A 57,671-nucleotide genomic window follows, 5' to 3' on the forward strand; every position below is an offset into this window, starting at 1 on the left:
GTGACCGAGGTCGTGCCCGCCGCGCGGACCGTGTTCCTCGACGGTCTCGACGACCCCGCCCTGCTCGCCGCCGAGCTGCCCGGCTGGCGGATCCCGCCGCTCGCCCGGGACCGGGCCGGGACCGTCGAGATACCGGTCCGCTACGACGGCCCCGACCTCGCCGAGGTCGCGGCGGTCTGGGGCGTCACGCCCGCGGAGGCGGCGGCGCTCCACTCCGGCACCGAATTCCGGGTCGCCTTCTGCGGGTTCGCCCCCGGCTTCGGCTATCTGACCGGCCTGCCCGACCGCTACCAGGTGCCGCGCCGTGCCACCCCCCGGACCCGGGTCCCGGTCGGCTCGGTCGCCCTCGCGGGCCCGTACACCGGCGTGTATCCACGCTCCTCCCCCGGTGGCTGGCAACTCATCGGCACCACGGACGCGGTGCTGTGGGACACCGCACGCGATCCGGCGGCACTGCTCACGCCCGGCACCCGCGTCCGCTTCGTCGTGGCGGAGCCGGCAGAGCCGGAAAAGCCGGAAGGAAAGGAACAGTGACCGACAGCGCCTTCGCGGTCGTCCGGGCGGGCGCGCTGACCACCGTCCAGGACCTGGGGCGCGCGGGCCACGCCCACCTGGGCGTGCCCCGCTCCGGCGCCCTCGACGAGCCCGCGCACCGGCTGGCCAACCGCCTCGTCGGCAACCCGGAGGACGCCGCGACCCTGGAGACCACGCTGACCGGATGCGCCGTACGGCTCCGCCGGGCGGCGACGGTGGCGGTCACCGGCGCGCCCTGCGCGGTCACCGTCGACGGCCGCCCCGCCGCCTGGGGCGCGCCGGTGCGGCTCCCGGCGGGCACCGTGCTGGATGTCGGTGCCGCCATACACGGGGTGCGCACGTATGTGGCGTTCGGCGGCGGTGTCGATGCCGAGCCGGTGCTCGGCAGCCGCTCCACCGACGTGCTCTCGGGGCTGGGCCCTGCGCCGCTCGCCGACGGTGCGGTGCTGCGGCTCGGCGTGCCGTACGGGCCGACCCCGGCGGTGGACTGGGTCCCGTACGTGGGCATCGTGCCCGAGCTGGTGCTTCCGGTGGTGCTCGGTCCGCGCGACGACTGGTTCACCGCCGCCGGGCTGCGCACCCTCACCGCCGGCCGCTTCCGGGTCGCGGCCGCGGGCAACCGGATCGGGCTGCGCACCGAGGGCCCCGCGCTGGAGCGCGCCAGGGAGGACGAGCTGCCCAGCGAGGGCATGGTGCTCGGCGCCCTCCAGGTGCCGCCCGACGGCCGCCCGGTGCTCTTCCTCGCCGACCATCCGACGACCGGCGGCTATCCCGTGGTGGGCGTCGTCCCGGAGCCGTACCTGGCCGCCGCGGCACAGGCCGTCCCCGGCACCCCGGTGCGGTTCGCCCCGCTGCGCCGCCCGGGTCAGCCGTCCGCGTCCCGGGTGCGCGCCGGGGTGCGGTGACTGGTGTCGCACCAGGGGTAACGGCCGCTGCGCCCGCAGGCGCACACCGCCACCATCACCCGGTCGGACCGGACCGTGCTGCCGTCCTCCAGGACCACCTCCACCGGGCCCTCGACCAGCAGCGGGCCCTCGGGGTCGACGAGGACGCGGCGCGCCGGGCCGGACTCGTCAGGCGCCGGGCTCATCGGGTGCAGCTGCTGCACTCGGTCGTACGGATGGCACGGATCACCACCAGCTCCTCCTTGTCGTCGCCCGGGCCGATCAGCCCCCGGGCGGCTAGCCAGGGGCTGTGCCGCAGCAGCACGGGCCCGAACGGGACGACGCGGCGTGCGGTCACATCCGCGTGCAGCCCCTGCGCGGCCAGCCGCTCCAGCGTCGTCTCCACGCCGCTCAGCGCGGACTGCACGAGCAGCAGCACTCCGCGGGGGCGCAGCAGTCCCGGCATCCGGGCGCACAGCCGGTCCAGCACCGCCCGGCCGTCCGGCCCCGCGTTCCAGGCGCGGCCGCCCGTGGCGCGCTCGAAGGCGCGGGGGCGGCGCGAGGGCACATAGGGCGGGTTGGCCAGGACGACGTCGAAGCGCCGCCCGGGGGCCACGGCCGCCAGACCGCCGAAGCGGACCCGGACCGGCTCGCCGCTGAGCCGGGCGTTCAGCCAGGCCGCCAGCACCGCGCGCGCCGAGATGTCCACGGCCTCGACCCCCGCGGCTCCGCAGCGCGCGGCGAGCACCGCCAGCGCGCCGGTGCCCGTTCCGATGTCCAGCACCTGGGCACCCGGCAGGGCGGGCTCGCAGTGCACCATCTCGGCCAGCAGGGCGGTGTCGTCCTGCGGTGCGTACACGCCGGGAGGGGCAATCAGTCGCATCCGTCCCAGGTACCTCATCCGCAACAGACGAAACCGCCCCGGTGCGGACCGGCGGATCCGGCCGGATGCGTCGGGCGGGCGATCCGGGGCACTCGGCGGGCCCCGAGCAACGGCGGAAGAGGAGCGGTCGATGACGAGTCTTCCCACCGGGTTCGCGCCCGCGTCGTACTGGATGGAGTCTGCCCCCGGCCTCGCGTATCCGGCCCTGGAGCCCGGCCCCGAGCGCACCGTCCCCGAGGTCGAGGTCGCCGTCGTGGGCGGCGGCATCGCGGGGATCTGCGCGGCCTGGGAGCTGGCCCGGGCCGGGCGCCAGGTGGCGCTGATCGAGGCGGACCGGCTGGCGGCGGGCGCGACCGGCCACACGACGGCCAAGCTCTCCGCCCTTCAGGGCCTCGCCTACCAGGACATCCGCTCCTCGCGCGGCCAGGAGGCGGCGCGGCTGTACGCGGCGTCCCAGGCCGACGCGGTGGACCGGGTCGGCCGGATCACCGCCGAGCTGGGCGTCGACTGCGATCTGGAGCGGGCCCCGGCGTACACCTACGCCGAGAGCGAGGAGTCGCTGGGCGCGGTGCGGGCCGAGGCGGAGGCGGCCGCGGCGGCCGGCCTGGACGCCTCGTTCACGACGGAGACGGATCTGCCGTTCCCGGTCGCGGGCGCGGTCCGGGTCCCGGACCAGGCCCAGTTCCACCCGCGGAAGTTCCTGCTGGCCCTTGCCGAAGACCTGGTCGCGCGCGGCGGCCGGATCTACGAGAACACGCGGGTCATGGGCCTGGGCGAGGGCCATCCCTGCCGTCTCACCACCGACCGCGGGGCGCGGATCCGGGCGCGCGAGGTCGTGGTCACCACCGCCTACCCGATCTTCGACCGGGCGCTGCTGTTCCCCCGGCTGAAGGCGCTGCGCGAGCTGGTCGTCGCCGCGGTGCTGCCGGAGGACCGGGCCCCGCGCGGCATGTACCTCACGCCCGAGGACGACACCCGGTCGGTCCGTAGCGCGCCCTACGGGGACGGCCGGCGGCTGCTCATCGTCACCGGGGAGAAGTTCACGCCCGGGGTGGGCAGCGTCGAAGGGCGCTACGAGCGGCTGATCTCCTGGACGCGGCGGCGCTTCCCGGGCGCCGAGCCCGCGTTCCGCTGGGCCGCGCAGGACAACTGGACCACCGACCATGTGCCGTACGTCGGCCCGCTGCACCCCGCCGCCCGGCACGCGTACGTGGCGACCGGCTTCGCCGGGTGGGGCATGACCGGCGGCGTGCTCACCGGACGGCTGCTGGCCGCGCGGCTGACGGGCGAGCCGCTGCCGTGGACGGACCTCTACGATCCGAGGCGGCTGAACCCGCTGCGCGAGACCCCGGCGCTGCTCCGGTTTCAGGGCGAGGTGGCGCGCCACTTCTTCGGCGACCGGATTTCCGGGGACGGCGCGGACGCGGTGCGCGACATCCCGCCGGGCGGCGGCGCGGTCGTGCGCGTCGGGGCGGGGCAGCGCGCCGTGCACCGCGACGAGGAGGGCACGCTGCACGCCCTGTCCGCGCGCTGCACCCATCTCGGGTGTCTGGTGCGGTTCAACGACGCCGAGCGGACCTGGGAGTGCCCGTGCCACGGGTCCCGCTTCGCCGTCGACGGCAGCGTGCTCCAGGGCCCGGCGGTCCACCCGCTGGAGCGGTACGACGGCATCGGCGACGGCGGCGACGGACGCCATGGCCCCGGCCCGGACGGGCACGACGGGCCGGACGGGGAGGGCCGGCGGTGACTCTCGGCGCCCTCGGAACAACCCCGCCCGCCACGACGCCCGGCCCGCCCGCACTGCCGGAGGCTCGTGGTCCGCTGTCCGCGGCGGTCCGTACCGCCCTGCTGCACGCCCCGCCGCCGGCACGGCTGCCGGAGGCGGGGGCCGCCGACCCGTTCGGCGAGGACCTGTCGCTCGCGCTGTACATCGCCTACGAACTCCACTACCGCGGCTTCGCGGGCGTCGACGAGACCTGGGAGTGGCAGCCGGATCTGCTGCGGCTGCGGGCCGCGCTGGAGGACCGGTTCCTCGGCGCGCTGCGCGAGGCCGTGCCCGGGGGCGCGGATGTGGCCGGTGAGCTGGACGCGCTGCTGGCCGAACCGCCGGCCGCGCCCGGCGTCGGCGACCACCTCCAACGCCGGGGCACCTGGGGGCAGCTGCGCGAATATCTGGCCCACCGCTCGCTGTACCAGCTGAAGGAGGCCGATCCGCAGGCGTGGCTGATCCCCCGGTTGACAGGGCAGGCCAAGGCGTCGCTGGTGGCGGTGGAGTACGACGAGTTCGGGGCGGGCCACGGCGACCGGGTGCACGCCCGGCTGTTCGCCGAGGCGATGGCGGGGGCGGGGCTCGACCCCGGCTACGGCCGCTACCTGGACCAGGCGCCCGCCGAGACGCTCGCCACCGTCAACCTGATGTCGCTGCTCGGGCTGCACCGCTCACTGCGCGGGGCGATGGCCGGGCACTTCGCCACCCTGGAGATCACCTCGTCGCCCGGGGCCCGGCGGCTGGCGCGGGCGCTGGAGCGGCTGGGCGCCGAGCCCCGGTGCGTACGGTTCTTCACCGAGCACATCGAGGCCGACGCGGTGCACGAGCAGCTGATGCGCCGGGACGTCGTCGGCGGCTTCCTCGCCACGGAGCCGGAGCAGGCCCCGGCCGTCGTCTTCGGGATTCAGGCCACCAACTACCTTGACGCGCGCTGGTCGGACCGCCTGCTCGGGGCGTGGGCGGCCGACCGCCCGTCCCTGCGCCTGCCGCTGTGCGACGGCTGACCGCCGCGCGGCGGGGCGCCCGGTGAGGATGCGCCGCGCGCCTGCCGCCGCGCGCGCTGCCGCAGCGCCCGGCGCTCCTCCTCGTCGGTGCCGCCCCACACGCCGTGGGTCACCCCGGTGTCCAGCGCGTAGGCGAGGCACTGGTGCATCACCGGGCAGCGGTGGCAGACCTCCTTGGCCAGGGCCTGCTGCGCCTGGGCCGCGGGCCCGGCCACCCCCACCGGGAAGAACAGCTCGGGGTCCTCGTCCACGCATGCCGCGCTCTGCCACCAATCCATGACTGCCCCTTCTGCGATGTGTCGTGGTGATGTCCCGCCCTCGCCCACGCGGGTGACGCGTCCGGTGAGTGGTCATGGGGACACGAAGCCGACCCCGCGCACGAGGCTTGGCGGGCTTGACAGAGGTCGGGTTTCCAACCCCCGCGACCGCAAACGGGGTTGATCGCGCCAATGCGGCGGGCGTCTACGGGGCGGAGCTCGAGGAGGGCGCCGGCCCGTACCCGCCGCCGCCCGGGGTGTGGACGACCAGGACGTCGTCCACGCCGACGTCGGCCGCGTCGCAGCCGGTCAGCCGGTCCACCGAGCCGTCGGCGCGCTCGATCAGGTTGGCGCCGAGCGCGCCCGGCGCGCCGCCCGCCATGCCGTACGGGGCGACCCGGCGGTGGCCGGTGAGCAGGGCGACCGTCATCGGCTCCAGGAAGCGGATGCGGCGGGTGACGCCGTGGCCGCCGCGCCAACGGCCGCGGCCGCCGCTGTCCCGCCGTACCTCGAAGCCCTCGACCCGGACGGGGTAGCGCCACTCCAGCACTTCGGGGTCGGTGAGCCGGGAGTTGGTCATGTGAGTCTGCACGGCGTCGGCGCCGTCGAAGCCGTCGCCCGCGCCCGAGCCGCTGGCCACGGTCTCGTAGTACTGGACGCGGTCATTGCCGAAGGTGACGTTGTTCATCGTGCCGGAGCCCTCGGCCTGGACGCCGAGCGCCGCGTAGAGGGCACCGGTGACGGCCTGGGAGGTCTCGACGTTCCCGGCGACCGTGGCGGCCGGATACACCGGCGCCAGCATCGAGCCCTCGGGGATGCGGACCTCCAGGGGCTTCAGGCAGCCGCTGTTGAGCGGGATGTCCTCGGCGACCAGGGTGCGGAAGACGTAGAGCACGGCCGCCATCACCACCGAGCTGGGCGCGTTGGCGTTGCCCGGCTGCTGGAGCGACGTACCCGCGAAGTCCAGGACGGCGCCGCGGCGCGCGCGGTCGACGGTGAGGGCGACACGGATGACGGCCCCGCTGTCGGTCTCGTAAGCGTACGAGCCGTCCCGGAGGGCGCCGACGATACGGCGTACGGATTCCTCGGCGTTGTCCTGGACGTGGCCCATATAGGCGTGCACGACGTCCAGGCCGAACTGGCCGATCATCCGGCGCAGTTCCTGGATGCCCTTCTCGTTGGCGGCGATCTGGGCGCGCAGGTCGGCGAGGTTGGCGTCCGGGGCGCGGGAGGGGTACGGGCCGGAGGTCAGCAGCTCGCGGGTCTCGCGCTCGCGCAGCGCGCCGTCCCGTACCAGCAGCCAGTTGTCGAAGAGCACGCCCTCCTCCTCGATGGTGCGGCTGAAGGCGGGCATGGAGCCGGGGGTGATGCCGCCGATCTCGGCGTGGTGGCCGCGGGAGGCGACCAGGAACAGCAGCTCCGTGCCGTCGTCGTCGAAGACCGGGGTGACGACCGTGACGTCCGGGAGGTGGGTGCCGCCGTGGTACGGGTCGTTGATGGCGTAGACGTCCCCGGGCCGCAAGGCATCGCCATTGCGCCGCAGCACCTCCTTGATGGACTCGCCCATCGACCCCAGGTGCACCGGGATGTGGGGGGCGTTGGCGATCAGGTTGCCGTCGGCGTCGAACAGGGCGCACGAGAAGTCCAGCCGCTCCTTGATGTTGACGGAGTGGGCGGTGTTCTCCAGGCGCAGGCCCATCTGTTCGGCGATGGCCATGAAGAGGCTGTTGAAGACCTCCAGCATCACCGGGTCCACCTCGGTGCCGACGGCCGTACTGCGCGGCCGGGGCCGGACCCGGGTGAGCAGCAGATGGCCGCGGTCGCCCGGGGCCGCCTGCCAGCCGGGATCCACGACGGTGGTGGCGTCGTCCTCGGCGATGACCGCGGGGCCGGTGACGGTGTCCCCGGGGCGCATCCCGTCGCGTTCGTACAGCCCGGTGCGCCGCCACCGCCCCTCCGCGAACATCTCCACGGTCGCCACCGGCGCCAAGTCGCCCTCCCTGGGCGGCTGTTCCACGGCGTGGCCGCCCGCCGGGCCCGCCGCGCCGACCGCCTCCACCGACACCGCCTCCATGACGAGCGGCTTGTCCATGGTGAACGCGTAGCGCGTGCGGTGCGCCCGTACGAAGCCGTCGGTCATCGCGGGGACGGAGTCCAGCGGGACGGGGAGAGCGGCGTCGGTGCCCGCGTACCGCAGATGGACCCGCGCCGTGGTGCGCACGCTCTCCCCGGGAACGCCGTCGGCCAGCAGCTCGTCGCGCGTCCGGCCGGACAGCCGCGCGCACAGCTCGCGCACCTCCGGCAGGGACTCCTCGCTCAGCTCCGTCTCCACGGCCTGCTCGCGCATCGCGGTGGCGTCGGCCACCCCGATGCCGTACGCCGAGAGCACCCCGGCCAGCGGCGGCACGATCACCGTGCCGATGCCGAGGGCGTCCGCGACCGCGCACGCGTGCTGACCGCCCGCGCCGCCGAAGCTGGTGAGCGCGTAGCGGGTGACGTCGTGGCCGCGCTGCACGGAGATCTTCTTGACCGCGTTGGCCATGTTCAGCACCGCGATGTCCAGGAAGCCCGCCGCGACATCCTCCGGGCCGCGCCGGTCGCCGGTCGCCTCCGCGATCTCCTCGGCGAGGCGGGCGAAGCGCTCCCGTACGGTGTCCGCGTCCAGCCGCCGGTCGGCGTGCGGGCCGAAGACCGCCGGGAAGTGGGCGGGCTGGATCCGGCCCAGCATCACATTGGCATCGGTCACGGTCAGCGGGCCGCCGCGCCGGTAGCAGGCGGGGCCGGGGACGGCACCGGCGGAGTCCGGGCCCACCCGGTAGCGGCGGCCGTCGAAGTGGAGCACCGAGCCGCCGCCCGCCGCGACGGTGTGGATGTTCATCATGGGCGCGCGCATCCGCACGCCCGCGACCTCGGTCCCGAAGACCCGCTCGAACTCGCCCGCGTAGTGCGACACATCGGTCGAGGTGCCGCCCATGTCGAAGCCGATGACGTTTGTGTGACCGGCCTCGGCGGAGGAGCGCGCCATGCCCACCACACCGCCCGCGGGCCCCGACAGCACCGCGTCCTTGCCCCGGAAGTGCGCGGCCTCCCGCAGCCCGCCGTTGGACTGCATGAACATCAGCCGGATGCCCCGCAGTTCGGCGGCCACGTCCTCGACGTAGCGGCGCAGGATCGGCGAGAGGTACGCGTCGACGACGGTGGTGTCGCCGCGCGACACCAGCTTCATCAGCGGGCTCACCTCATGCGAACAGCTCACCTGCGTGAAGCCGAGATCGCGGGCCGCCTCGCCCACCGCGCGCTCGTGCGCGGCATACCGGTAGCCGTGCGTCAGGACGACCGCGGCGCTGCGGAAGCCGTCGCGGTGGGCGGCGCGCAGCGCCTCCGCGACGGCGTCGAGGTCGAGGGGGCGTACGACGGCACCGTGCGCGTCCACCCGCTCGGGCACCTCGATCACCCGGTCGTACAGCGCCTCCGGCAGCACGATCCGGCGGTCGAACAGCCGCGGCCGGTTCTGGTACGCGATGCGCAGCGCGTCCCGGAAACCGGCCGTGACGACGAGCACCGTGGGCTCGCCCTTGCGCTCCAGCAGGGCGTTGGTCGCGACGGTGGTGCCCATCTTGACGACGGCGATCCGGTCGGCCGGGACCGGATCGTCGGACCCGAGCCCCAGCGTCTGCCGGATCCCGGCGACGGCCGCGTCCCCGGTGCGCTCGGGATGGTGGGACAGGAGCTTGCGGGTGACCAGGCGGCCGTCCGGGCGCTTCCCGACGACATCGGTGAAGGTACCGCCACGGTCGATCCAGAATTCCCAGCGACCCGTCATCCCGCCATTGTCGCAGCGTGCGGGTCGGATTTCGGCTGCGGCAGCGGGGCGAGCGAGGCCAGCGCCTCCAGCGCCGCCCGCGCTTCGCGGCCGTCGAGCAGATGTCCGCTCCCCCGCACCCGGTGGCGGACCTCCTGCGCCGCCAGCGCGAGGAGTCCGGGCAGCAGATCGGTGCAGCGGTCCACGACCCAGCGCGTGCCCCGGGTCGCCATCCACCAGGCGCTCGCGGCACGCGAGGGCGTCGGCCCGTCGAGCGCCGTGGACGGCGGGTCGCCCATGGCGATGCCGCGGGCCGTGAGCGCGGTGTGGAACTCCCGCGCCAGCATCCGGTGCCCCAGCTCACTCGGATGCAGCCGGTCCACGCTCCACGCGGCGCGGTCCGTGACCCAGCCGTGCTCCGTCAGCTCCACGTGCACCGCGCCGTACCGCCCGGACAGCGCGTGCACCACGGTGTTGACGGCCCGCATACGGCGCCCCAGCGGCCGGGCGAGCGCGTCCGGCAGCCCCAGCATCCGGCCCGGGTCGGGCAGGCACGCGGTGAGCACCACCGTCCCGTCGGCGCGCAGCGCGCCGATCGTCGCGTCGAGGGCCTCGGCGACCCGGCGGATGTCGAAGGTGTCGCGCAGGGTGTCGTTCATGCCGACCACGACGGACGCGAGGTGCGGACGAGCGCCGCGGGCGGCGGTCAGCTGCTCACCGGCCACGTCGGCGGCGAGCGCGCCGCTGCGGGAGACGTTGACGAAGTCGACGGGCTTCCCGTGCGGCCCCGCCGCCCCCGCCAGCAACGCCGCCCACCCCCGCCACCCACCACCGGCCACGGGGTCCCCGAGCCCCTCGGTCAGCGAGTCACCGAGCGCGGCGAACCGCGTGGTGGGCACGGCAACGGCCCCTTCGCGGGGCCCGGCCGCGTCGGCGGGTGCCGCCCGGGAATCCGCGCACGAGCCACCCGCCCGGCGGACCCCCGCAACCACCGGCACGGCCGCAACGGCCCGGTGGGCGTCCGGGGCAGCCGGGGCCGTCCCCGGGGCCAGGGTGCAGGGCGTGAGAACCGTGGGCGAACCACCGGCGGGCACGGGGCCCCCGAGCCCCTCGGCCAGCGAGTCGCCGGGCGCGGAGAACCGCGTGGTGGACACGGCCTCGTCGGCGGGTGCCGCCCGGGAATCCGCGCACGAGCCACCCGCCCGGCGGACCCCCGCAACCACCGGCACAGCAGCAACGGCCCGGTGGGCGTCCGGGGCAGCCGGGGCCGTCCCCGGGGCCGGGACATCTCCGAGCGCGGCGTACCGCGTGGTGGGCGTGGCGGCCGGCCCCACCCCGTCGGCCCCGGACACGGCCGGGGCGCCCCCGGCGGCCCCCGCACGACGGGCGTCCGGTGCAGCGGGCACCACACAACGCACCGGGCCCCCCGAAGCGGCGGACGACGAGCCGGTCGCCGCAGCGTCGGCCGGCGTAGCCGGACCCACAGCCGCGCATGGGCCGTCCCCGACCGGCCCGACCGCCGGGCCACCGGGCGCGCCGGGACCGGTTCGGCGGGCGTCCGGTGCAGCCGGTGCGGGCGACACCGCGCCCGGGGCCGAGGTGCGGGGCGGGACAGTCACGGCATCACGGTCGGCCACCTGCACGGCAGGCACCACGCGACGGGCCGGACCACCCGGCGTGGCGGCCGACCGGTCGGTCGTCACCTCGTCGGTCGGGGCCACCGCACCAGCAGCAGTGGCGGGTACGGCCGCGTCCGGGACAGTTCGCGCCCCGAGCCGGGTGGCCTCCGGGCCGGCGGGCACCACGTGCCGGGGGTGCTGGGCGACCGCATCTGCCCCGGAGGACGGACCGGCGACGGCAGCGCCGTGAGCCCGTGCGGCGCCACCCGGAACCGCCCGACCGGCCGGGGCCGGTATTACCACGGCCGGGGCCTCGGCCTCGGCGGCCGCTGCCGGGATGGGCCGCGCGGCGGTGCGGACCGGGGCCGTCCGGCCGGTCAGGGCATCGTCGGTCACCACTGGCGTGGCAGCCGCCGTCGGCTGACCGGTCAGGGTGCCCGGGGACGTCGGATGGGGGCGACGGTCCGGGCAAGCGCTCGGTGCGCTCACCGGGCACCGCCGACTGCGGTCCGCGCCGGGGTCCGGCCGTCGGGCTGGAGGCGGGACGCGTCGTGGGCGGCCAGAAAGGCGTCGACCGCCGCGGGCCAGCTGTAGCGCTCGGCGCGGGCCCGGGCCATGGCGCGGCGTACGGACTCGGGGCGGGCCAGTACCTCGGCGGCGGCGTCCGCGAACGCCGCCCCGTTGTCGGCCGCCGTCGCGCCCGCCGGGCCGACGATGTCGGGGAGCGCGGACAGGGCGCTGACGACCACGGGCGACCCGCACGCCAGCGCCTCCAGCGCGGCAAGACCGAAGGTCTCCGCCGGGCCCGGGGCCAGGACGACGTCCGCGCTCGCCTGGAGCGCGGCCAGCCGGGACCGGTCGCCGACATGGCCGAGGAAGGTCGCCGGAAGCCCCTCCGCGTGGGCGCGGGCCTCCAGCCGGGCGCGCATCGGGCCGTCGCCCGCGACGACGAGCGCCGCCGGGACGCCGCGCCGCCGCAGCTCGGCGAGGGCGTCGAGCGCGCGGCCCGGCCGCTTCTCGGGCGACAGGCGGGAGCACATGGCGAGCAGGACCGAGGCGCCGCCCCGGTGGTGCTCGCGCAGGGCGCCGTCGAAGTGGGACGGGTGGAAGTGGCCGAGGTCGACGCCCAGGGGGGCGCGTACGACGTTGCGCGCGCCGATGCGTACGAACTCGCGCTCTGCCCACTCCGTGGTGCAGACGACCCGTGCGTACGCCCGCGCGGTACGGCGGTTCAGCCGGTCGGCCGCGCCCCGGGCGGCCGCCTCGGGCACGCCCCAGGTGCGCAGCACGGCGTCGGCACTCTCGTGGGAGACCATCACGGCGGGCACGCGGGCGCGCCGCGCCCACTCCCCCGTCCAGCGCAGGGTGGTGCGGTCGGAGACCTCCAGCCGGTCGGGGGCGAGCCCGTCGAGCAGCCGGGCCAGCCGCCGCCGGTCGGTCAGCACCCGGTAGCCGCCGGTGCCGGGCACGGCGTGGCCGGGGAGGGTGATCACCCGGCCCTGGCGGGTGTGCTCGTCCGCGTCGCGCTCTCCCGGCACGATCAGGACGGGCTCGTGCCCGGCCGCCTGATAGCCCGCGCCCAGCTCGCGCAGCGCGGTGCGCAGGCCGCCGGAGGACGGGGTGACGAAGTTGGCGAGCCGGACGATGCGCAGGGGCCGGTCGGTGTTCCCGCTCATGCCGCCACCGCCGTACGGGCCATGAGCACCTCGGCGTAGTGGTCGATCAGCTGGTCGACGATCGCCTCCCAGGTGCGGCCCTCGACCGCCTCCCGGCCCGCCTGCCCCAGCGCGGCGCGCGTCCGGGGGTGGACGGCGAGGAGGGATACGGCATCGCGCACCTCGTCCGCGTCGCCGGGCGGCACCAGCAGCCCGGTACGGCCGTGGTCGACGAGGTCGAGCGGGCCGCCCGCGGCGGGCGCGATCACCGGCACGCCGCTGGCCTGCGCCTCCTGCACGGTCTGGCAGAAGGTCTCCTGCGGGCCGGTATGCGCGAAGACGTCCAGCGAGGCGAAGATGCGGGCCAGGTCGGTGCCGGTGCGGCGGCCGAGGAAGCGGGCGCCGGGCAGGGCGGCCCGCAGCGCGGTCTCGCTCGGCCCGTCCCCGACCACGACCACCCGGACGCCGGGCAGCGAACACAGCGGGGCCAGCAGCTCGACGTTCTTCTCGGGCGCCAGGCGGCCGACGTAGCCGACGATCAGCTCGCCGCCGGGGGCCAGGGAGCGGCGCAGCTCCGGGTCGCGGCGCGAGGGGTGGAAGCGCTCGGTGTCGACGCCGCGCGGCCACAGCGCGACCCGCGGCACCCCGTGCTCGTCGAGGTCGCGCGCGGCGGCGGTGGACGGGGCGAGGGTGCGGTCGGCGGCGGTGTGCACGGCCCGTATCCGGCGCCAGGCCGCGTTCTCGCCCGCGCCGAGGTACGTACGGGCGTAGCCGCCCAGGTCGGTCTGGTAGACGGCGACGGCGGGAATCCGCAGCCGCAGCGCGGCGGTCATCCCGCGCGCGCCGAGCACGAAGGGGCTGGCCAGGTGGACGAGATCGCTGCGGTGCGAGGTGATCGCGGCGGCGAGCCGGCGGCTGGGCAGCGCGACGCGCACCTGCGGGTAGCCGGGCAGGGGAAGGGAGGGAATCCGGACAACGGGGAAAGGATGCGTTCCGTCGGCGTCCCCGTCCCCGTCGGGTGGCCCGTCGTGCGGACCCGCGGGGGCGATGACGAGCGGTTGGTGACCGCGCCGGTGGAGATGCTGGGCGGTCTGCAGCGTGCAGTGAGCGACGCCGTTGATGTCGGGCGGGAAGGATTCGGTCACGATGGCGACTCGCATAACCGTGTTGTCGGCGTACGAAGGGTGGCTCCGGCATCGTCCACCTTGCGAGCCGTGAAACGTCCCGTGAGCGTTGGCCCCCGCGCCCGCCGAAGCCGGGCGAGGGCCGGACGAACCACCCGAAACCCGGCGTGAACCCCGGGGTTCACGGACGACCACGTGGCGTGAACACGCCGGTCGCCGGGCCCGGGGCCGGAACCTCCGGGGTCAGACTTCGGCGGCGTCGGGGTCGATGCGGCTGCGGACCGCCGTCTGGACCTCCGCCTCCTCGGCCGGGTCGGCGGCCAGCCTGCGGAGCTGTTCCACGACGCGGGCGTCGGCGGTGGCGGCGTGGTGGGCGGCGAGTTCGCGGGTGGTCTCCTCGCAGTCCCAGAGGCATTCGACCGCGAAGCCCGCGGCGAACGTGGGGTCGGTGGCGGCCAGGGCGCGGGCGGCGCGGCCGCGGAGGTGGGAGGAGGCGGTTTCGCGGTAGACGTGGCGCAGGACGGGGGCGGCGCAGGTGATCGCGAGGCGGCCGGCGCCGTCCACGAGCGTCCACAGGGCCTGGCTGTGCGGGCCCTCGGCCCGCACCGTGCGGCGGAGGGCGGCGAGGACGAGGCCCGTGTCGTACTGTCCGCCGCGGCTCGCGAGCATCGCGGCGGCCGCGGCGCCGAGCGCGTCGGGGCGGTGGGCCCAGATCCGGGCGCGGTCCAGGGCGGCCACGCCGCGCATGCGTTCGAAGGCGGAGAGGGCGGCCCCGGAGACCGTCTCCGAGGCGTCCGGCTCGGTCACCGCGGCCTCGATCAGGTCCAGCACCTCGGGGTCGCCGATGTCCGCGAGGTGCCGCAGGGCGGTCGCGCGGGCCGCGTCCGGGGCCGACGCGGCGGCGGCCAGCAGCTCGGGCCGGTCCTCGGGACCGGCGACGGCGGCGAGACAGCGGGCGGCCGCGTCGGGGCGCCGGGTGCCGGGCCGCAGGTCGTGTTCCCGCTGGGCCCAGGCCAGGACGTCGTGGACGCTCCAGCCGGGGCGCGGCCCGGAGGGGCGCAGCTGGCGCTGCCAGCGGTCGAAGGCGCTCTGCTCCTGCGCGGCGCGCACGCGCGGGCCGTACACCGGGTCGTCGGCCCACAGCCGCCAGGGGCGGGGCTCGTAGGCGCCGCGCGCGGCGGCGGCCAGCTCGGCGGCGCCGTCGGGGGTCTCGGGGAAGCGGTCGAGGACGGCGGGGGCGAGGGCGCGCAGCCCCGCGTCGTCGTCACGCAGGGCCAGCTCGTCCAGGGCCCATTCCCAGTTGCTGCCGGCGGCGGCGTACCGGCGCAGCAGCAACAGCGCGTCGAGCCGGTCGTAGGCGGCGAGGTGGCCGAGGACGGCGAGGGCGAGCCCGGTGCGCTCCTCGTCGGTGTTCACCAGGTCGTCGGGGTGGAAGAGGTGCTGTTCGATTTCGTCGAGGTCCGCGTCGAGGTCCAGGCAGAGCCTGGCGTAATAGAGGGAGCGGTTCTCGACCTGCCAGTCACGGCGGGGGTCGTGCAGCACACAGTGGTGCAGTGCCGCGAGCGCCTCGGCCCGCGGCGCGGCGAGGGCGTGCAGGGTACCGTCGCCGCGGCCTCGCTGGAGGAGGCCGAGCAGCGTACCGCTGGGCGCTATGTCTGGATCGAACATGAGGTCAGCATCCGGTGCGGGGGGTTCGCTGGCAACGGGATTTCCGTCGACCGGCATTCTTGCCGGTGTCCTGGCGCCATATGCCGGATGAACACCTGGACTGAGGGAATCCCGAGCGCCGCAGCCTACCCGGAATCGCATGCTCCACCGAGCCGTGTCCGACTTGCCCCAGGAAGGCCATTGACATATGCCAGAAGCACCACCGGATCGGGTATTGCCAAACGACTTACGCGACGTCGCAGCCTGTGCAAGAGTCGTTACCGGTCCTTACCCCATCAGACCCGGCAGCGCCGCGCCGTACCGGCCGATATCGGAGAACACATGCCGTCCCCCCGCTCCGCGGACCATCCCGCCGCCCCGTCGCCCCAGCGCGGCACGGTCGACGCGCTCATCACGCAGACCCGGCGGCTCCGCGGCGGCATCGCCGCCGTGCGGCGCGACACCACGGCGGACCTGAGCGGCACGGCGGACGAGACCCGGCTGCGCTGGCAGCGCGCCCTGTGCGACCTCGCCGTCCACCACCTGGACGACCTCGGCCAGCATCTGGACCAGCTGCGCGAGGGGCTGCCGTCCGAGGAGCCCGGTAAAGAGGAGCCCACCAAGGCGGAAGAGGCGGCCGCGGGGCAGAAGCCCGACGCGCCGAAGCAGGACCCCGGGCCCGGCTCGCTGCTCAACCGCGTCGGCAGCGCCGAGTGGAATCTCCTCACCGACGAGGTCACCTGGTCCGACGAGCTGTGCCAGATCTTCGGCCGCGGCCGCGACGAGGGCGGGCTGTCCCTGGACGAGCTGCCCTCCTGGGTCGTCGCCGACGATCAGCCGGTGCTGACCGCGATGGTCACGGACTGCCTGGTGGACGGCAAGCCGATCGACGGCGAGTTCCGCGTCGTCCGTCCGGACGACGCCGTTCGTACGGTGCACATGGCGGGCGAGCCCGTCCTCGACACCGACGGCAGCACCGCCTCCATGTGGGCCGTGCTCCGCGACGTGAGCGAGCTGCGCCGCAGTGAGCGGGCGATGCGCGAGTCCCGCGACTCGCTCCAGCGCCAGCGGCAGCTCGCCCGCACCGAGCGCCGGATGGCCATCGAGCTGCACGAGGCCGTCCTGCCGCCGTGGCGCGGCTCCGGGCGGCCCGCGGGCACCGGCCTCGATGTCGCCTCCCACTACTTCCCCTCCGCGAACAGCGCGCTGATCGGCGGCGACTGGTACGACGCGCTCGAACTCCCGGACGGCGGGACCCTGCTCAGCGTCGGCGACCTCACCGGCCACGGCGTCGCCGCGACCTCCGGCATGGCGATGGTGCTGGGCGCGGTGCGCGGGATGGCGGTGGCCGGAATAGAGCCCGGCCCGCTGATGGGGCGGCTCAACCAGTTGCTCGACGTCTCCTCCCAGCCCGCCCTGGGCAGCGCCGTCTGCGGGCGGTACGACCCGGCCGGTCGCACCCTGGTGTGGTCGCAGGCCGGGCACCCCGCCCCGCTGCTGTTCCGCGACGGGACGGGGCGCGCCCTGCGGCCCCCGGCCGGGGTGCTGCTCGGCGGCACGACGGGCGCCACCTACGCCCAGGCCGAAGAGCGGCTGGAGCCGGGCGATCTGCTCCTGCTGCATGCCGGCGGGCTCGCCGAGGACCCCGCGGTGACGGCCGAGCGGCTGCTCGCGCTCGCGCCACGGTTCGCCGCCGCCCGCGGCACGCAGGAGTGCGTACGGGTGGTGGCCGAGGAGTTCGACGACGAGCGGCGTGAGGGCGACGCCTGCGTACTGCTCGCGATGATCGGCTGAGTGATGAGTTGAGTGAGATGAGTTGAGTGAGGAAGGGAACGACCGGTTGACCGGCGTGCTCGCGGTTGCGCCGCCTGACCGGTTGAGCCGCCTTGACCGGTCGAACAGGGCGGGCCGCCGCTAGACGGCCGCGCTCTTCACGGCCCCGCCCGCCCCCTTCGCCCCGCCTCCGGCTCCCTTCTGGTGGCCCAGCCCCTTCGGCATGGCCTGCTGGATCTCCGCCCGCAGCTCCCGGACCACGGCGGACGAGGCATACGGCGCGGTGAGCCGGTACATGTCCCGCAGCCGGTCCCAGGTGCGGTGCGAGGAGTTCTGCTCGATGGTGGCCAGCGCCTGGCGGGCGGCGGCGGCCCCCTGCTCCGGGTCGCCGCCGATGAAGCAGGCCGAGGCGATGGAGATGTGGTCGAAGATCTGCGACCGCTGCCGACCTCCCTCCCGCATCCGCAGCGCCTCCTTGGCGTGCCGCTCCGAGAGGGCCGCGACGTCCGGTTCGTGCTCGGCCAGGGTGCGGTAGACCAGCCCCTGCATCCCGTGCATGTCGGCCTCGTTGAACAGCTGCATCCAGCTCGGCGCGGGCCCCCGGTCCTGGTCGGAGACGAACAGCTCCTCCGCCTCCCCCAGGGTGCGGCGCACCGCCTGGCCGTGGCCCTTCGCGGCGTGCGCCCAGGCCTCGATGGTGCGGAACATGGCGCGGGTGTGGGGCAGCGCCTCGTCGCCCGCGCCGGACGACGCGAGCTTCATCAAGTCGAGGGCGTCGTCCGGGCGGCCGATGTGCACCATCTGCCGGGCGGCCCGGGACAGCGCCTCGCTCGCCCGCGGCCGGTCGCCGCCCTCCCGGGCCGCGTGCGCGGCGATGACGAAGTACTTCTGGGCGGTGGGTTCCAGGCCCACGTCGTGGGACATCCAGCCGGCCAGCACGGCCAGGTTGGCCGCGACGCCCCACAGTCTGCGCTGGAGCGCCTCGGGGTGGCGGTAGGCGAGCATCCCGCCCACCTCGTTGAGCTGGCCCACCACGGCCTTGCGCTGGAGCCCGCCGCCGCGGGCCGCGTCCCAGGCGCGGAAGACCTCGACCGACGTCTCCAGCGCGTCGATCTCCTGGGAGCCCACGGGGGCGGCCTCATAGCGGTCGAAGCCCGCGGGCTCGGCGGAGAGGGGGTTGTCGGAACGGGGTGCGTCGGTGGCGAGGGTGGGGTCGGAGAGCAGCCATTCGCTCATGGCACCGGTGATGGCGGATCCTGCGGCGAGCGCGGCGCCCGCACCCACCAAGCCGCGTCGGTTGAACATAAGGTCCATTCCCGTGAATTCGGTGAGGACCGCGGCCGTGGACTCGGGCGGCCAGAGCAGCCCGTCGGCGGACTGCCCCTTTCCCGCACGCCCGCCTCGTCCGAACCCGAGGTCCTCGATGGTCACGACTCGACCGAGGCGCTCGGTGAAGAGGACGGCCAGCACCTTGGGCACCGGATCGCGCGGCGTCTCGCCGGTGTCGATCCAACGCCGCACCCGCGAGGTGTCGGTCGCCAGCTGCGGGTGGCCCATGGCCGCCGCGCGCCGGTTCACGAGCCTCGCGAGCTCTCCCTTGGACCAGCCGGCGAGGCCGAAAAGGTCCGCAAGACGGGTGTTGGGTTCCCTCGTCACGTCAAGCCCCCAGGATCCTCGGCTGGCTTGACAGTAACGGGCCCGTCACGAGCGGTGCGACTATTCGCCAGGGTTCGCCAGGGTCCGCCAGATGGTGTGCCACCCGCGCGCGGGTGTAATGTAGAAGCGCGCTACCCGGCCCGGTGGCGGTTGGAAAATGCCACCTGGAAAATGCCAGATCGACATGTCCGATCGAACATGCCAGTTGGAAAATGCCGGCCGCATTCCCCAGGGTGCGGCCCCGCCCCCGGGGCCGGGAGCGTACGTACATCGTCGGCACACGAAGGGATCTGTCTCGCCCATGTACGCAGCGTCGTCCTCCGTGTCCGCCCCGCCTCGGCCGTACCGGCGGCAGCTGCCCGGCAATGGGCCGTACCTCGATCCCGCTCCCGGCGGCCGCGCGCGGCGCACCGCCACCCCCGGCTCCGTGCCGCCCGGCGGAAGACTCGACGTGTCCGGTCCCCAGGGTGCCCAGTTGCGCACCGCCATCGCCTCGGTCCATCGCATCTGCCCGGAGTTCAACCCCGTCCAGGTGCTCCGGCGCAGCGGGCGGTCCGTCCTCCTGCTCGGTTCGACGGGCCGCACCACGGCGGTCGCCAAGTGCCTGCTGGACCACTCCCCGGCGTGGGCCGAGCGGTTCCGCCGGGAGATAGCGATGTACCGGACGTTCGTACGACAGCGTCCCCCGGTGCGGGTGCCGCGGCTGATCGCCGCCGACCCCGACAACTGCGCGCTGGTCATCGAGCGGATGCCCGGGCGGGTCGCGGCCGCGCAGCGCCATCCCACCGAGGCACCGCCGCGCGCCGATGTGCGCGCCGCGCTCGGCGCCATCTGCCGCATCAACCAGTGGCGGCCGCGGGGGGACCTCTTCGACGCCCCGGTCGACTATGCCGCCCGGCTGTCCCGCTACCACGATCTGGGGCTGCTGACCGACCGGGACATGGGAGATGTGCGCAAGCTGCTGCGCGGCGTCTCGCAGGCGGCGGGGCGGCAGCTGCCGGCCCAGTTCTGCCACGGCGACGCCCTGTTGAACAACGTGCTGCTGTCCCCGTCGGGCGCGGCGCTCATCGACTGGGACCACGCGGGCTGGTATCTGCCGGGCTACGACCTGGCGACGCTCTGGGCGGTGCTGGGCGACGCCCCGGTGGCCCGGCGCCAGATCAGCCAGCTGGCGCAGGCGGCGGGCCCGGCGGCGCGGGACGCCTTCCTGGTCAACCTGATGCTCGTCCTCACCCGGGAGATCCGCCGGTACGAGACCGCGGTGCAGCGCACCATGCACGATCCGGCGCCGGTGGTGCCGGGCGTGATGGCCGCCGGTGAGGAGCAGCGGCTGCTGCTGCGGCGGCTGCACGACGACTGCGGCCTGGCCCGGCGCGCCGTGCGGGCGGCGGTGGGCACGCGCTGACGTGCGAACCCCTCTTCGCGCGGCGGTGATTGACGGATCGCCTGGTAGCGGATAGCTGTAAGCCGTGCCCTCTGGGGGCACGGCTTCGGTTCGGCTCAGCCCACCTCGAGGAGGCTGCAATGCCAGGATCCGCACAGGACAGCACCCGCGACGCAGACAGGGACACTGGCGGAGACGGGGACAGACCGGTCCCCGGCCCCAGCCGGAGGACGGCGCTGCGGACCGCGGGCGCCGCCGCGTCCGCCGCCTTACTGCTCCCGATCGTCTCCGCGGCCCCGGCCGCCCGGGCCGATCAGCCGCCATCGGGCGGCACGCCGTCGCCGGATGCCTCCGCGACGACGCTGCAACGGGCCTTCGCGGCGGCCGCGAAGGAGCACCGGGTGCCGCTGAGCGTGCTGCTGGGCGTGTCGTATCTGCAGTCGCGCTGGGACGGCCACCGCGGCGCGCCCAGCGTCACCGGCGGCTACGGCCCCATGCACCTCACCGACGCCTTCACCGCCCTCTCCTCGGCCCCGCACCACAGCCAGGGCACCGAGGACGCCCGCGGCGACCAGGCGCGGCCCCTGCGGGTGCCGGAGGCCTCGGTGTCCGAGCCCCGGCAACTGCCCGCGCGGCTGCGGACGCTGGACCGGGCCGCGGAGCTGACGGGGCTGTCCGCCGCCGCGCTGCGCGGCGACGCGGCGGCCAATGTGCGCGGTGGCGCCGCGCTGCTGGCCGCCGAGCAGAAGCGGCTGGGGCTGTCGACGAGCGAGGACCCGGCGGACTGGTACGCGGCGGTGGCGGCCTACTGCGGTGCCGACAGCGCCGCGGCGGCCGCCGTATTCGCCGACGACGTCTACGACGTGATCCGCGGCGGCGCGGCGCGCACCACGGGCGACGGTGAGCGGGTCACGCTCGACGCCGCCCCCGATGTCGCCCCGGACCGGCGTCAGCTGCGCTCGCTCGGTCTGCCGGACCGCAAGCGTGATCCGCATGTCGAGGCCCCTGACAATGTGTCGTGCGAATGGATCCCGGCCCCTTACGAGCAGTTCGGGGACAACGACTACGGCAACCACGACCTGGGCAACCGCCCCCTGTCGCAGTCGATCGACTACATCGTCATCCATGACACCGAGGGCTCCTGGGACACCACCATCAAGCTGGTGCAGGATCCGACATATGTCTCCTGGCAGTACACGCTGCGCTCCTCCGACGGCCACATCGCCCAGCACGTACCGCTCAAGGACGTCGCCTGGCACGCGGGCAACTGGTACGTCAACGCCAAGTCGATCGGCCTGGAACACGAGGGCTTTCTGACCGCGCCCGACGCCTGGTACACGGAGGCGATGTACCGCTCGTCGGCCCGGCTGGTGAAGTGGATTGCCCGGCGGTACGGCATCCCGCTGGACCGTCAGCACATCCTGGGCCACGACAACGTGCCCGGCACGACCGCCGGAACCATCAAGGGCATGCACACCGACCCGGGCCCGTACTGGGACTGGGCGCACTACTTCAGCCTCCTCGGCGCGCCCTTCCACAGCACGGCGGGCGCCTCCGGGGGGCTGGTCACCATCCGCCCCGACTACGAGAGACACGAGCCCGTCTACACCGGCTGCGACCAGGCCGGCCAGGAGTGCGCCCCGCACGGCTCGTCCGCGGTGCGGCTGCACACGGCGCCGAGCGACGACGCCCCGCTGGTCAAGGACATCGGGCTGCGTCCGGACGGCGCCGACTCGACCACCGGCGTCAACGACACCGGCGCCCGCGCCACCACCGGCCAGCAGTTCGCGGTCGCGGGGCGGCAGGGCGACTGGACGGCGATCTGGTACCTCGGCCAGCAGGCGTGGTTCCGGAACCCGCGGAAGCGGCCCACGGCCGTGGGCGCCAAGGGCCTCGTGATCACGCCGAAGCCGGGCCTGGCGGAGGTCCCGGTGTACGGGAGGGCCTACCCGGAGAAGGAGGCGTACCCGGAGGGCGTGCCGGTGCAGGCGGTCTCGCCACTGCCGTACAAGCTGCTCGCCGGGCAGCGGTACGCGCTGGGGCTGAAGACCCAGGGCGAGTATCTGTGGGCGACCACGTTCGATGAGTCCGGGCACATTGTGGTGCGCGGTCAGGAGGTCTACTACCAGATCCAGTTCGGGCACCGGGTGGCGTTCGTCCGGGCCGCGGATGTGCGGGTGCGGCGCTCGGGGCGGTGAGGCGGTAGGCCCCGGCCGCAACGGGCCGCGAACATGTCTCGCGGCCCGTTGCGCCTTCCCTCAGCCCTGCTGGAACATCTCCGCGGGCAGCGGCTTGAGCAGCCGGTAGAGGTCGTCGGTGATCGGCCGGTCCCAGCTGGCGATGGTGACGAGGACGCCGTCGCTGCGGTCGAACTGGGCGCAGGAGATCCGGCCTTCGGACAGCTTGATCCGGCGCACGATGAGGAGGTTGTCGTCGTGCATGACCGGGGTGTCCTCGCTGTCCACGACCTGGACCGGCTCCTCATTGCCAAGGGCGGCCAGCAGCTGCGTCACCTCGAACGGTGCCTGTCCCTCGGCCACCTCGCGGGCCGGGGAGCCCTCGGGCAGATTCCCGATGATCATCGCCGGGCCGCGTCCGCCGAACAGGTCGTAGCGCAGGAAGACGCCCTGGCAGGTGCCGTCCGGTGCGGGCAGCAGACCCGCGCCGAGATCGCCGGGCCAGTCTCCCGGATCCATGGCCAGGACATCGAAGTCCGGCCCGGTGGGCGTGGCGGCGCTGCGGCGGCGGAGGAAGGACATGCGGACATGGTACGTGGCCCGCCGCCGATTCCCCTGCCCGGGAGCACCGTCTTCCGGCCCGTACACGCCTGGTGACGCCGGGGTGCGCCCCAGGGCCCGGCGCGCCACGGACGCGGTCTCCGGGGGCCGGCCGCCGGGCAGCGACCGGCTCGCTCCAGGGCCAGGCGCCTGCTCAACCGCCGGGCAAGCATGTGCGCCGCCGGGCAGGCGCGCGTTCAGCCGCCAGGCGCCTACGACGGTCGCCGGGCAGCCGCAGGCTCAGCGCCGGCGGCAGGCACGCGGCCACGGCGCCGGGCGCCGCCGAGCAGCCGCCAGGCGGCCGCGGGGCAGGCGCGGGCCCAACCGCCGGGCGGCCACGACGCCACCGGACAGGCGCGAGCTCGCGCCAGGGGCACCCACAGGCTCGTCCCAGAGGCAGCCGCCGGGCAGGCGTACGCTCATCAGCCACCAGGCAGCCGCAGGCGCCCCAGGCGGGAGCGCGTTCAGTCGCCAGGCGAGCACGACACGGTCGCCGAACAGCCACGGACCCAGTCGCCGGGCAGCCGCCCGCTCGGGCACCGGGCAGGCACGCGCTCAACCGCCACGACGCCACGACGCCGTCACCAGGCAACCACCGGCTCGGCACCAGGGCCAGGCGCGGGCTCAGCCCTCAGGCGGTCGGGGGCTCATCCCAGGTAGGCGCGGGCTCAGCCGCCAGGCGGCCGCGGCGCTCAGCCGCCGGGCTGCGGGCGCGGCGGGGGGCCGGGGCGGGGGGTGCCGAGGAGGCGGGCGAGGCCGCCCCGGTCGGTGCCCACCTTGCGGTAGACGTGGGACAGCAGCCGGGCCACCTCGCGCTCCGCGAGGCCCATCTCCTCGGCGATCCGGTCGTCCGGCCAGCCCTCGGCGGCCCGCTCGGCGACGGCCTGCTCCTGCGAGGTGAGCGGGCTGGCGTGATCGACCCGCAGTTGCATGGGGCGCAGCCCGGCGGCGGACAGCTCGTCGCGGGCCCGGGCGGCGAGGGTGTCCGCCCCGCACTGGACCGCGCCCTCCAGCCCCCGGTAGAGCCGATCCCCGGCCTCCTGGGGCAGGCCGACGCGGCGCAGTGCGGCGCCGTGGTCGACCAGCGCCACGGCCAGGTCGTACGCGGACGGCGAGCGCTCGAGATGGCTGACGGCCTCGGCCAGCAGTCTGATCCGCTCCGATCCCTGGGCGACGGCGGCGGCGCTGTGCAGCGCCCGGCCGATCGCGGAGTGGGTGCCGAACTGGCGGGCGCGGCGCACCGCGTCGTCGGCGACCTCGGCGGCCTGGCGGGGGTCGGTCAGCGCGAGGGCCTGGGCCATGTGGAGCTGCCAGGGACACCAGACGGGGTTGCGCATGCCGCGGCCGTCCATCCGGCGGCCGACCTCGGCGAGCTGCTGCCGGGCCTCGCCGTGCAGGTTGGAGGCGAGCAGCAGTTCGCCACGGACGGTGGGCACGTCGGGGCAGAGCACGGCCTGCGGCAGGATCTCGCCGCCGTGGCCGGCCGCGAACTCCTGCGCCTCCCGGATCCGGCCGCGGCTGATCAGGGTCTCGATGCGGGTGCCGACGGCGGTCCAGTGCGCGGGCGTCGAGGAGCCCACGAGGTCGGCGATGCGCATGCCCTCGCGGGCCAGTTCCTCGGCCTCGACGAGCGCTCCGCGGCGCAGCCGGGCGTATCCGAGGAGGGTGATCCCGAACGCCAGGTGGGAGCCGCGCCAGCCCTTGCGCTCGCATTCCGCTATGCCGGTGTTGAACAGCGCCTCCGCGCGTCCGGGCTGATCGCAGTGGAGGAAGATCAGGGCGACCAGGATCGGCACCTCGAAGCCCCAGTCGTCATCGGTCCAGCTCAGGCCGTCGCCCAGGGCCTCTTCCGCGTAGTGCAGGGCGGTGGCCGCCGGTTCTCCGCGCGTCATCGCGTCCCAGGCGCGCAGGCCCAGCAGATAGCGCTCGGCCATGCCGCGGCCGGTGAGGTGGTCGGCGAGCCGGGCGAGGCGCCGGGAGCGGGCGGGCGACTCCTTCTCGTCGGCGCGGAACATGCTCCACATGAACTGTTCGGCCTGCATCCGCAGCCGGGTGCGGGCACTGGTGGCCCGGCCCACCTCGGCCGCGACGACCTGCGCGGCCTCCTCCATGCGGCCGCTGTGGCCGTACGCCTGGGCGAGCCGGTAGGTGATCGCCTCGCGCAGGTCGGAGCCGAGGCCCGGCTCCTCCAGGGCGGCCCGCAGATGGTTGACGGTGACGGAGGGCTCGGTGAGCTGGGCGGAGCAGCCCAGCTCGTACAGGACCGGGGCGCGCTCCTCCGGGGCGGGCGGTTCGCGCAGGGCGCGGGCGAGGCAGCGGCGCCCGGCGTCGGGGGCGCCGGCCCGCAGATACTCCCGGGCCGCCTCTCTGAGGTGGCGCACCACCCAGGAGTCGCCCTCGGGGTGCATCTCCAGCAGATGGCGTCCGGCGGCCGCGGAGCCCAGGCCCGCGGCGAGCACCACGGTGGCGGCCTGGCCGTGCATGGCCACGCGCAGTGCGCCGGGGATCGCCTGGTAGACGGCGGTGGCGATGAGCGGGTGGAGGAATTCCAGCGGCTGGGGGCCGCGGGCGCCCTGCCGCGGCGGGGCGAGGATGCGGGCGTCCGCGAGCCGCGCCACCTGCTCGGAGGTCTCGGTCTCGCTGAGCCCGGCGACGTTGGCCGTCAGCGACGGAGTGGCCTCGATGCCGAGGACGGCGACGGCCCAGGCGAGGCGGACGGCGGCGGTGCCGAGCCGGGTCAGCCGGTCACCGAGACCGCTGTCCTTCGCGGCGGCGACCAGCTCGCGCAGGGCGCTGAGGTTCACCGTCTGCGGTTTCAGGTCACGGTCGCGGACCTTGGCGGTCAGCTCGACGACCTCGAAGGGGTTGCCGCCGGTCACCGCCCAGCACTCGCGGCAGAACGCCTCGTCGGCCTCCTCGCCGAGGACGTCCCGTACGATCCTGCCGACCCCGGCCGGGGTGAGCGGGGCGACCACGTGCGGGCGCGAGCCCTGACGCTCGGTGAGGCCGCGGACCGCGGCGGAGTCGGCGGTCAGGTCCTCCGGGCGGTAGCCGACGGCGAGCAGCAGGGGCAGGTCCACGGCGCGGGCGGCGAACCGTATGAGCCAGTCCAGGGATTCGGGGTCGGCCCAGTGGACGTCGTCCAGGATCACCACGACCGGGGCGTGCTCCACCGCGAACCGGGTGACCAGCCAGTCCAGGCCGTCGCGCACGCCCTGCGGATCGGGTGAGCCGCCGCTTCCGGAGACCACCAGGCCCACCGCGGGCGCGACGATGTCGTACCAGCTGCCCAGGATTCTGCGGTGCTCCTCCTCGCCGGTCGTCGCGAGCACGGGCTGGAAGAGCTGCCGTACGACGTGGAACGCGGCGCCCTGCTCGTGCTCGCCGCCGCGCGCGGACAGCACGGTGCAGCCGCGGTGGGCAGCCCGCCGGCGCATCTCGCCGAGCAGCGCGGTCTTGCCGACACCGCCCGGGCCGGCGAAGGCGATCACTCCGCCGGTGCGCGTGCCGGACGGATCACCGGGGTCGGATCCGCACAGCTCGGTCAACGCCAGGTCGACCGCCGCGAGTTCCGCCTCCCGTTCCAGCAGTGCCCGACGTGTCCGGTCCTGCCGGTCCCTCATGTCCGCCACGTTCGCTTCCCCTTCGGCACGTAACGCCGAGCGTAGCCTGTCTGGCACGCTCCGTAGCCCGGTATGCGGGTATTCCCTTCTGGCATTGCCAATGGCACACGCCAATTCAACTCGCGCTCTATCGATGGCACGTTCACCACGCGAGGATGACCGGATTCATCGGGTCGGCCCGTCGCCGCGGGGGCTTGTGGTAGGGGCGGCGTGGCCTTCCCCGGAACCCGAAAGGGGGCGATACCGCCATGAACGCGACGTCCACGACCACTTCGCGGCCGCGTGCCCGGCATGCGGCGCTGCTGAGCCGGGCGGCCCTGCTCGACATTCCGGCCTCGGCCGACCCCAGCCCCGGAACCGGGGCCGCCAGAGTGCACACCGTCCAGTGGCTGTCGCGGTACGGCGTGTTCCGGGCCGGTGGCGCGGTCGCCGAGTACGACGCGCTCCGGTTCGACCTGCTGACCGGTCTGTTCTACCCCCGGACGACCGGTGCCGAGCTGGACGTGGGCAACGATCTCATCGGCTGGTACTTCGTCTTCGACGATCAGTTCGACGGTGAACTCGGCTGCCGCCCGGAGGCGGTGGCGCGGATGGTGCGGGACGTCATACGGGTCACCGAGGAGCCGGACGACGCACCGGGGCAGGGCGGCGGGCCGCTGCTGGAGAGCTTCCGCGATCTGTGGCGGCGCATCCACGCGGGCCGGCCGCCGGTGTGGCGGGAACGTTTCCGCCACCACTGGCTGGAGTATCTGCACTCCTACCACCGCGAGGCGCTCGACCGCACCGGCACGCAGGGGCCCCCGCTCTCGGTGGACGCCGTGCTGGCGCTGCGCCGTCACTCGATCGGCGTGCAGCCGTGCCTGGACCTGGGCGAGCGCCACGGCGGCTACGCCCTGCCCGCCGCGCTGCACGGCGGCCATCCGCTGGCCCGGATGCGGGAGGCCACGGACGACGTGGTGGTCTTCACCAACGACATCGCGTCCCTGGACAAGGAGCTGGCCGCCGGGGACGTCCACAACACCGTCATCGTCCGCCACCAGCAGCACGGCGGCACCCTGGAGGACGCGGTCGAGCACATCGCGGGCCTCGCCAACGAGCGCTACCGCTGGTTCGAGCAGACCGCGGACCGGCTGCCGCGGCTGCTCGCCGAGGCGGGTGCGGGGGTGGATCTGCGCCGGGACGTGGAGACTTACGTGGACGGGATGCGCCATGTCATGTGCGGCAACCTGGGCTGGTCCCTGCGGACGGCGCGCTACGACGAGCGGGGCATAGCGGCGGTCAGCGACGGCCGCCAACGACCGTGGGCCGGCCTCAGCGCCCCCGGTTCCGGCTGACCGGATGCACTACGTACGAACGGCCCGCCGTGGCGGGCCGTTCGGGTATGAAGTCGGCGTGAACGACACACTCAGCTCGGCAGTCTGCCGGAGGCGGCAACGGGATCACCGCCCTGCCCGCAGGGGTGTCCGCGCTGAGCCGGCTGAGCCGGCTGGAGCTGCGGGAGAACGGGCTGAGCGACGTACCCGAGCCGTTGCGCGCACTCCCGCGCCTGCGCCACCTCGATCTGCGCTGGAACCCGCTCGACGAGGGTGTCGATGACGGCCCGGCCGTCCGGGCGCTCGTCGAGCGGGGCTGCGTCGTGCTCGGATGAGGCTTCGGATGAGGCCGGGGCTCAGGTCAGGTCGAACTCGCCCTCGCGCGCGCCCAGGACGAAGGCGCGCCACTCGGCCGGGGTGAAGATCAGGGCCGGGCCTTCGGGACGGCGGCCGTGGCGCATCGCGATGAAGCCCTCGACGAAGGCGATCTCGACATCGCCCACCCCCTGGCTGCTCGACTGCCACTGGGCGCCCGTGAGGTCGAGGTCGGGCTTCTCGCCGTTGCCCCTGAGCGGCTGTGCGGTCGTGGTGGTGTCTGCCACGTGCGGCTCCTCCCGGATCGTCGTCCCGGCCCCACCCTAGCGATCGCGGCCGGTGCCGGACAGGCCACGAAAGGAGGACGTGATCTGTCCGGCGGACCGCGACGGGGTGGACGACTCATGTAGCGGGAGGGGCGGCGGCGACCACCCACATGGCGAAGAACTGCGAGCCGCCGCCGTAGGCGTGGCCGAGTGCCGTGCGCGCCTCCTCCACCTGGTGCTCGCCCGCCTGCCCGCGGACCTGGAGGGCGGCTTCGGCGAAGCGGAGCATGCCGGACGCGCCGATGGGGTTGGTGGACAGCACCCCGCCCGAGGGGTTGACGGGGAGGTCGCCGCCGATCTCGGTCGCCCCGGACTCGGTGAGCTTCCAGCCCTCGCCCTCGCCCGCGAAGCCCAGGTTCTCCAGCCACATCGGCTCGTACCAGCTGAACGGCACGTACATCTCGACCGCGTCGATCTGCCGGCGCGGATCGGTGATCCCGGCCTGCCGGTAGACGTCGGCGGCGCAGTCGCGCCCGGCGCGCGGCGAGACGCAGTCCTTGCCCGCGAAGAGGGTCGGCTCGCTGCGCATGGCGCCGCCGTGCATCCAGGCGGGCGGCCGGGGGGCGCGGGCTGCGCCGGTGCGGTCGGTGAGCACCATGGCGCACGCGCCGTCGGAGGAGGGGCAGGTCTCGGAGTAGCGGATGGGGTCCCACAGCATCGGCGAGGACTGCACCTTCTCCAGCGTCAGATCCTCTTCGTGGAGGTGTGCGTAGGGGTTGCGCAGGGCGTTGCGGCGGTCCTTGTAGGCGACGAGGGCGCCGATGGCCGGGGGCGCGCCGGTGCGCCGCATGTACGCGCGGACGTGCGGCGCGAAGAACCCGCCTGCCCCGGCCAGCAGCGGCTGCTGGAAGGGGACGGGCAGCGAGAGCCCCCACATGGCGTTGGACTCGGACTGCTTCTCGAAGGCCAGGGTGAGCACGGTGCGGTGGACGCGGGCGGCGACGAGGTTCGCGGCGACGAGCGCGGTGGAGCCGCCGACCGACCCGGCGGTGTGCACGCGCAGCATGGGCTTGCCGACCGCGCCGAGCGCGTCGGCGAGGTACAGCTCGGGCATCATGACGCCCTCGAAGAAGTCGGGCGCCTTGCCGATGACCACGGCGTCGATGTCCGCCCAGGTCAGCTCGGCGTCGTCGAGGGCGCGTACGGCGGCCTCCCGGACCAGCCCGGCGAGCGAGACATCACGCCGGGCGGCGGTGTGCTTGGTCTGGCCGATTCCGACGACGGCCACCGGTTCCTTGCTCACTGAACGGCTCACTGAACGGCTCACCGGACGTCCCCTTCCAGGACGGCGACCAGGTTCTGCTGGAGGCAGGGACCGGATGTGGCGTGAGCCAGCGCCCGGTCGGAGGCGCCGCGGTGGATGGCGGCGGCGGCCTCGCCGAGCCGGATGAGCCCGGCGGCCATCATGGGGTGGGCGGCCGGTGCCCCGCCGGAGGGGTTGATCCGTACGCCGTCGTCCAGTTCCAGTTCGCGGCGCAGGATGATCTCCTGCGAGGTGAACGGGGCGTGGAGCTCGGCGAGGTCGACGGGCGCCTCGAAGGCCCCGGCGCGGGTCGCCGCGAGCCGGGTCGACGGGGAGCGGGTGAGATCCCGTACGCCGAGGCCGTGCGGTTCGATGCGGTGGTCCATGCCGCGGATCCAGGCGGGGCGGGCGCACAGCCGCCGGGCGGTGTCCCCGGCGGCGAGGACGACGGCGGCCGCGCCGTCGCCGATGGGCGGGCAGTCGTGTCGGCGCAGCGGCCGCACCAGGTACGGGGCGTCGAGGAGGGCTGTGGGCGGGGCGGATGCGGTCACCTGGGCGTGCGGGTTGTCCGCGGCGGCGTTCCGGCCGCGCGCGGCGACCTCGGCGAGCGCGCGTTCGTCGGTGTCGCCCGCGTCGAGGAGCGCCTGGGCCTGGAGGGCGGCGAGGGAGACCGAGTCGGGCCACAGGGGGGCGACGTAGTACGGGTCGAGCTGGCGGGTGAGGACCTCGGGCAGATCGCCGGGCGAGGACTTGCCGTAGGAGTAGACCAGCGCGGTGTCCGCCTCGCCGGTCAGCAGCTTGACCCATGCCTCGTAGAGCGCCCAGGCGCCGTCCATCTCGACGTGGGACTCGGCGATGGGCGGCCAGGCGCCGACGCCGTCCAGCGCCATGGTGAAGGAGAAGGCGCGGCCCGCGAGGTAGTCGGAGGAGCCGGAGCAGGTGAAGTCGATCTCGCCGGCCCTCAAGTCCACCGCGTCGAGCACCTGGTGGAGGACGGGCATCAGCATCTCGACCTCGGAGACCTCCGCGCTGGTGCGCCGGGTTCCGCTCTGCCCGAAGGCGACGATGGCGACGTCTCGCATCTACAACAGCTCCTTGTAGGTGTCGTAGTCGGCGTCGGGTTCGCCGGTGGGCCGGTAGTGGTCGGGGTAGCGGCCGCCCTCGGTCCACACGGGCGTCACCCGCAGCCCCATCCGCACCTGGTCGTACGGGATGCCGCCGATGCGGCCGTGGAGGGCGAGGTCGGCACCGTCGAGGGCGATGTGCGCGTAGACGTACGGCACGTCGATGTCGAGGTTGCGGGCTTTGATGTTGACGATGCAGAAAGTGGTGACGGTGGCGCCCGGGCCGACCTCGACCTGTTCGTCGGTGGCGACGCCGCAGGTGGGGCAGGCGCCGCGGGGCGGTACGTACACCTTGCGGCAGGACGGGCAGCGCTCGCCGACGGTCTTGTGGCCCGCGAGGGCGGCGAGATAGCGGGACTGGGCGCGGCCGGGCGCGTAGGTGTAGTCGAGGCGGGCCGGGGCGACGATGCCGGTGACGGGGTCGGCGAACGCCCCGTCGTGGGGGCCGGGTTCATGGGTGTCCTGGCCGTCGTACGGTTCGAAGCAGGCGATGTCGGTGATGGCGCCCTCGCGCTCCTCGGCCCAGCGGATCCGTACCCGCATTCCGGTGCGCACGGCTTCCGGTCCGCTCGCGTCGAGGGCGTGCAGGAGGGCGGTGTCGGCGCCGTCGAGCCGTACCAGGGCCCAGGCGAAGGGGGTGGACAGGGGCTGCCCGCGGCGCGGGGACGGGTTCCAGGCCCAGGTGGTGACGGTGCCGGTGGGGGCGACCTGGACGAGGTCGCGCAGCTCGTCGGCGGTGGCCGGGTCGTACTCGACGGGGGGCACGAGCACCCGGCCGTCGGAGGTCCGTACGCCGAGCACGGTGCGCTCGCGCAGGCCCGTGAGGAAGGCGCTCTGGACGGGGCCGAGGGAGCGGGTGAAGGGGAACTCGACCACCAGAGGGGCCTGGAGCACCTCGGGGGCGGGAGCCGGTGTCATGGGGCGTCTCCTTCTGCGGCCGGTGACATGGGGGTGGCGGTCACGCGCGGCGGTAGACCGGTGGGCGTTTCTCCGCGAAGGCCTTCGACCCCTCTTTGGCGTCGGCGGTGTCGAAGATGGGCCAGCCGCGTTCGAGTTCGGACGCGAGGCCGTCGGTTTCGGTCATCTCGGCGGTCTCGTAGACGGATGCCTTGACCGCCTCGACGGCGAGCGGGCCGTTGGCGTTGATGAGTTCGGCGATCTCCAGGGCCTTCTTCAGCGCGGTGCCGTCAGGCACGACATGGCCGATCAGCCCGATCCGCTCGGCCTCCTCGGCGGCGTACGGGCGGCCGGTGAGCAGCATCTCCAGGGCGTGGGTGCGCGGCACCTGGCGGGCCAGCCGCACCGTGGAGCCGCCGATGGGGAAGAGCCCGCGCCGGACCTCGTACAGCCCGAAGGTGGCGCCGCGGCCCGCCACCCGGATGTCGGTTCCCTGGAGGATCTCGGTGCCGCCCGCGACGCAGTGGCCCTCGACGGCGGCGATCACCGGTTTGCGGGGCCGGTGGTGGCGGAGCATGGCCTTCCAGTGGAGGTCGGGGTCGGCCTTCAGCCGGTCGCGGTAGTGCTGCCCCTCCATCCGGCCGCCGCCCGCGAGCGCCTTGAGGTCCATCCCGGCGCAGAAGACACCGCCGGCGCCGGTGAGCACGACGGACCGTACGGTGTCGTCCTCGTCGGCCGCGATCCAGCCGTCGTACAGCCCGACCAGCATGGGCAACGAGAGCGCGTTCTTGGCCTCTGGCCGGTTGAGCGTGAGCACCAGCGTGGCGCCCGTGCGCTCGACGACGAGGTGTTCTGTCCCCTCGGACACGGCAGTCCTCCCGTCTCAGACCTAGAACAGGTTGCAGGAGGACTGGAGCGACTTCAAGAGAAATCTGATGGTCAGTCAGATTTCTTGGCCACGCCCCTTCCCACCTCTCCCCCGCGGTGCTGTCATGAGCGCCGAGCCCGCCCGATGTCAGGTCAGGAGGAGCCGTGGAGTACAACCTTGCCGACCTGTTCGAGTCGATCGTGGACACCGTGCCCGGCAGAGAGGCGCTGGTGTACGCCGACCACCCGGGCACCGGCGCCGAGCGGCGGCTGAGCTACGCCCAACTCGACGCCGCTGCCAACCGGTTCGCCCACCACCTCCAAGACAGCGGGATCGCCCCGGGCGAGCATGTGGGGCTCCACCTCTGCAACGGCGTCGAGTACTTACAGACCGTCCTCGCCTGCCTGAAGATCCGGGCCGTCCCGGTGAACGTCAACTACCGTTACGTGGAAGACGAGCTGGTCTATCTCTACCGCGATGCCGATCTTGCCGCCCTGGTCTACGACGCCGAGTTCGGCGACCGGGTGGCCGCGGCGCTGCCGCGTACGGACGCCCTGCGCCATCTCGTCCAAGTCGGCGCCGGGGAGGGCGCGCCCGGCGCCGTCCCGTTCGCCGAGGCCGAGGCGTCGGGCTCGGCCACGCGCGGCTTCGCGCCCCGCTCCCCGGACGACCGCTTCATCATCTACACCGGCGGGACCACCGGCATGCCCAAGGGCGTGGTGTGGCGGCAGGAGGACCTGTTCTTCTCCGGGCTCGGTGGCGGCGCGCCGACCGGCATCCCGGTCGGCCGCCCCGAGGAGCTGGCCGAGCGGGTGGCGGCCTCCGGCGACGGTCTGGTCTTCTTCCCCACCGCGCCGCTGATGCACGGCACCTCGACCCTCACGGCCTTCATCGCCCTCAACTTCGGTCAGAAGGTGGTCCTCCACCGGAAGTTCGTGCCCGAAGAGGTGCTGAGGACGATCGAGAAGGAGAAGGTCAGTACGGTGTCCCTGGTCGGGGACGCGATGCTGCGGCCCCTGGTGGACGCCCTCACCGGGCCGCTCAAGGACATCGACCTCTCCCCGCTGCTCAGCGTCAGCAGCTCGGGGGCGATCCTCTCGGACACCGTGCGCGCCCAGTTCGCCGCGCTCGCGCCGCACACCCTGATGCTCAACAACTTCGGCTCCTCGGAGTCCGGCTTCAACGGCACCGCCACCGACGACTCCGGCCCCGAGCGGGGCTTCCGGGTGCGCGTCCACGACCGTACGGCCGTCGTCGACCCGGCGACCCACCGGCCCGTCGCGCCCGGCGAACCGGGCCGGATCGCCCAGCGCGGCCATGTGCCGCTCGGCTACTACAACGACCCGAAGAAATCCGCGGAGACCTTCTTCGAGGCGGACGGCGAACGCTGGGTGCTCCTCGGCGACATGGGCACGGTCGACGAGGACGGCGTGATCACGGTCCTCGGCCGGGGCTCCCAGTGCATCAACACCGGCGGCGAGAAGGTGTACCCGGAGGAGGTGGAACAGGCCCTCAAGGCCCATCCGGACGTGTACGACGCGCTGGTGGCGGGCGTCCCGGACGAGCGCTGGGGCAACCGGGTCGCGGCCGTCGTCCAGCCCCGGGAGGGGGCCGGGGCGCTCACCCCCGACGCGGTACGGGACCACTGCCGTGCCCGGCTCGCCGGGTACAAGATCCCCCGTACCGTCGTCTTCACCGACCACATCCAGCGCTCCCCCAGCGGCAAGGCGGACTACCGCTGGGCCCGCGCGGTCGCGGCCCAGGAGGCCACCGAGGCGTGAGGGGCCGAGCCGGCCGGGACCGCGCCGGCGGCCGTCCGGGGCGCAGGCGGAGCGGCGCGGGTGCCCTCCGAGCGTCGTGACCGCCAACGGTGATTGTTGAAGTTGCAAGACTCGCGCAATATATCTTTAACATTTCGGTACGCATCGTGCTCGGCACGATCGGAGAGACCCGGCGAACGCAAGGCTTTATCGGCACTTCGCTCTTCGAAACAGGCCAGTTCGTCGCCTCGGTCGCCGCCGAAACGTTCGCCGAATTAACGGTCAATGGCATTTTCTACGACAACTGGTCCACTCGTGTGGAGACTTTTGCCGGGGCCGGTTCTGAGCGAGCGCGCCCTGGCCAACGCGGACCCCAAGGAAGACACCGCCTCCGGGGGACGGCGACGTCCGGCATGGCGGCGACCGAGAACACGGACCCCGGCCCGGATGCCACGCGGAGCCGTCAGCTTCCCGATTCCTCCGGGCTCCCTGAGCCATCCGGGCCGTCCGGGCCGTCCGGGCCGTCCGGGCCGTCCGGGCCGTCCGGGCCGTCCGGGCCGTCCACGGCACGCAAGGCGTGCGCCGCGCGGCGCACCTCCCGCAGCACTGTGGCAACGGCCGTGACCTCCGCCATGTCCGGCCACAGCAGTGCGTAGGTGCGGCGCAGCGGCCAGTCCCGCAGCGGCCGGTGCGACAGTTCCGGGTCCGCGTTGTCTCGCAGGGTCAGTTCGCTCATCAGGCTGATGCCGAGGCCCGCGGCGACCAGCACCTGGATGGTGCGGGTGTCGTCAACGGTCGCGCTGATCCGGGGCTCGAAGCCGAGGCTCGTGCAGGCCGCCATGAAGCGGTCCCGGAAGCTCTCCATCACCCAGTCGTGGTCGGCGAGTTCAGCGAGGTGGATGGTCTCGCGGTCGGCCAGCGGGTGGTCGCGCCGCATGACCACGCACCGGCGGTCGGACATCAGCGGCACCCGCAGCATCGCGGACTCGCCCTCCGGCAGGCTCTCGTTGGCCCAGTTGCACAGCAGGCCGAGGTCCGCCTCGCCGGCCCTGATCATCCGGCGAGCCTCGACCGGCTCGGCCTGCACCACCGTCACGCGCACGTCGGGGTGGTGGGCCCGCAGCCTCCCGAGGACCTGGGGCAGGAGCGCCGCGCAGCCGCTCTGGAATGCCACCACGCGCACCAAGCCGCCGCCCCGGGCGACCCGGGCCGCGATGTCCTGATCGGCGGCGCGCAGCGCGGAGAAGATCGTGTCCGCATGCCGTACGAGAGCCTGCCCGGCCTGGGTGAGCCGCAGTCCGCGGCCGGCGCGGGCCACCAAAGGCGCGCCCACCGCCTGTTGCAGCCGCCGCATCTGATAGCTGACCGCAGGCTGCGTGTATCCGAGCGACGCCGCGGCGGCTGTGTACGAACCGGTACGCGCGATCTCCGCCAGGACTTCCAACTGGCGTATTTCCAACACTCCGTGAGCATAAGGGATCTTGATGGGATCACCAAAGAGTCCTCGTTGGACGTGACGCACTCGGATTGGGTGGAATGGAGCCACGGCGGAAACAGCGCGACGCGCTTTCTCCGGGCTCCGGACATTCCGCCTGCTCTTCCGTCATGCCCGATGCCGCCTCCCCTCTTTTCCTTTGGTATGTCCTCTCCTCAGTCCTTTTTCCGTTTCCATTCCCACCGTTCGCAGGAGTTCTCGTGAGCACAGTCGCCGAGTCCGGCACGAGCACCCGGCCACCGCTGGTGCGGATCGCCGGAGTCGACAAGCATTTCGGCGACATCCAGGTGCTGCACGGTGTCGATCTGGACGTCGCCGCCGGTGAGGTCGTCGTCATCATCGGCCCGTCCGGCTCCGGCAAGTCCACACTGTGCCGCTGCGTCAACCGGCTGGAAACCATCACCTCCGGCACGATCACCATCGACGGCGTGCCCCTGCCGGCCGAGGGCCGCGAGCTCGCGGAACTGCGTGCCGATGCGGGGATGGTGTTCCAGTCGTTCAACCTCTTCGCCCATCTGACCGCGCTGCAGAACGTGACGCTGGCGCCGGTGAAGGTGCGGGGCCTGTCCCGGCAGGACGCCCGGACCCGTGGGCGTGCGCTGCTGGCGCGGGTGGGACTCGCCGACAAGGCGGACGTCTACCCGGCGCAGCTCTCCGGCGGCCAGCAGCAGCGCGTGGCAATCGCCCGGGCCCTGGCAATGGAGCCGAAGGTTCTGCTGTTCGACGAGCCGACCTCGGCGCTGGACCCGGAGATGATCCAAGAGGTGCTGGACGTGCTGGTCGAGCTGGCCACCGAGGGTATGACGATGATCGTTGTCACCCACGAGATGGGCTTCGCCCGCCAGGCCGCGGACCGCGTCGTCTTCATGGAGTCGGGCCGGATCCTGGAGACGGCAACCCGCGCCGACTTCTTCACCGGCGCCCACACCGAACGGGCCGCCGAGTTCCTCTCCAAAGTGCTACGCCACTGAACCGCACCCCCTGTATCCCCCCCGTATCCCGCGGAACGCGTCCCAGCCAGGAGACACCATGTTCACCCGCACCTGTGGCAGAACGCCGCTGCTCCGTACCGCCACCACCTCGCGTCGCGCCCGCGCCGCCGCCGCACTCGTGGCCGTCGCCGCGCTCACCGCGACCGCCTGCTCGGGAAACTCCTCCACCAACGCGAAGATCCCCGGCAGCAGGGGGTCCGCCACCTCGGCCGGCTCGGGAGCGAAGGTCGTCGACCAGTTGGTGAAGACCGCGAAGCCCGCCGAAGACTCGCTGCTGCCGAGCGGTTCCACCGCCGCCGCGATCAGGAAGAAGGGCACGCTGGTCGTCGGCGGCACCCAGACCGCGGCCCTGTTCTCGCTGCTCAATCCGGCCACCGGTGAAGTGGAGGGCTTCGACGCGGCGCTGTCCCGGCTGCTGGCGAAGTACATCATCGGCAAGGACTCCACCAAGCGGGTCAACGTCACCACCGCCACCCGTGAGGCCCTGCTGAAGAATCACTCGGTGGACACGGTGTTCGCCACGTACACCATCACGCCCGAGCGGGAGAAGCAGGTCGCCTTCGCCGGCCCGTACTACGAGGACGGCCTGGCGATCCAGGTGAAGAAGTCCACCCCCGGCATCGACACGCTGTCCGATCTGGCGGGCAAGACGGTGGTGACGCAGTCCGCCTCCACCGCCGCCACGGCCGTCAAGAAGGCGGCGCCCACCGCCAAGGTGCAGCTCTTCGAGACCAACACCGAGTGCCTCCAGGCGCTGCGCCAGGGCCGCGCCGACGCCTACGTTCTCGACCAGGCCATCCTGGCCGGCAACGCCTCGACCAACCCCGACGTGAAGATACTCGCCAAGACCTTCAGCCAGGAGCCGTACGGCATCGGACTGCCCCTGGACAAACCGGACTTCAAGAAGTTCGTCAACGGCTGGCTGAAGAAGATCACGGCGGACGGCACCTGGGCCAAGGTGTGGAAGGCCACCGTGGGCACCGAGGTTCCGGGCCAGGCCCCGACGCCTCCGACGATCGGCTGAGCGCGATGGGCCTGATTTTCTCCCACCTCGATGTGTACGGAAACGGCCTGCTGGTCTCCCTGGAGCTGAGCGGCCTCACGTTCGTCCTCGCGAGCCTGCTCGGCGTGGTGCTCGCCGTCTGCCGGATCAGCCCGGTGATCCCGCTACGGGTGTTCGGCCGGGTCTACGTCGGGACGCTGCGCAGTGTTCCGCTGCTGGTGCTGCTGACTCTGTTCGTCTTCGGGCTGCCGGAGGCCGGACTCGTCTACTCGCTGTTCTGGACCGCGGTGACGGCGATGAGCCTGTACTGGGCCGCGTTCTTCTGCGAGGTCGTCCGGTCGGGTGTGCGGGCGGTACCGAAGGGCCAGATCGAGGCGGCCCGGGCAGTCGGCCTGACCTTCGGCCAGGTCCTGCGGTTCGTCGTCTTCCCGCAGTCCCTGCGGTCCATGGTGCAGCCTCTGGCCTCGCTGCTCATCGCCGTCACGCTCAACTCCTCGCTCGCCGCGGCCGTCGGTGTGACGCAGGAACTGACCGGGCAGACGCAGTTGCTGGACCAGCAGTACGCACAGCCCCTCGTCACCTTCGGCGCGGCCGCCGTCTGTTACGTCGCGCTCACAGCGCTGATCGGGCAGGCCGCGGCGCGCCTCGAACGCAAACTGGTGGTGCAGCGATGAAGCAGACCGCCTCCGGATCGTCCACGGTGACCGCGGAACCGGTCCGCGCAGCCGTCTCCTCCGCCGGCACGGCAACGGTCCCGCGGCGTCCGACCTGGTGGACCCGTCTGTCCTCGATGGCAGGGGGCGACGACGATCTGTTCGACCCCCCGGGTCCGCGCGGCCGCAGGCGGATCGCCGTCGCCACCACCGTGTCACTGGCCGTGCTGACCCTGCTGTTCGCCGGGGTGGTGTATCAGTTCGCGGTGCGCGGTCAGCTCGACGCGGACAAGTGGAGCCTGTTCTTGCAGCCCCCGGTGATCCGCTATCTGCTCGGCGGCTTGTGGGCGACCGTCCAGGTCACCCTGGCCAGCGCGGCCCTGGCGCTGCCGTTCGGCGCGCTGCTGGCACTCGGCCGGCTGTCCCGCACCCGCCTGTTGCGCTGGCCCTCGGCGGCTTACGTCGAGGTGCTGCGCGCCGTACCACTGTTGCTGCTCGTCTACGCGTTCCTGCTCGGGCTGCCCAGCAGCGTTGTGCGGATGCCGCTGTTCTGGCAGTTGGTGTGGCCCATCGTGCTCACCAACGCGGCGGTGTTCGCGGAGATCTTCCGCGCCGGAGTGCGGGCGCTGCCCCCCGGGCAGACGGAGGCGGCGTACGCGCTGGGTCTGGGGTATTGGCCGGCCATGCGCCTGGTGGTCCTCCCGCAGGCGATCCGCCAGACCGCTCCCTCACTCGTCAGTCAGCTCGTCCGGCTGCTGAAGGACAGCACGCTCGGGTACATCGTCAGCTTCCTGGAACTGCTCAACTCCGCCAAGGTGCTCGGCGAGTACAACCACACCATCGTGCAGAGCTTCCTGGTGGTGGCGCTGGTGTACGTGCTGGTCAACTCCGCGCTGGCGGCCGCGGCGGGACGACTCGAACGGCGGACCGGCCGGCCCCGTGGAACGGCGTCCGCGCATCGCGCGTCCCGTGCCACCGACGCCGACACTCCGTGAGCCGGGCCCGGGCGGGCACGATCGGGGCGTCCCCGGCCACCGCCCGGCCCACCCGCTCCTGAGCCCTTGTTCTCCCCGGCGCCCTCCCCGCGCCCGGCCGTTGGCGCGTGGCCTCCCCGTGCCCGAACCCCACGCGCCAACGGCCGTTCCAGTCTGTCCGCGGTCCGTCCACGCCGTGACGCACCGCGCCATGGCATGCCAAAGGTCACACGATATGTCACACCGTGTGGCACATGACGCTCGCCACGCCTCATGGACAGTCTGTTCCCTTCTCCTCCTCTCCTCCCCCCCCCGACGGGAACTCCCAAGAAACGAGGCGCATCACCATGTGTCGACTGCTCGGCGTCGTCTCCCGGAAGACCGCCCCTCTGAGCGAACTGCTGGCCGGGGACCTCACCCCTTTCCTCGCCCTGGCCTGCGAGCATGGCGACGGATGGGGCGTCGCGTCACTCACCCCGGACGGGACCGTCGCATCCGTCAAGGAGCCCGCTCCCGCGGACACGAGCGACCGCCTCCAGGACACCCTGGGCACGGCGACCACCGACGCGGCCCTGCTCCACCTGCGCATGGCGAGCCCGGGACTGGCGCTGCGCCCCGAAAACACCCACCCCTTCGGAGACACGCGGGTGGCCTTCGCGCACAACGGCGACTTCTCCCCGGTCTCCTGCCTGGACGACGTGCTCGGCGATGACCTGCTGGCCGGCGCCGGGGGCGATACCGACAGCGAGCGCTTCTACCTCGCCGTCCGACGCCGCATCGACGAGGGCATGGAGCCTCCAAAGGCCATCCTGGCCACCGCGGCCGACATACGGGCTCTGGCCACCCGCTTCGCCAGTCTCAACTGCCTGCTCCTCACCCCGGCCGCGCTCTATGCCTACACCGCGCACGATCCGCACTCCGACGTGATCCGGCGGCGCGGTGAGGGCTTCTTCGCACTCAACTACCGCCGCGGCGCGGACTCCGTGGTCATCGCGTCCACCGGCTGGCCGCAGGATGCGCCGCTGTGGTCCACGCTGCCCGAGGGACATGTCCTGGAGGTCCGCCGCCACGACCTGTCGACCGTGGTACACCCCTGAGGGGTTCCGCAAGCGATACGAGCCACTCCGAGCCCTTCGCGCCGGATCCGACGCGGCCTCAAGGTGCGGCCATCGTGCTGGGCCAGGGCCGATACCGACCGGCTGTCGGCAGGAGGCCGACCAGTTGGCGGACAGTTCGCCGTGCTCGACGGCGGCCGGACCGTCTTCCGGTCACCCGTCTCCGGTCGGGGCGTCCGGTCCGGACGCCCCCTCCAGAAAGCCGCCGATCGCCGCCAGGAACTCCGCGGGCCGGGTCTGGTGGACCAGATGACCCGCGTCGATGGTGACCAGGCGGCAGTCGGGTATCCGGTCCGCCAGCTCGGCCAGCAGCTCCTGCGGAATGTGGCTGCTCGGCCCGCCGCCTATCACCAGGGTCGGCGCGGTGATGGCCGCGAGCTCCTCGGTCCAGCGCGGATCGGGGGCGTTGCGCTGCTCGGTGAACTGCGTCTTCACGGCCCAGTCGAAGACCAGCCGGCCCGCCGGGCGCGGGGGCACCTCCAGTGGCGGGTCCTGGGGCAACAGCGGCGGGGCGTCCTCGATCACCAGCCGCTCCACCCGCCCCGGGAACCGCTGGGCGAAGAGATACGCGACGACGCCGCCGTAGGAATGCCCGATGAGCGTGACGCGGTCCAGCCCGAGCGCCCCGAGGAACCCGGCGACCTCGTCCCGCTGCCGCTCCAGGGCGTAGTCCCCCGGCCAGTCGCTGGAACCGTGTCCGCGCAGGTCGAGCGCGTACACCCGGCGGCCGGCGGCGAGGTGGGGCGCTATGGCGAGCCAGTCGACACCGCCCTCGCCGAGACCGTGGAGCAGCAGGACCGGCGGATCGCCCGCAGTGCCCCACACCCGGTACGTCAGCTCGACCCCGTCCACCTCGACACTGTCAAGTGTGTGCATAGGGCCGAGGATACGGCCGGAACTGCTCGTGTCACCCCCCGTCACACGGGTCGCTCATGTCCGTCCCAGTAGGGCTCCCGGAGCCGCCGTTTGTAGAGCTTGCCGTTGGGGTCGCGGGGCATCTCCGCGATGAAGTCGACGGACTTGGGGCGCTTGTAGCCCGCGAGCCGCAGCGCACAGTGGTCGAGGATGGCGGCCGCCAGCTCCGGTCCTGGGGTGTGGCCCGCCGCGGGCTCCACGACCGCCTTGACCTCCTCGCCCCAGTCGTCGTGCGGGATGCCGAAGGCGGCGGCGTCGGCGACGGCGGGGTGGGTGAGCAGCGCGGACTCGATTTCGGCCGGGTAGACGTTGACCCCGCCCGAGATGATCATGTCGATCTTGCGGTCGCGGAGGTAGAGATAACCGTCGTCGTCGACGAGACCGAGGTCGCCGACGGTGAAGTACTCCCCGATGCGGTTCTTGCGGGTCTTGCCCTCGTCCTTGTGGTAGCTGAAGCCGCCGGTGCTCATCTTCATGTAGACGGTGCCGAGTTCGCCGGGCGGCAGCTTCCGTCCGTCGTCGTCGAAGATGGCGATTTCGCTGATGGGCCACGGCTTGCCGACCGTTCCCGGCTTCTTCAGCCAGTCCTGGGCGGTGGCGAAGGTGCCGCCGCCCTCGCTCGCCGCGTAGTACTCCTCGACGCAGCCGCCCCACCAGTCGATCATGGCGCGTTTGACGTGGTCCGGGCAGGGCGCGGCGCCGTGGATGGCGTGGCGCATGGAGGAGACGTCGTAGGACGTACGTAACTCCTCGGGGAGGGCGAGCAGCCGGTGGAACTGCGTGGGCACCATGTGGGTGTGGGTGCAGTGGTAGGTCTCGATGAGCCGCAGCATCTCCTGGGGCGTCCACTTGTCCATGAGCACCAGGGGGTGGCCGATGTGCAGGGACGAGGACGCGAACTGCAGGACGGCCGTGTGGTAGAGCGGTGAGCACACCAGGTGGATGTGGTCGGGCTCCTCGGCGCGGGGCCGGATGCCGAAGAAGCGCAGGAAGCCGCCGAGAGGGCTTTCCTCGGGGAGCTTTCCGGTCAGCGGGCGCCGGATGCCGCGTGGGCGTCCCGTCGTACCGGAGGTGTAGTTCATGACCCAGCCCAGTTCGCGGTCGGTGGGCGGGTCCGGGGACTGTCCCTGGAGGAGTTCGGCGTACGGGCGGAAGCCCTCCACGTCACCGACCGCGTAGCGATGGGTGACGGGCAGCCCGGCCTCGTCGGCGGCCAGGGCGGCCTGGGCGCCGAAGCGTTCGTGGGCGATCAGCACCTTGGCGCCCGAGTCGGAGACGATCCAGGCGATCTCGGGGCCGACCAGGTGGTGGTTGACGGGCACCAGGTAGAGCCCGGCCTGGGTGGCGGCGAGCGCGGCGGTGAAGAACGCGACCCCGTTGGGGAGGACGACGGCGAAGGCGTCGCCGCGCCGGAGCCCGGCGGCGCGCAGCCCGCCGACGAGCTGGTTGCACGCGGCGTGCAGCCGGGCGGCGGTCCATTCCTCGCCGTCGGGGGCGACGAGGACGACGCGGTCGGGTTCGTGTCCGGCCTGGGCCCAGAAGCCGACGGGGATGGTGCGGTTCGGGTCGCTGGTCATGGAAGTCATCGGTCGTCGGCCTCCTCAGCCCCGTCCGGCAATGCGGTTGACGCGGTCGATGGCGCGTTCGAAGCCCCGGGTCAGGTCGTCGAAGACGGCCTGCACGCTACGGGTGGAGTTCATCCGGCCGACGATCTGCCCGACCGGGCTGCCGAGCAGCGGCTCCACCTCGTACTTCTGGATGCGCGAGACGGCCTCGGCGACCAGCAGCCCCTGGAGAGGCATCGGCAGGGTCCCCGGCCCCTGGGGGTCGTCCCAGGCGTCCGTCCACGCCGTGCGCAGCTGGCGGGCGGGCTTGCCGGTGAGGGCGCGGGAGCGCACGGTGTCGCCGGATCCGGCGGCGAGGAGCTTGGCGGTGAGCGCGGCCGAATGCAGCTCGGCCTCCTCGGTGGTGAGCCAGATCGAGCCGAGCCACACCCCCTGGGCGCCGAGCGCGAGCCCGGCGGCGATCTGTTCGCCGCTGCCGATGCCGCCCGCGGCGAGCACGGGCAGCGGATCGACGGCCTCGACGACCTCGGGGGTGAGCACCATGGAGGCGATCTCGCCGGTGTGGCCACCCGCCTCGTAGCCCTGGGCGACGACGACGTCCAGGCCCGCGTCCTGGTGGTGACGGGCGTGGCGGGCACTTCCGGCCAGCGCGGCGACGAGGATGCCGTGGTCGTGGGCGCGGGCGACGACATCGGCGGGCGGCGAACCGAGCGCGTTGGCCAGCAGCTTGACGGGATAGTCGAACGCGACGTCGAGCTGGCTGCGGGCGACCTGCTCCAGCCAGCCGGTGATCCGCCAGCCGGACGCCTCGCCCTCGGCCAGCTCGGGCACCCCGTGCTTGGCCAGGGTCTCCTGGACGAACGCGCGGTGCTCCTGCGGGATCATCGCCTCGATGTCGGCCTCGCTCACCCCCTCGACCTTCTTCGCGGGCATCACGACGTCGAGGCCGTACGGTTTGCCGTCGGTGTGCTCCTGCATCCAGTCCAGGTCGCGGGCGAGGTCCTCGCCCGCGGCGTAGCGGACCGCGCCGAGCACGCCGAACCCGCCGGCCCTGGTGATCGCCGCGGCCACGGCGGGGAACGGCGTGAAGCCGAAGATGGCGTGCTCGACACCCAGCCTTGTGCTCAGCTCCGTCTTCATGCGGGGCAGGATGCCGCAGGGCGCCGGGGAGCGGAAGAGTTTTTCTGACGTCCCGTCAGATTTTTCGGCCGCACCGCGGTCCTACTCCCCCAGCACCGCCATCGCCGCGTTGTGGCCGGGGATCCCGCTGACCCCGCCGCCGCGCACCGCACCCGCGCCGCACAGCAGCACATTGGCGTGGCGCGTCTCCACGCCCCAGCGGCCGGTACCCTCCTGGGCGTACGGGAAGGCCAGCTCCCGGTGGAAGATGTTCCCGCCCGGCAGCCGCAGTTCGCGGTCCAGGTCCAGCGGGCTCTTCGCCTCGACGCACGGCCTGCCGTCGGCGTCGTACGCGAGGCAGTCGGCGATCGGCTCGGCGAGCTGGGCGTCGAGCTGGGCGAGGGTGTCACTCAACAGGGCCTCCCGGGCCCCCTCGGGGTCGCCCACGAACAGCCGGGCGGGGGTGTGCAGCCCGAACAGGGTCAGGGTCTGGTAGCCCCGCGCGGCCAGGTCCGGGCCGAGGATCGACGGGTCGGTCAGCGAGTGGCAGTAGATCTCCGACGGCGGCCGCCGCGGCAGCTCCCCCGCGGCGGCCTGCCGGTACGCCGCCTCCAACTCGCCGTAGCCCTCGGCGATGTGGAACGTCCCGGCGAACGCCTCGCGCGGGTCCGTCTCGGGGTCCCGCAGCGCGGGCAGCCGCCGCAGCAGCATGTTCACCTTCAGCTGCGCGCCCTCGGCGGGCGGGGCGGGCGGCTCCTCGCCGAGCAGCCGCGAAAGCTCGCGCGGGGCGGCCCCGACCAGCACATGACGGGCGCCCACGACGTGCTCGCCGTCCCGGTCCTCGTAACGCACCTCGGCCGACGTCCCGTCGGTGGCGATCCCCGTCACCTCACAGCCGGTCGCGATCCGCGCGCCCGCCAGTCGGGCGGCTTGGGCGAGCGCGTCGGTGAGCGCGCCCATGCCGCCCACGGGGACGTCCCAGTCGCCGGTGCCGCCGCCGATCACGTGGTAGAGGAAGCAGCGGTTCTGCCGCAGCGAGGGGTCATGGGCGGCGGCGAACGTACCGATCAGCGCGTCGGTGAGCACCACGCCCCGCACCAGGTCGTCCTCGAACGCCGCCTCGACCGCCTCCCCCAGGGGCCGCTCGAACAGCGCCTCCCACGCCGCCTCGTCCCCGATCCGGGCCCGCAGCGCGTCCCGGTCGGGCAGCGGCTCGGTCAGCGTCGGGAACACCCGCTCGGCGACCCGCCCCGTCATCCCGTAGAACCGCTCCCAGGCCGCGTACTCCCGCTCCCCGCCGGTCAGCCGCGCGAACGCCTCCCGGGTCCGGGCCCCGGCGCCGGTCTCCACCAGCAGCCCGGTCGCCCGCCCGCCGCGGACGGCGGGGGTGTACGAGGAGACGGACCGCTTGCGCACCGCGAACCGCAGGCCCAGGTCGTCGACGATGCGCCGGGGCAGCAGGCTGACCAGGTACGAATAGCGCGAGAGCCGGGCGTCCACCCCGGGGAAGGGCCGCGTGGACACGGCCGCGCCGCCGGTGTGGCCGAGCCGCTCCAGCACCCGCACGCTACGTCCCGCCCGGCCCAGATAGGCGGCGGCGACCAGGGCGTTGTGGCCGCCGCCGACGATGACGACGTCGTAGGCATCGCGTACAGACATGCCCTCTGGGTAGCACGGGCTGATCGCTCCGGCCACCACCCGGCCCGGTCCGCCACGGCCGCGTCATGATCCGGCGCAGCGTCCGGCCGCGTACGACCAGCTCGTCGACGGGTCCCGCCGCGGAGCCACCTCCCTGGCTGGGCCGAGCTGCTGCCCGGCGTCTGGACCGTCTCGACCGACCCGGTGGTCATGCTGTACAACCGCAAGACCCGACCCACTCACGGCCACCCACGCTCCCCTACGTCCCGGCACCCGCGCCCCCCACCCCGCCCCACGCGTCGCTCCGCGACCAGCCGCTGTACGCGGGGGCCGACCGCGCCGATGCGGTCAAGCTCGATACCTGGTTCAGCCGCTGCCGGAATCAGGGCGATTGCCACCCGTCACCCGGACTGGTCCGGGGGAGACAGACGGGTGGCGGCCCTCGGGTTCCTATCGCTTGCTGCCGTTCCCGTGTCCGTTGGGATGCAGGACCACCTTGGTCCAGCCCTCGTCGCGGTCGTCGAAGTGCTCATAGGCGGTGGGGGCCTCGTCCAGGCTGAGCTCGTGCGAGACGACGAAGCTCGGCTTCGCCTTCCCGCCGGCGATCAGATCCCGCAGCGCCCGGTTGTACTTCTTCACCGGCGCCTGCCCCGTGCCCATGCGCTGGCCCTTGAACCACATCATGCCGAAGTCGATCGGGATCTTTCCCTGCGCCTCCAGCTCCCCCTGGGCCTCCGCGCCGCCGGGATCCTCGGGCAGGAACACGCCCACCACGCCGATGTCGCCCGTGAACCTGACCGAGTCGATCAAGCTGTTGAGCGTGAGGCTGGCGTCCTCTTCTCCCTCGGAGTCGTGTGCCTGATAGCCGACGCACTCACAGCCATTGTCGGCGCCCAGACCGAGAGTGGCCTCCTTGACGACCTCCGCCGGGTCCTGCTCGGCGATGTTGATCGGGACGGCCCCGAGCTCCTCCGCCTTGCGCAGCCGGTCGGGCTGGTGGTCGGCCACCCAGACGGTGCCGGCGCCCTTGAGCAGGGCGGAGTAGGTCGCCATCAGCCCGACGGGACCGGCCCCGAAGACGATCGTCCGGTCACCCGGTTTGACGTTGGCCATCTCCGTGGCGTGATAGCCGGTGGGGAAGATGTCGGCGAGCATCACGTAGTCGGTCTGCCGCTCGGCGGCGTCCTCCCCCAGGCGCAGCGCGTTGAAGTCGCCGTAGGGCACGCGCAGCAGTTCCGCCTGGCCGCCCTGGTAGGGGCCCATGTCGGCGAATCCGTAGGCGGCTCCCCCGAGGGCCGGTTCCGGCTGCATGGTGAGGCAGTAGTTGGTCAGCCCCCGCTCGCACTGCTTGCAGAAGCCGCAGGCGATGTTGAAGGGCAGAACCACATACTCGCCGACCTGGACCTTGCGCACGGCCGAGCCGACCTCCACGACCTGGCCCAGGTTCTCGTGTCCCAGCGTGCGGCCGGGCTCGAACGAGGTGCGGCCCTCGTACATGTGCAGGTCAGAACCACAGATATTGGTGGTGGTGATCTTGACGATGATGTCGCAGGGGTGCTCGATCTTCGCGTCCGGTACGTCCTTCACCGCGACCGTTCGCGGGCCCTGGTATACCGCTGCTTTCATGATGGCCATCCCTTGATGTCGCGGCATGACCGCACCACGGCGGTGACGGAGACGGCGCGAAGCGCCTCACTCCCGAGAGTTGAACGCGTGGGGCTCGGCGGAACGCGGTCCGTGGCTCCGGCATGCCTCTGCGGGTCGTTCACCCGGATCAGGTGCAACGGCGCCGCCGGTGGCTTGCGACGCGGAGCACCGGGCGCTCCGGCGGCGTGCCGTCCGGGTCCCCGCCGACCCTCGACGCGAAACGGGCACGAGCGCATCAATCGTCAAAATTTGCCCATCCGGGCGACCACCGGTCATCGACGTATCTCCGACTCGGCCCCCGGTCAGTCACCGTGGTCGTCCTGGAGCCTGTGGCGACGTTCCTGTTCGCGCTTGGAGTAGGCGGCTGCCCGGATCGCCTCGTCGCTCTCCAAGCCTGATCCCAGCGCGCCGCCCACGGTGGCGACCGAAGCGACGAACCAGGCCAGCGTCACGTACTCCTCGGCGTCCGCCACCGCGAAGCCTGCTCAGGCATCGCCCCGGCGCGCACCCCACGCCGCGCCACCGACCACCCCGCTTCGTGCGAGGCGGAGCGCTACGTCCTGCCCGGCGTCGGGGCGGCTGGTGGGCGGGATGGGCCACGTCAACCTCCGGCAACGCCCGCTGGGTGTCATGCGAGCCAAGCGGACTCCTTCGGACGGGTGTGCGGAGAGCTGTCACTGCCGCCGGGCGCTGCCGTGTGGTCCAGGTAGCGGTGCACGAAGTGGATGCTCATCGCGCCTTCACCGGCCGCGGAGGCCACGCGTTTCACCGAGCCGCTGCGGACGTCGCCGGCGGCGAAGACGCCAGGCAGGCTGGTCTCCAACGTCAGGCAGTCGCGGCCCTGGCTCTGCCACAGTCCGGGGACGGAGCAGGCCTGCGCCTCCGCGCCGGTGAGCACGAAGCCGCGCGCGTCGAGGGCGAGCGCGCCGGACAGCCACTCGGTGTGGGGGACGGCGCCGGTGAAGACGAACAGGGCCCGCACCGTGAGCTGGTGGTGCTCGCCCGTACGGTGGTCGACCACGTCGACGGCCTCCAGCGTTTTGTCGCCGAGTGCCTCGGTCACCTCGGTGTGCAGCAGGACGCGCACCCGCGGGTGGCGCTCGACCTGATCGATCAGGTAGCGGGACATGTGCGCCTCGAGGTTCGGCCCACGGACGAGCAGATGTACCTGCGGTGCGTACCCGGCCAGGAAGAGTACGGCCTGGCCCGCGGAGTTGCCGCCCCCGACGACGGCCACCGGGTCGGTGCGGCACTGCTGGGCTTCGTATACGGTCGCCGAGTAGTGGACGCTCGTTCCCTCCAGGCGTTCGATGCCGGGCACTTGGAGGCGGCGGTAGCGGGCGCCGGTGGCCAGGACGACGGCGCGGGCGGTGATCTCGCTGCCGTCGGCGAACGCGACGGCGTAGTGGCCGTCCCGCGGTTCGAGACGGGCCGCCTCCGCCGGGACGCTGATCCGGGCGCCGAACCTGTCGGCCTGGAGCACGGCGCGGTCGGTGAGTTCGGCGCCGGAGATGCCGGAGGGGAAGCCGAGCAGATTCTCGATGCGGGACGACGTCCCGGCCTGGCCACCGGTGGCCAACGCCTCGACCAGGGTCGTGCCGAGGCCCTCCGAGGCGGCGTTCACCGCGGCGGCGAGACCGGCCGGACCGGAGCCGACGATGAGGAGATCGCCGCGGCCGTTGCCCGATGGCAGGTGCGGCAAGCCGATCAACCGGGCCAGTTCGGCGTTGCTCGGATTGCGCAGCAGGGTCGTGTCACGCCATATCACCAGCGGTGTCTGCTCCGGACCGACCGCGAAGCGGCGCAGCAGCTCCTCGGCCTCCTCGTCCGTCTCCAGATCGATCCAGCGGTACGGCAGCCGGTTGCGGGCGGCGAACTCACGCAGCCGCCGGGTGTCGGGCGAATAGCGCGAGCCGACGATGCGGAAACCGGCGCCCTGCCCGACGAGCAGGGCACGGCGGCCGAGGCAGGCGCGCAGCACCAGATCGCCAAGGACGGAGTCCCGGGTCACCAGGTCACGCAGCTGATCCATGGACAGGGCGAGGATCTCACCGGGGTCCCTGACCGTAGCGGTGTAGAAGGCCACCTGCCCGTTGAGGAGGCCGAGTTCGCCGATGAAGCGGCCGGGGCCGTGCACACGCAGCAGACGTTCGGCGGGCGTGCCGTAGCCCTCGACGATGGCGACCGAGCCACTGAGGACGACGTAGAACGTCTCGCACCGCTCCCCCTCCCGGATCAGCACATCACCGGCGTCGACTGCGCGCCGCCGGCCACGCTGCGCCAGGCGGGCCAACTGGTCCTCCGGCAGGCGGGGATAGGCGCCGTAGATGTCGGCGGTCTCGAAGGGGACGCTCTCCTCCGCCTCGTCCGGCACCGGCGTTGCGCTTGGCCGCGTCTCGTCGCCGGACATCACGCGAACGCCTCGTGGACGAAGCACCACCGCCAGTCCTCGCCGGGCTCCAGCGACGCCGCGATCGGATGGCCGTCGGCGGCGGCGTGACGGCGCGCGTGCCGGTTCGGCGAGGAATCGCAGCAGCCGACGTGGCCGCAGGTCAGGCAGAGCCTCAAGTGGACCCACGGGGAGCCGAGCAGCAGACACTCCTGACACCCTTCGGGGGTCAGTGGCTGGACCGGCCGGACCAGCGCGAGGTGGGGGTCGGTTCGTGCGGTCATGGCTGATCACCCTTCCCGGCCGGTTCGCGGCCCGCGATCGACTGCTCCACCCACCGCCGCAGGGCAGGGGCAGGTGCGGCACCCGCCTGCCGGGCGATGGTCTGTCCTTTGTCGAGGACCAACAGTGTCGGTACCGCCTGGACCTCGAACCGCCGCGCCAGGCGCGGGTTCTTGTCGATGTCGACCTTGACCAGCTTGATCTTTCCCGCGAGATCGGCGGCGACCTTCTGCAGCGCGGGGCTCACCATGCGGCAGGGACCGCACCAGGTGGCCCACAGGTCGACGACGACGGGCACGGTGGCCTGCTCGACGACCTCGGTGAAGTCGTCGTCGCCCGCGTCGGCCATCCACGGCAGAGGCTGTTTGCAGTTGCCGCACGTGGGGCGGCCCTCGGCGGCCACGGGCACCCGGTTGGTGCGCCCGCAGTGCGGGCAGGTGACGTTGGTGGCCTGCACGGTACTCATGCCGCCTTCACTTCCCTCACGTCCTCAGGCTGGTCGTAGGTGACCACCAGCTCTCCGTGCTCGGCGTCGACGCGGACCTTCGCGCCGTCCTGGACGTCGCCGCGCAGCAGGGCGCGCCCGACCAGCGTCTCGACCTCGTGGGAGATGTAACGCCGCAGCGGCCGGGCCCCGTACACCGGGTCGTAGCCCTGGTGGGCGATCAACTCTCGCGCAGCCGCGGTGAGTTCAACGGTGATGCGACGCTCGGCGAGGCGGCGTCGCAGTTCGTCGAACTGCAGCTCCACGATCCGCTCGATCTGCCGCTCGCCGAGGGGCTTGAACAGCACGATGTCGTCGACGCGGTTGAGGAACTCCGGGCGGAAGTGCCCGCGAAGCTCGCCCATCATCAGGGCGCGGGCGTCCGGCTTGATCTCTCCCTCGGCGGTGGCGCCGTCGAGGAGGTGCTCGGAGCCGATGTTGGAGGTCATGATGATCACGGTGTTGCGGAAGTCGACGGTGCGGCCCTGGGCGTCGGTGATGCGGCCGTCGTCGAGGATCTGCAGCAGGGTGTTGAAGACGTCGGTGTGCGCCTTCTCGATCTCGTCGAACAGCACGACCGAGTACGGCTTGCGGCGTACGGCCTCGGTGAGCTGACCGCCCTCCTCATAGCCGACGTATCCGGGCGGTGCCCCCATCAGCCGGCTGACGGTGTGCCGCTCCTGGTACTCGCTCATGTCGAGGCGGACCATGTTCTCCTCGGAGTCGAACAGGGCCGCCGCGAGGGTCTTGGCCAGCTCCGTCTTCCCGACGCCGGTGGGGCCGAGGAAGATGAACGAGCCGATGGGACGGCGAGGGTCGCGGATGCCGGAGCGGGCGCGGATGATGGCGTCGGCGACGAGCTTGACGGCCTCGTCCTGGCCGATGACGCGCTCGCGCAGGATCTCGTCGAGGCGCAGCAGCTTCTCGCGTTCACCCTCCTTCAGGCGGGTCACGGGGATACCGGTCCAGGCGGCGACGATGTCGGCGATCTCCTCCTCGGTGACAACCTCGTGCAGCAGCCGGTTCTGCCCCTGCTTGGCGGCCAGTTGCTCTTCCTCGGCCGCCAGTCGGCGTTCCAGGTCCTGGAGGCGGCCGTAGCGAAGTTCGGCGGCGCGGTTGAGGTCGTAGGCGCGTTCGGCCTCCTCCGCCTCGTGGCGGACCTGCTCCAGTTCCTGGCGCAGCTCCTGCACGCGGCGAATCGCCTGCCGTTCGGCCTCCCACTGGGCGTGTTGGGCGTCGGCCTCGCCGCGCAAGTCGGCGAGTTCCCTGCGCAGCTCCTCCAAGCGGGTTTTGCTCGCGGGGTCGGTCTCCTTGGAGAGGGCCGCCTCCTCGATCTCCAGTCGCGTGACGCGGCGGGTGATCTCGTCGAGTTCGGCGGGCATCGAGTCGATCTCGGTACGCAGCCGGGCGCAGGCTTCGTCGACGAGGTCGATGGCCTTGTCGGGCAGGAACCGGTCGGTGATGTAGCGGTGGCTGAGGGTGGCCGCGGATACCAGCGCGGTGTCCTGGATCTTCACGCCGTGGAAGATTTCCAGGCGTTCACGCAGTCCGCGCAGGATGGAGATGGTGTCCTCCACGCTCGGCTCGTCGACCAGGACCTGCTGGAAGCGGCGTTCGAGGGCGGCGTCCTTCTCGATGTGCTTGCGGTACTCGTCGAGGGTGGTGGCACCGATCATGTGGAGTTCGCCGCGGGCGAGCATCGGCTTGAGCATGTTGCCCGCGTCCATGGCTCCTTCGGCGGCGCCCGCGCCTACGACGGTGTGGAGTTCGTCGACGAAGAGCAGGATGCGCCCCTGGGCGGCCTTCACCTCGGACAGCACGGCCTTGAGGCGTTCCTCGAACTCGCCCCGGTACTTGGCCCCGGCCACCAGGGAGCCCATGTCGAGTGCGAACACGGTCTTGTCGCGCAGCCCTTCGGGCACGTCGCCACGGACGATGCGCTGGGCGAGGCCCTCGACGATGGCGGTCTTGCCGACGCCGGGGTCGCCGATGAGGACCGGGTTGTTCTTGGACTTGCGGCTGAGGATCTGGGTGACGCGGCGGATCTCGGCGTCACGGCCGATGACCGGGTCGAGCTTGCCGTCCCTGGCCTCGGCGACCAGGTCGCGGCCGTACTTCTCCAGGGCCTCGTACGCCACTTCGGGGTTGCCCGAGGTCACACGCTGGTTGCCGCGGACCTGGGTGAGCGCGCTCAGGAACGAGTCCCGGGTGATGCCGTGGTCCTTGAGCAGCCGTCCGGCGGCGGTGGCCGAGCCCTCCTCGGCCAGGGCGACCAGGAGGTGCTCCACGGACACGTACTCGTCCTTGAGGCGTTTGGCCTCCCGCTCGGCCGCGTCCAGCAGCCGCGCGAGCCGCTGGGTGACGAACACCTGACCTGGGGTTGCGCCGGGTCCGGTGACCCTGGGGCGGCGGGACAACTCGTCGTGCACGGCCGCACGGAGTTCCCCGGGCTCCCTGCCCGCCTGTCGCAGCAGCCGGGGGATCAGGCCGTCCTCCTGGTCGAGGAGCGCGAGCAGCAGGTGCTCGCCGTCGACCTCGGTCTGGCCCATGCGGACGGCGGCGGTCTGCGCCTCCTGGAGGGCTTCCTGTGACTTCTGGGTGAGACGGTTCATGTCCATGGGGGTGAGTCACTCCTCCTGCCGCGGTCGCGCAGTGCGGCTTCGAGCAGGCTGATGCGGTCGAGCAGGTCGAGCACCAGACCGATGGATGCGTAGTTGAGGCAGAGTCCGGAGCGCAGCCGCTGGACGCGGGCGAGGACCGCTGGGGCCGCGGGGTCGAACACCAGGTGCCCCGCGGCGTCGCGTTCGGCGTCGACCAGGCCGAGGGCGACGAACCGGCGGACCAGGTCGGGATGGAGACCCGAGCGGCGGGCCACGGTGTCCAGGGAAAGCCTGGGCACGGGGACGAGCGCGTAGCGCACGGCCGTGGAACCGGCGCTCGTCCGTACGGGACGCCCGCCCGCGTCGGCCCGGGCGGCCCGGCCGCCGGTCGCCGCCCATGAGGGTCGGTCGCTCATCGCGTCCTCCTGGGGTCGTACGAAGAGGTGGCGGCGAGCTCCTCGAACAGCTCGCGCTCCCGGTCGCCGAGGGCGGGCGGCACCATGACGCGGAGTTCGGCGTACAGGTCGCCGTTCGCACCGCGCGGGTTCGGCATGCCCTCACCGCGCAGTCGCAGTCGCCGGCCGCTGGAGGAGCTTGCGGGCACCGTGACCTTGGCCGTGCCGCCGCCGGGGGTGGGCACCGGCACGGTCGCGCCCAGGGCCGCCTCCCAGGGGGTGACGAGGACCTGTACGTGGACGTCGCGACCGTCCAGCCGGAAACGGGGGTGGGGCTGGATGCGCACCCGCAGGTACAGATCGCCCGCGGGGGCGTCGCCACTGCCCCGGCCGCCCTCGCCCGCGAGCCGGATGCGCTGCCCGTCGGTGACGCCGGGCGGCACGTCGACCTCGTACCGCCGCGGCTGCCCGGTGGGACCGGCGAGCGTGACGGTGCGGCGGCCGCCCCTGTACGCCTCCTCGACGGTGAGCGGCAGCTCGGCCTCCTGGTCGGCTCCCGGTACACCGCCGGGGGCGGCGCCTGCTCCGAAGAGCGAGCCGAGCAGGTCCTCGATGCCGACACCCTCCGCTGCGAAGTCGTCGCCGAAGCCGGTGTACCGGACACGGGGGCCGCCGGCGCCCGCGGTCCTCCGAGTGCGGAAGCCGCTGCCCGCTCCGGCCGCGACCCTTTCGTCGAAATCCTCGGGGATCTTGCGGAAGTCCTCGCCGAAGCGGTCGTAACGGGCCCGGGTCTTGGGATCCGACAGGACGCTGTATGCCTCGTTGAGGTCCTTGAAGCGTTCCTCCGCCCCCGGGCCCTTGTTGACGTCGGGGTGGTACTTGCGGGCGAGTTTGCGATATGCCTGCTGGATCTCGTCCTGGCTCGCGGTCCGTGACACGCCCAGCACCTCGTAGAAGTCCTGTGCCATGACCGGTCACTCCCGCTTCGCGACCGTCACGGCGGCGGGCCTGAGCTGCCGTTCACCGTCCCCGTAGCCCGGACGCAGCACCTCGACGACCGTGCCGGGTGGGGCGTCGGGGTCGTGGACGACGCCGACCACCTCATGCCGGGCCGGGTCGAAGGCGACGCCGGTCTCCGCGTGACGCGGGTAGCCGAGCAGTTCGAGGACGTTCACCGCCTGGTCGCGGACCGCCCGGACACCCTCCACGATCGGGCCGGGGTCGGATCCCGTATGGGTCAGGGCGAGTTCGAGGTTGTCCAGGACGGGCAGGAATGCGGCGGCCGTGCGGGACCGCTCGGCCGTCCGCTCCCGCTCCCGTTCCCTGGCGTGGCGCTTGCGGAGGTTGTGGAGGTCGGCGAGCGCGCGCCGCCAGCGGTCCTCGAGTTCCTGGAACTCGGCCCTGTGCTCGTCCTCGGACGGTGCGGGGCCGCCAGCCGCGTCGGGGCCGGGCTCCTCGCCCGTGTCGGACCCCGGCCCGGCCGGCGGGCCCGAGCGGGGAAGATCCCCTCGGGGAGGGCCTACGGCGCCCTCCGGAGCCGGGTCGGCCGGGTCCGGCACGGCCGGGCCGGATTCCCTGGGGTGGATCGGCATGGCGGTTTCCTCAGTCCTTGTCGAACTCGGCGTCGATGACGTCGTCGTCACCGCCACCGCCGATCGGGCCGCCGCCGGTCGCACCGCCCCCGGTGGTGTCCTGGCCGGGACCGCCCGTGGTGGCGCCGCCCCGATGTGCCGACAGCCCTGACAGCACCTGCTGGAGTTCGGAGGTCAGGGGCCGCATCCGCTCCACGCCTGCCTCGTCCTTGACCGCCGCCCGGGCATCCGACACCAGCATCTCGGCGCGTGCCTTCTCGTGCGCGGGTGCGGCGTCGCCCAGCTCGGCGAGGCGCTTGTCGACCTGGTACGCGACGGCGTCGAGCTCGTTGCGGGCGTCGACGGCCTCGCGCAGGGCCTGGTCCTGGCCCTGGTTGCGCTCGGCCTCCTGGACCATGCGTTCGACCTCGCCGCGGTCGAGGTTGGAGCTCTCGGTGATGGTGATGCCCTGTTCCTTGCCGGTGTCCCGGTCTCGGGCCTTGACGTTGAGAATGCCGTTGGCGTCGATGTCGAAGGTGACCTCGATCTGTGGCTCATCGCGCGGCGCCGGGCGTATGTCGGTGAGCTGGAAGCGGCCGAGCACCCGGTTGTCGGCGGCCCGTTCGCGCTCGCCCTGGAGGACGACGATGTCGACGGCGGGCTGGTTGTCCTCGGCGGTGGAGAAGGTCTCGGTGCGGCGCACAGGGATGGTGGTGTTCCGCTCGATGATCTTCGTCATCACGCCGCCGCGTGTCTCGACACCCAGCGACAGGGGCGTGACATCGAGCAGCAGGACGTCCTTGACTTCGCCCTTGAGCACGCCGGCCTGGATCGCGGCGCCCAGGGCCACGACCTCGTCGGGGTTGACGCTCATGTTGGGTTCCTTGCCGCCGGTCCGCCGGCGCACGAGGGCCTGGACGGCGGGGATGCGGGTGGAACCGCCGACGAGGATGACCTCGTCGATGTCGCTCTCGCCGACCTTGGCGTCGGCCATGGCCTGCTGGACCGGCCCCAGGCACCGCTCCACCAGGTCGCTGGTGATCTGATCGAACGTGGACCGCATGACCGAGTCGGTGAGGTGCTTGGGGCCCGAGGCATCGGCGGTGATGAACGGCAGGCTGACCTGCGTCTGCGTCACCGAACTCAGCTCGGTCTTGGCCTTCTCCGCCGCTTCGAACAGGCGTTGCAGCGCCTGCGGATCCTTGCGCAGATCGATGCCGTTCTCCTTCTGGAAGTCGTCCGCGAGGTAATCCACCAGACGCCGGTCGAAGTCGTCACCACCCAGGTGGCTGTCGCCCGCCGTGGAACGGACCTCCACCACGCCGTCGCCCACGTCGAGGATGCTCACATCGAACGTGCCGCCGCCGAGGTCGAAGACCAGCACCGTCTCGTGCTGCTTCTTGTCCATGCCGTACGCGAGGGCGGCCGCGGTCGGCTCGTTGATGATCCGCAGCACCTCCAGTCCCGCGATCCGCCCGGCGTCCTTGGTGGCGGTGCGCTGGGCGTCGTTGAAGTAGGCGGGCACGGTGATGACCGCCTCCGTGACCCGTTCCCCGAGTTGCTTGGAGGCGTCGTCGGCGAGTTTGCGCAGCACCTGGGCACTGATCTCCTCAGGCGCGTAGAGCTTGTCGCGCACCTTGAAGCGGGCGACGCCGCCCGGGCCCTCGACGACGTCGTACGCCACCGCTCTGGCCTCGTCCGGAATCTCGTCGAAGTGCCGGCCGATGAACCGCTTGGCCGAGTAGATGGTGCCCTTGGGGTTGAGGATCGCCTGGCGCCGGGCCAGCTGGCCCACCAGCCGTTCCCCGGTGTCGGTGAAGGCCACCACGGACGGTGTCGTACGGTTTCCCTCGTTGTTGGGCACGACGGAAGGTTCGCCGCCCTCCCACACGGCGATCACCGAGTTCGTGGTGCCCAGGTCGATGCCCACTGCCTTGGCCATGAGGAACTCCTCCCGGTGCGGCGGATACGCCGCGACTGCGGATGCGATCGTTCATGTGTGGGCGGGACGTCCGCCGGCGCCGGTGGTCTGCAGCCGGCCGAGCAGTCGTACGGCCTCGTCCGCGACCGCGTCGTCCACGACGACGTCGTACCGGCTGGGCTCCGAGCAGGGCGGAGACGAGCGGGCCCGCTCGACGAGGCGGACGTAGGTGGTCGACAGCGCGTTCGGCTTCCTGGTACGTCTCGTACGTGGCAACGGCCTACGGGGCTGCTCGCTCATCGCCCAGTCCTTCCAGCCGCTGTACACGACGGCCCCCGGCACGCCTCCAGACTCGCGAACCGAGCAGCTCTACGCCTGCACCCGGCAGGTCAAAGAACGACGGAGCCCGTCCCCCCACGAGCACGAGACGAAGATTTCGGCCATATCGGGTACGTTGGTCGGGGGCGCGAGATCCTGCGCCTGGCCATGGACCACGTGTCGGCCGTCGGCCCGTACCGAGCCGAGGCCGGATACGTCAGGGGGCACGGCCCGCTGGTCCCCAGCCCGTGGGTCGGGCCGGGGCATGCGTCAGCCGTCGACCGGGCGGTGCGAGAGCTGACGGGGCGGGACGGCCCCGTCACCGTTCCCGCTCGTACGCCTCACCGCCGCGGCCCTGT

General features: G+C 73.0%; 46 protein-coding genes and 1 pseudogene (1 of these 47 only partly in view). 15 read left to right on the plus strand and 32 right to left on the minus strand.

Translation table 11 applies throughout. The features are described 5' to 3' along the window. Together pxpB and ACH4SI_RS35295 are read left to right on the plus strand one after the other, a co-directional pair. On the plus strand, positions 1–534 hold the 3' portion of the coding sequence (pxpB, locus tag ACH4SI_RS35290) for a 5-oxoprolinase subunit PxpB (protein WP_398303115.1). The gene continues 186 nt to the left of window position 1, outside the view; 534 of the gene's 720 nt are visible here — the last part of the coding sequence; its start codon lies off the left edge, out of view; it ends in the stop codon at positions 532–534. Then, a complete protein-coding gene (locus ACH4SI_RS35295) occupies positions 531–1,439 on the plus strand; it encodes a biotin-dependent carboxyltransferase family protein (RefSeq protein WP_398303117.1) in 909 nt (302 codons plus the stop codon). Before pxpB ends, ACH4SI_RS35295 begins: the two co-directional genes overlap by 4 nt. Here ACH4SI_RS35295 and ACH4SI_RS35300 read toward each other — a convergent pair. Together ACH4SI_RS35300 and ACH4SI_RS35305 are read right to left on the minus strand one after the other, a co-directional pair. After that, entirely contained in the window at positions 1,400–1,624 is a 225-nt protein-coding gene (locus tag ACH4SI_RS35300; protein WP_398303119.1) for a CDGSH iron-sulfur domain-containing protein, read from the minus strand. The two genes, ACH4SI_RS35295 and ACH4SI_RS35300, sit on opposite strands and share 40 nt — an antisense overlap. Next, entirely contained in the window at positions 1,621–2,301 is a 681-nt protein-coding gene (locus ACH4SI_RS35305) for a HemK2/MTQ2 family protein methyltransferase (RefSeq protein ID WP_398303121.1), read from the minus strand. The genes ACH4SI_RS35300 and ACH4SI_RS35305 overlap by 4 nt, the downstream gene beginning before the upstream one ends. A gap of 130 nt (positions 2,302–2,431) precedes the next feature. Between ACH4SI_RS35305 and ACH4SI_RS35310 the strand changes: the two genes are divergently transcribed. Together ACH4SI_RS35310 and ACH4SI_RS35315 are read left to right on the plus strand one after the other, a co-directional pair. Next, positions 2,432–4,048 (plus strand): FAD-dependent oxidoreductase, encoded by a 1,617-nt coding sequence (locus tag ACH4SI_RS35310; protein WP_398303123.1) that lies wholly within the window; start codon positions 2,432–2,434, stop codon positions 4,046–4,048. After that, positions 4,045–5,073 (plus strand): iron-containing redox enzyme family protein, encoded by a 1,029-nt coding sequence (locus ACH4SI_RS35315; protein ID WP_398303125.1) that lies wholly within the window; start codon positions 4,045–4,047, stop codon positions 5,071–5,073. The genes ACH4SI_RS35310 and ACH4SI_RS35315 overlap by 4 nt, the downstream gene beginning before the upstream one ends. Before the next feature lie 23 nt (positions 5,074–5,096). Here the strand turns inward: ACH4SI_RS35315 and ACH4SI_RS35320 are convergent. The 6 genes and pseudogenes from ACH4SI_RS35320 to ACH4SI_RS35345 form a co-directional block, all read right to left on the minus strand. Continuing rightward, positions 5,097–5,351, minus strand: a pseudogene (locus ACH4SI_RS35320) (WhiB family transcriptional regulator); the annotation flags it as partial. Positions 5,352–5,535: 184 nt separating this feature from the next. Beyond that, positions 5,536–9,153 carry a hydantoinase B/oxoprolinase family protein gene (locus ACH4SI_RS35325; protein ID WP_398303128.1) on the minus strand — a complete coding sequence of 1,206 codons (3,618 nt, stop codon included), beginning with the start codon at positions 9,151–9,153 and terminating at the stop codon, positions 5,536–5,538. Further along, the gene (locus tag ACH4SI_RS35330; protein ID WP_398303130.1) at positions 9,150–10,286 is read right to left on the minus strand and encodes an SGNH/GDSL hydrolase family protein; all 1,137 of its coding nucleotides are present in this window, start codon (positions 10,284–10,286) and stop codon (positions 9,150–9,152) included. The genes ACH4SI_RS35325 and ACH4SI_RS35330 overlap by 4 nt, the downstream gene beginning before the upstream one ends. Before the next feature lie 950 nt (positions 10,287–11,236). After that, positions 11,237–12,427 carry a glycosyltransferase gene (locus ACH4SI_RS35335; RefSeq protein ID WP_398303132.1) on the minus strand — a complete coding sequence of 397 codons (1,191 nt, stop codon included), beginning with the start codon at positions 12,425–12,427 and terminating at the stop codon, positions 11,237–11,239. Then, positions 12,424–13,566 carry a glycosyltransferase family 4 protein gene (locus ACH4SI_RS35340; RefSeq protein ID WP_398303134.1) on the minus strand — a complete coding sequence of 381 codons (1,143 nt, stop codon included), beginning with the start codon at positions 13,564–13,566 and terminating at the stop codon, positions 12,424–12,426. Before ACH4SI_RS35340 ends, ACH4SI_RS35335 begins: the two co-directional genes overlap by 4 nt. A 207-nt stretch (positions 13,567–13,773) precedes the next feature. Further along, positions 13,774–15,198, minus strand: a complete 1,425-nt coding sequence (locus ACH4SI_RS35345; RefSeq protein WP_398303136.1) for a HEAT repeat domain-containing protein — start codon at positions 15,196–15,198, stop codon at positions 13,774–13,776. A 321-nt stretch (positions 15,199–15,519) separates the two neighbouring features. Between ACH4SI_RS35345 and ACH4SI_RS35350 the strand changes: the two genes are divergently transcribed. Further along, positions 15,520–16,971 carry a PP2C family protein-serine/threonine phosphatase gene (locus ACH4SI_RS35350; protein WP_398303139.1) on the plus strand — a complete coding sequence of 484 codons (1,452 nt, stop codon included), beginning with the start codon at positions 15,520–15,522 and terminating at the stop codon, positions 16,969–16,971. Between the two features lie 120 nt (positions 16,972–17,091). On the opposite strand, the gene ACH4SI_RS35355 is transcribed toward ACH4SI_RS35350, so the two are convergent. Next, positions 17,092–18,606 (minus strand): hypothetical protein, encoded by a 1,515-nt coding sequence (locus ACH4SI_RS35355; RefSeq protein WP_398303141.1) that lies wholly within the window; start codon positions 18,604–18,606, stop codon positions 17,092–17,094. Positions 18,607–18,907: 301 nt separating this feature from the next. On the opposite strand from ACH4SI_RS35355, the gene ACH4SI_RS35360 reads away from it, so the two are divergent. Both ACH4SI_RS35360 and ACH4SI_RS35365 read left to right on the plus strand, forming a co-directional pair. Next, positions 18,908–20,011 (plus strand): aminoglycoside phosphotransferase family protein, encoded by a 1,104-nt coding sequence (locus tag ACH4SI_RS35360; RefSeq protein ID WP_398303143.1) that lies wholly within the window; start codon positions 18,908–18,910, stop codon positions 20,009–20,011. A gap of 119 nt (positions 20,012–20,130) precedes the next feature. Continuing rightward, positions 20,131–22,188, plus strand: a complete 2,058-nt coding sequence (locus ACH4SI_RS35365) for an N-acetylmuramoyl-L-alanine amidase (protein WP_398303145.1) — start codon at positions 20,131–20,133, stop codon at positions 22,186–22,188. A 60-nt stretch (positions 22,189–22,248) separates the two neighbouring features. On the opposite strand, the gene ACH4SI_RS35370 is transcribed toward ACH4SI_RS35365, so the two are convergent. Next, positions 22,249–22,749, minus strand: a complete 501-nt coding sequence (locus ACH4SI_RS35370; RefSeq protein WP_398303148.1) for a hypothetical protein — start codon at positions 22,747–22,749, stop codon at positions 22,249–22,251. Positions 22,750–23,459: 710 nt separating this feature from the next. Further along, complete coding sequence (locus ACH4SI_RS35375) at positions 23,460–26,390, minus strand: ATP-binding protein (RefSeq protein WP_398303299.1); 2,931 nt, start codon at positions 26,388–26,390, stop codon at positions 23,460–23,462. A 248-nt stretch (positions 26,391–26,638) separates the two neighbouring features. On the opposite strand from ACH4SI_RS35375, the gene ACH4SI_RS35380 reads away from it, so the two are divergent. Both ACH4SI_RS35380 and ACH4SI_RS35385 read left to right on the plus strand, forming a co-directional pair. After that, positions 26,639–27,724, plus strand: coding sequence for an isoafricanol synthase (locus ACH4SI_RS35380; protein WP_398303150.1), 1,086 nt, complete (start codon positions 26,639–26,641; stop codon positions 27,722–27,724). A gap of 104 nt (positions 27,725–27,828) precedes the next feature. Continuing rightward, positions 27,829–28,038, plus strand: coding sequence for a hypothetical protein (locus ACH4SI_RS35385; protein WP_398303301.1), 210 nt, complete (start codon positions 27,829–27,831; stop codon positions 28,036–28,038). A gap of 21 nt (positions 28,039–28,059) precedes the next feature. Here ACH4SI_RS35385 and ACH4SI_RS35390 read toward each other — a convergent pair whose 3' ends face one another. From ACH4SI_RS35390 to ACH4SI_RS35410, 5 genes are all read right to left on the minus strand, one after another. After that, a complete protein-coding gene (locus tag ACH4SI_RS35390) occupies positions 28,060–28,305 on the minus strand; it encodes a DUF397 domain-containing protein (RefSeq protein ID WP_055556519.1) in 246 nt (81 codons plus the stop codon). Positions 28,306–28,420: 115 nt separating this feature from the next. After that, on the minus strand, positions 28,421–29,587 hold the full coding sequence (locus tag ACH4SI_RS35395; RefSeq protein ID WP_398303153.1) for a thiolase domain-containing protein: 1,167 nt from the start codon (positions 29,585–29,587) through the stop codon (positions 28,421–28,423). Between the two features lie 20 nt (positions 29,588–29,607). Then, entirely contained in the window at positions 29,608–30,669 is a 1,062-nt protein-coding gene (locus ACH4SI_RS35400) for a thiolase domain-containing protein (protein WP_398303155.1), read from the minus strand. Then, positions 30,670–31,629 (minus strand): Zn-ribbon domain-containing OB-fold protein, encoded by a 960-nt coding sequence (locus ACH4SI_RS35405; protein WP_398303157.1) that lies wholly within the window; start codon positions 31,627–31,629, stop codon positions 30,670–30,672. 40 nt (positions 31,630–31,669) lie between these two features. Continuing rightward, entirely contained in the window at positions 31,670–32,476 is an 807-nt protein-coding gene (locus ACH4SI_RS35410; protein WP_398303159.1) for a crotonase/enoyl-CoA hydratase family protein, read from the minus strand. Positions 32,477–32,640: 164 nt separating this feature from the next. Between ACH4SI_RS35410 and ACH4SI_RS35415 the strand changes: the two genes are divergently transcribed. Further along, positions 32,641–34,257, plus strand: coding sequence for an acyl-CoA synthetase (locus tag ACH4SI_RS35415; RefSeq protein WP_398303161.1), 1,617 nt, complete (start codon positions 32,641–32,643; stop codon positions 34,255–34,257). A gap of 442 nt (positions 34,258–34,699) precedes the next feature. On the opposite strand, the gene ACH4SI_RS35420 is transcribed toward ACH4SI_RS35415, so the two are convergent. Beyond that, positions 34,700–35,698: a LysR family transcriptional regulator gene (locus tag ACH4SI_RS35420; RefSeq protein WP_398303163.1), complete on the minus strand. Its 999-nt coding sequence runs from the start codon at positions 35,696–35,698 to the stop codon at positions 34,700–34,702. A gap of 275 nt (positions 35,699–35,973) precedes the next feature. Here ACH4SI_RS35420 and ACH4SI_RS35425 point away from each other — a divergent pair, with 275 nt between their 5' ends. From ACH4SI_RS35425 to ACH4SI_RS35445, 5 genes are all read left to right on the plus strand, one after another. Next, the gene (locus ACH4SI_RS35425; protein ID WP_398303303.1) at positions 35,974–36,702 is read left to right on the plus strand and encodes an amino acid ABC transporter ATP-binding protein; all 729 of its coding nucleotides are present in this window, start codon (positions 35,974–35,976) and stop codon (positions 36,700–36,702) included. 58 nt (positions 36,703–36,760) lie between these two features. Further along, positions 36,761–37,747 carry a glutamate ABC transporter substrate-binding protein gene (locus tag ACH4SI_RS35430; protein WP_398303165.1) on the plus strand — a complete coding sequence of 329 codons (987 nt, stop codon included), beginning with the start codon at positions 36,761–36,763 and terminating at the stop codon, positions 37,745–37,747. Positions 37,748–37,752: 5 nt separating this feature from the next. Continuing rightward, entirely contained in the window at positions 37,753–38,400 is a 648-nt protein-coding gene (locus ACH4SI_RS35435) for an amino acid ABC transporter permease (protein ID WP_398303167.1), read from the plus strand. After that, positions 38,397–39,374 carry an amino acid ABC transporter permease gene (locus tag ACH4SI_RS35440; protein ID WP_398303169.1) on the plus strand — a complete coding sequence of 326 codons (978 nt, stop codon included), beginning with the start codon at positions 38,397–38,399 and terminating at the stop codon, positions 39,372–39,374. The genes ACH4SI_RS35435 and ACH4SI_RS35440 overlap by 4 nt, the downstream gene beginning before the upstream one ends. 326 nt (positions 39,375–39,700) lie before the next feature. Continuing rightward, positions 39,701–40,450 (plus strand): class II glutamine amidotransferase, encoded by a 750-nt coding sequence (locus ACH4SI_RS35445; protein ID WP_398303171.1) that lies wholly within the window; start codon positions 39,701–39,703, stop codon positions 40,448–40,450. 171 nt (positions 40,451–40,621) lie between these two features. Here the strand turns inward: ACH4SI_RS35445 and ACH4SI_RS35450 are convergent, their stop codons facing one another. The 15 genes from ACH4SI_RS35450 to ACH4SI_RS35520 form a co-directional block, all read right to left on the minus strand. Next, positions 40,622–41,344 (minus strand): alpha/beta fold hydrolase, encoded by a 723-nt coding sequence (locus ACH4SI_RS35450; RefSeq protein ID WP_398303173.1) that lies wholly within the window; start codon positions 41,342–41,344, stop codon positions 40,622–40,624. 41 nt (positions 41,345–41,385) lie between these two features. Next, on the minus strand, positions 41,386–42,960 hold the full coding sequence (locus ACH4SI_RS35455) for an acyl-CoA synthetase (RefSeq protein ID WP_398303305.1): 1,575 nt from the start codon (positions 42,958–42,960) through the stop codon (positions 41,386–41,388). A gap of 24 nt (positions 42,961–42,984) precedes the next feature. Then, positions 42,985–44,088, minus strand: a complete 1,104-nt coding sequence (locus tag ACH4SI_RS35460; RefSeq protein WP_398303175.1) for an NAD(P)H-dependent flavin oxidoreductase — start codon at positions 44,086–44,088, stop codon at positions 42,985–42,987. A gap of 81 nt (positions 44,089–44,169) precedes the next feature. Further along, entirely contained in the window at positions 44,170–45,726 is a 1,557-nt protein-coding gene (locus ACH4SI_RS35465) for a phytoene desaturase family protein (protein ID WP_398303177.1), read from the minus strand. A 429-nt stretch (positions 45,727–46,155) separates the two neighbouring features. Continuing rightward, a complete protein-coding gene (locus ACH4SI_RS35470; RefSeq protein ID WP_398303179.1) occupies positions 46,156–47,331 on the minus strand; it encodes a glutathione-independent formaldehyde dehydrogenase in 1,176 nt (391 codons plus the stop codon). Between the two features lie 323 nt (positions 47,332–47,654). Then, on the minus strand, positions 47,655–47,825 hold the full coding sequence (locus tag ACH4SI_RS35475; RefSeq protein WP_398303315.1) for a hypothetical protein: 171 nt from the start codon (positions 47,823–47,825) through the stop codon (positions 47,655–47,657). A gap of 155 nt (positions 47,826–47,980) precedes the next feature. Beyond that, entirely contained in the window at positions 47,981–49,762 is a 1,782-nt protein-coding gene (locus tag ACH4SI_RS35480; RefSeq protein ID WP_398303181.1) for an FAD-dependent oxidoreductase, read from the minus strand. Continuing rightward, positions 49,762–50,025, minus strand: coding sequence for a UBP-type zinc finger domain-containing protein (locus tag ACH4SI_RS35485; RefSeq protein ID WP_398303183.1), 264 nt, complete (start codon positions 50,023–50,025; stop codon positions 49,762–49,764). Before ACH4SI_RS35485 ends, ACH4SI_RS35480 begins: the two co-directional genes overlap by 1 nt. Continuing rightward, positions 50,022–50,489: a thioredoxin gene (gene trxA, locus ACH4SI_RS35490; RefSeq protein WP_398303185.1), complete on the minus strand. Its 468-nt coding sequence runs from the start codon at positions 50,487–50,489 to the stop codon at positions 50,022–50,024. Before trxA ends, ACH4SI_RS35485 begins: the two co-directional genes overlap by 4 nt. After that, the gene (gene clpB, locus ACH4SI_RS35495) at positions 50,486–53,125 is read right to left on the minus strand and encodes an ATP-dependent chaperone ClpB (protein ID WP_398303187.1); all 2,640 of its coding nucleotides are present in this window, start codon (positions 53,123–53,125) and stop codon (positions 50,486–50,488) included. Before clpB ends, trxA begins: the two co-directional genes overlap by 4 nt. Beyond that, positions 53,116–53,523: a chaperone modulator CbpM gene (locus tag ACH4SI_RS35500; protein WP_398303189.1), complete on the minus strand. Its 408-nt coding sequence runs from the start codon at positions 53,521–53,523 to the stop codon at positions 53,116–53,118. Before ACH4SI_RS35500 ends, clpB begins: the two co-directional genes overlap by 10 nt. Then, positions 53,520–54,470, minus strand: coding sequence for a DnaJ C-terminal domain-containing protein (locus ACH4SI_RS35505; protein WP_398303191.1), 951 nt, complete (start codon positions 54,468–54,470; stop codon positions 53,520–53,522). The genes ACH4SI_RS35500 and ACH4SI_RS35505 overlap by 4 nt, the downstream gene beginning before the upstream one ends. A gap of 6 nt (positions 54,471–54,476) precedes the next feature. Beyond that, a complete protein-coding gene (gene grpE / locus ACH4SI_RS35510; protein ID WP_398303193.1) occupies positions 54,477–55,094 on the minus strand; it encodes a nucleotide exchange factor GrpE in 618 nt (205 codons plus the stop codon). A gap of 10 nt (positions 55,095–55,104) precedes the next feature. Further along, entirely contained in the window at positions 55,105–57,015 is a 1,911-nt protein-coding gene (gene dnaK, locus ACH4SI_RS35515) for a molecular chaperone DnaK (protein ID WP_398303195.1), read from the minus strand. A 51-nt stretch (positions 57,016–57,066) separates the two neighbouring features. Then, positions 57,067–57,294 carry a hypothetical protein gene (locus ACH4SI_RS35520; RefSeq protein ID WP_398303197.1) on the minus strand — a complete coding sequence of 76 codons (228 nt, stop codon included), beginning with the start codon at positions 57,292–57,294 and terminating at the stop codon, positions 57,067–57,069. Positions 57,295–57,671 lie beyond the last annotated feature (377 nt).

The sequence above is a fragment of the Streptomyces sp. NPDC021212 genome (assembly GCF_044332925.1).
Lineage (GTDB): Bacteria > Actinomycetota > Actinomycetes > Streptomycetales > Streptomycetaceae > Streptomyces.

Bases quoted from the DNA above. Each gene is read 5' to 3' on its own strand.
- ACH4SI_RS35325 (WP_398303128.1), bottom strand. From the start codon at position 9,153: ATGACGGGTCGCTGGGAATTCTGGATCGACCGTGGCGGTACCTTCACC.
- ACH4SI_RS35460 (WP_398303175.1), bottom strand. From the start codon at position 44,088: ATGAAGACGGAGCTGAGCACAAGGCTGGGTGTCGAGCACGCCATCTTC.
- clpB (WP_398303187.1), bottom strand. From the start codon at position 53,125: ATGGACATGAACCGTCTCACCCAGAAGTCACAGGAAGCCCTCCAGGAG.
- ACH4SI_RS35360 (WP_398303143.1), top strand. From the start codon at position 18,908: ATGTACGCAGCGTCGTCCTCCGTGTCCGCCCCGCCTCGGCCGTACCGG.
- ACH4SI_RS35335 (WP_398303132.1), bottom strand. From the start codon at position 12,427: ATGAGCGGGAACACCGACCGGCCCCTGCGCATCGTCCGGCTCGCCAAC.
- ACH4SI_RS35300 (WP_398303119.1), bottom strand. From the start codon at position 1,624: ATGAGCCCGGCGCCTGACGAGTCCGGCCCGGCGCGCCGCGTCCTCGTC.
- dnaK (WP_398303195.1), bottom strand. From the start codon at position 57,015: ATGGCCAAGGCAGTGGGCATCGACCTGGGCACCACGAACTCGGTGATC.
- ACH4SI_RS35405 (WP_398303157.1), bottom strand. From the start codon at position 31,629: ATGACACCGGCTCCCGCCCCCGAGGTGCTCCAGGCCCCTCTGGTGGTC.
- ACH4SI_RS35310 (WP_398303123.1), top strand. From the start codon at position 2,432: ATGACGAGTCTTCCCACCGGGTTCGCGCCCGCGTCGTACTGGATGGAG.
- ACH4SI_RS35305 (WP_398303121.1), bottom strand. From the start codon at position 2,301: ATGCGACTGATTGCCCCTCCCGGCGTGTACGCACCGCAGGACGACACC.
- ACH4SI_RS35430 (WP_398303165.1), top strand. From the start codon at position 36,761: ATGTTCACCCGCACCTGTGGCAGAACGCCGCTGCTCCGTACCGCCACC.
- ACH4SI_RS35450 (WP_398303173.1), bottom strand. From the start codon at position 41,344: ATGCACACACTTGACAGTGTCGAGGTGGACGGGGTCGAGCTGACGTAC.
- ACH4SI_RS35345 (WP_398303136.1), bottom strand. From the start codon at position 15,198: ATGTTCGATCCAGACATAGCGCCCAGCGGTACGCTGCTCGGCCTCCTC.
- ACH4SI_RS35375 (WP_398303299.1), bottom strand. From the start codon at position 26,390: ATGAGGGACCGGCAGGACCGGACACGTCGGGCACTGCTGGAACGGGAG.
- ACH4SI_RS35445 (WP_398303171.1), top strand. From the start codon at position 39,701: ATGTGTCGACTGCTCGGCGTCGTCTCCCGGAAGACCGCCCCTCTGAGC.
- ACH4SI_RS35520 (WP_398303197.1), bottom strand. From the start codon at position 57,294: ATGAGCGAGCAGCCCCGTAGGCCGTTGCCACGTACGAGACGTACCAGG.
- ACH4SI_RS35370 (WP_398303148.1), bottom strand. From the start codon at position 22,749: ATGTCCTTCCTCCGCCGCCGCAGCGCCGCCACGCCCACCGGGCCGGAC.
- ACH4SI_RS35455 (WP_398303305.1), bottom strand. From the start codon at position 42,960: ATGACCAGCGACCCGAACCGCACCATCCCCGTCGGCTTCTGGGCCCAG.
- ACH4SI_RS35380 (WP_398303150.1), top strand. From the start codon at position 26,639: ATGAACGCGACGTCCACGACCACTTCGCGGCCGCGTGCCCGGCATGCG.
- ACH4SI_RS35400 (WP_398303155.1), bottom strand. From the start codon at position 30,669: ATGCGAGACGTCGCCATCGTCGCCTTCGGGCAGAGCGGAACCCGGCGC.
- ACH4SI_RS35505 (WP_398303191.1), bottom strand. From the start codon at position 54,470: ATGGCACAGGACTTCTACGAGGTGCTGGGCGTGTCACGGACCGCGAGC.
- ACH4SI_RS35365 (WP_398303145.1), top strand. From the start codon at position 20,131: ATGCCAGGATCCGCACAGGACAGCACCCGCGACGCAGACAGGGACACT.
- ACH4SI_RS35350 (WP_398303139.1), top strand. From the start codon at position 15,520: ATGCCGTCCCCCCGCTCCGCGGACCATCCCGCCGCCCCGTCGCCCCAG.
- ACH4SI_RS35500 (WP_398303189.1), bottom strand. From the start codon at position 53,523: ATGAGCGACCGACCCTCATGGGCGGCGACCGGCGGCCGGGCCGCCCGG.
- ACH4SI_RS35485 (WP_398303183.1), bottom strand. From the start codon at position 50,025: ATGACCGCACGAACCGACCCCCACCTCGCGCTGGTCCGGCCGGTCCAG.
- ACH4SI_RS35340 (WP_398303134.1), bottom strand. From the start codon at position 13,566: ATGCGAGTCGCCATCGTGACCGAATCCTTCCCGCCCGACATCAACGGC.
- ACH4SI_RS35465 (WP_398303177.1), bottom strand. From the start codon at position 45,726: ATGTCTGTACGCGATGCCTACGACGTCGTCATCGTCGGCGGCGGCCAC.
- ACH4SI_RS35440 (WP_398303169.1), top strand. From the start codon at position 38,397: ATGAAGCAGACCGCCTCCGGATCGTCCACGGTGACCGCGGAACCGGTC.
- ACH4SI_RS35470 (WP_398303179.1), bottom strand. From the start codon at position 47,331: ATGAAAGCAGCGGTATACCAGGGCCCGCGAACGGTCGCGGTGAAGGAC.
- grpE (WP_398303193.1), bottom strand. From the start codon at position 55,094: ATGCCGATCCACCCCAGGGAATCCGGCCCGGCCGTGCCGGACCCGGCC.
- ACH4SI_RS35435 (WP_398303167.1), top strand. From the start codon at position 37,753: ATGGGCCTGATTTTCTCCCACCTCGATGTGTACGGAAACGGCCTGCTG.
- ACH4SI_RS35480 (WP_398303181.1), bottom strand. From the start codon at position 49,762: ATGTCCGGCGACGAGACGCGGCCAAGCGCAACGCCGGTGCCGGACGAG.
- trxA (WP_398303185.1), bottom strand. From the start codon at position 50,489: ATGAGTACCGTGCAGGCCACCAACGTCACCTGCCCGCACTGCGGGCGC.